The organism is Ralstonia pickettii (assembly GCF_030582395.1).
In the GTDB taxonomy this organism is placed as follows: Bacteria; Pseudomonadota; Gammaproteobacteria; order Burkholderiales; family Burkholderiaceae; genus Ralstonia; species Ralstonia pickettii_D.
In genome coordinates this window covers 2,587,151-2,644,369 of record NZ_CP104381.1, presented here as the reverse complement: position 1 = coordinate 2,644,369, position 57,219 = coordinate 2,587,151, and the positions used below count along the sequence as shown (strand labels likewise).

Below are 57,219 nucleotides of genomic sequence, written 5' to 3'. Positions count from 1 at the left end.
AACTTTGCCGCGGAGTACAAAGACCGCGTGTTTGCGGACTTCCTGCGCGAATACTCCGCCGGCCGCACGCCCAATCCCGACGTGCTCTGCAACGCCGAGATCAAGTTCAAGGCCTTCCTCGACCACGCGATGGCGCTTGGCGCCGACACGATTGCGACAGGGCATTACGCCCGCGTGCGCGAGGTCGACGGCCGTTTCGAGCTGCTGAAGGCGTTCGATCATACGAAAGACCAAAGCTACTTCCTGCACCGCCTGAACCAGGCGCAGCTCTCGCGCACGCTCTTCCCGCTGGGCGAGATGCCGAAGACGAAGGTGCGGGAAATCGCCGCCGAGATCGGTCTGCCCAACGCCAAGAAGAAGGATTCCACGGGGATCTGTTTTATCGGCGAGCGGCCGTTCCGCGATTTCCTGAATCGCTACCTGCCGACCAAGCCCGGCCCGATCAAGACGCCCGACGGCAAGACCATCGGCGAACACATCGGCCTGGCGTTCTACACGCTGGGACAGCGCAAGGGCATCGGCATCGGCGGCAGTCGCGACGGTAACGGCGACGCCTGGTACGTGGCGCGCAAGGACATGGCGGCCAATACGTTGTACGTCGTGCAGGGGCACGACCACCCGTGGCTGCTGGCGCATACGGTACACGCCGATGATTTGAGTTGGGTGGCTGGCCAAGCTCCGGTCGAGGGCACCGACCTTGGGGCCAAGACGCGTTATCGCCAGGCGGATGCGCCTTGCACGGTCGCACGCGCGGCCGACGGCGCGCTCACGCTGGCCTTCCCCGAGGCGCAGTGGGCTGTCACGCCAGGCCAGTCCGCCGTGCTGTACGACGGCGAGGTCTGCCTGGGCGGCGGCATTATTTCGGCAGCTGAGCCGGCTGTCGCCGAAAAGGCGATCGCCTAAGCGGTTTTCGCAACACTGCGTTGTGGTGGCTGCGGCGGTTGCGGCACTCGTTTAAGCTTGCGCCCTGATTCGTCTCCACAGGGTTGGTCATGCTGCCACGTCGTTACTGGGCCTTTGCGGGCGTTGTGCTGCTGTTTGCCGTCACCGCCGGCTTTGCGATAGCGGGGCGTCTGCATTGGGTGTGCGCGGTCATCCCGGGCCTGTTCGTCATCCTGGGCGTGCACGACGTCACGCAGACGCGCCATTCGGTGCTGCGCAACTACCCGCTCTGGGGCCATTTCCGCTTCCTGTTCGAGTTCATTCGCCCGGAAATCCGCCAGTACTTCGTTGAAGACGACACGGACGAGAAGCCGTTTTCGCGCGCCCAGCGCAGCATCGTTTACCAGCGCGCCAAGGGCGAAGTCGATAGCCGTCCGTTCGGCACCGAAGTTGATGTGAAGGTGGCCGGGCACGAGTGGATTGGCCATTCGTTGGCGCCTACGCGCATTGCCTCGTCGGACTTTCGCGTGATGGTGGGCGAAGGGCGCGCCAAGCCGTATTCGATGTCGGTGTTCAATATCTCGGCGATGAGCTTCGGCGCACTGTCGGGCAATGCCATTCGCGCGCTCAATCGCGGTGCGAAGCTTGGCAACTTCATCCATGACACGGGCGAGGGTTCGATCTCGCCATACCACCGCGCAGAGGGCGGCGACCTGATCTGGGAAGTGGCGTCGGGCTATTTTGGCTGCCGTGACGCCGACGGCCGCTTCGATCCGGACCGCTTTGCCGAGCAGGCGCGCAGCCCGCAGGTGAAGATGATTGAGGTGAAGCTTTCGCAGGGCGCCAAGCCGGGGCACGGCGGCGTATTGCCCGCCGCCAAGGTCACGCCCGAGATTGCCGCCACGCGCGGCATTCAGATCGGCAAGGACTGCATCTCGCCGGCGGCACATTCGGAGTTCAGCACGCCGCTGGGTTTGCTGCAGTTCGTCGATCGTCTGCGTACGCTGTCGGGCGGCAAGCCGACCGGCTTCAAGCTGTGCATCGGCCATCCGTGGGAGTTCTTCGGCATCGTCAAGGCAATGCTGGACTCGGGCATCCTGCCGGATTTCATCGTTGTCGACGGCGCGGAGGGCGGTACGGGCGCGGCTCCGCTGGAATTTACCGACCACGTCGGCACGCCGCTGCAGGAAGGGCTGCTGCTGGTGCACAACACGCTCGTGGGCACCAACCTGCGCGACAAGATCAAGATCGGCGCGTCAGGCAAGATCGTCACGGCGTTTGACGTCGCCCGTACGCTGGCAATGGGCGCCGACTGGTGCAACGCTGCGCGCGGCTTCATGTTTGCGCTGGGCTGCATCCAGGCGCAGAAGTGCCACACCGACCGTTGCCCGACCGGCGTGGCGACACAGGACCCGTCTCGGCAGAAAGCGCTGGTGGTGCCCGACAAAGCGGAACGCGTGCATCAATATCACGCGCACACGCTGCATGCGCTGCTGGAACTGACGCAGGCGGCGGGCTTGCAGCATCCGGCGGATTTCCGCGCGCACCACATCGTGCGGCGCGTGTCTGGCAACGAGGTGCAGTTGTTGTCCACGCTGCTCAAATACCTGGAACCCGGCGATCTGCTGGCCGGGCGGTACCGCTATCAACTCTATGAACGCTACTGGCCGATGGCCCAGGCCGAACGGTTTGATCCGGTGGCTGTGTAACCTTGGACTATTGCCATCGATTACTGCGGCTGGGTTTCCATGAAACTCGGCCGTTTTTCCATGCGTGCGTAGAACGTGGCAAGGTTCGCGTGACGCTCGCGCCAGTCGATCTGCGGCTGGCGGAAATCCAGGTAGGCAAGCGCGCAGCCGACCGCGATGTCGGCCAGCGTCAGATGGTTTCCGTTGCACCAGGTCTTGTCGGCCAGGCCTTGCGACATGGCTTGCAGCGCCTGATCGATCTTGTGGCTTTGGCGTGCAAGCCACGTTTCGCTGCGCTGCTCCGGCGTGCGCTGCGTGTGTTCAATGCGCAGCATGAGCGCGGCGTCGAGCAGGCCGTCGGCCAGCGCCTCCCAGCAGCGCACCTCCACGCGTTCACGGCTTGATGGCGGAATGAGGCGCGCCACCGGCGATAGCGTATCCGCGTATTCGGCAATCACGCGCGAGTCGAACAGGGCGCCGCCGTCGTCCATCACCAGGCAGGGGACCTTGCCGAGCGGGTTGAACTGGTGGATCTGCGTAGCTGCGCTCCACACGTCTTCCAGCACGAACTGGTAGTCGATTTTCTTTTCAGCCAGGACCACGCGCACCTTGCGGGTGTACGGGCTGGCGTGCGATCCGATCAGTTTCATAGGCTTGTCATGTTGGAGGCGGAAGTATAGCCGCGCACTTCCCCGAGTGCGTTGGGCGGCGCCTGAGCCCAACTCAACCAAACGGAGGCTTGCTCTAAGCCGGATTGGCCGTGAAAGGCAGGTGCCGGGTGGTAAAATCGCGGGCTCGCTTGGGTGCGCGTATGCACCTTGGTTGAACGCGCAATGCCGCGTCCGGGTTGTCCGGATTGAGATTCCCTTCACATTTTTTCCCGCCTGCCATGTCGTCGCTTTCCGCCCTGACCGCTCTGTCTCCCATCGATGGCCGCTACGCTGCCAAGGCCGATCCGCTGCGCGAGTGGCTGTCGGAAGCCGCTTTCATGCGCAACCGCGTGAAGGTGGAGGTGCACTGGCTGATCGCCTTGTCGCAGGCCGGGCTGGCCGAGATCCCGCGTTTCTCGGCTGCTGCCGAGGGCGCACTGCTGGCGCTGGTCGAGAACTTTGCCGAGGCAGACGCCGCCCGTATCAAAGAAATCGAAGCCGTCACCAACCACGACGTGAAGGCCGTTGAGTACTGGATGAAGGAGCGCGTGCGCGGCAACGCCGAGCTGGAAGCCGCCAGCGAATTCATCCACTTCGCCTGCACGTCGGAAGACATCAACAACACGTCGCACGGCATGATGCTCAAGGGCGCCCGCGACACGGTGATCGTGCCGACGCTGCGCCGCGTTCAGGCTCGCCTGGTGGAGCTGGCGCATGCCAACGCCGACGTGCCGATGCTGTCCCGCACGCACGGCCAGCCGGCCAGCCCGACCACGCTGGGCAAGGAAATGGCCAACGTGGCCGCCCGCCTGGACCGCGCCATCCGCCGCATCGAAGCAGTCGAACTGCTGGGCAAGATGAACGGCGCGGTGGGTAACTACAACGCGCACCTGTCCGCATATCCGTCGCTGGACTGGGAGGCCTTCTCGAAGAACGTGATCGAAACGCGCCTGGGCCTGACGTTCAATCCGTACACCATCCAAATCGAGCCGCACGACTACATGGCCGAGCTGTTCGACGCCGTGGCGCGCGCCAACACGATCATCCTGGATCTGGACCGCGACGTCTGGGGCTACATCTCGCAAGGCTACTTCAAGCAGAAGACCAAGGCGGGCGAAATCGGCTCGTCGACCATGCCGCACAAGGTCAACCCGATCGACTTTGAAAATTCCGAAGGCAACGTCGGCCTGGCCAACGCGGTGCTGCGCCACCTGTCGGAAAAGCTGCCGGTGTCGCGCTGGCAGCGCGACCTGACGGATTCGACGGTGCTGCGCAATATCGGCGTGGCGTTCGGCTACAGCCTGCTCGCCTACGACGCCTGCCTGCGCGGCCTCGGCAAGCTGGAAACGAACCCCGCACGACTGGCGGAAGACCTGGATGCCTGCTGGGAAGTGCTGGCCGAGCCGGTGCAGACCGTGATGCGTCGGTACGGCATCGCCAACCCGTACGAGCAGCTCAAGGAACTGACGCGCGGCAAGGGCATTTCGCGCGAAGCGTTGCGTGAATTCATTGGCACGCTGGCGATTCCCGAAGACGCCCGCAAGCTGCTGTTGGACATGACGCCGGCCAGCTACATCGGCAAAGCTGAGGAACTGGCCCGCCGTATCGCCTGATTGTTGCAAAAATTTGGTGGTGCCTTCTGAAGAACGGCCCGCTCTCGAATCCGAGGGCGGGCCGTTTTGTTTGGTGCGCTCCGCAGAACGCTCAACCGCGCCGTTGCCAGAAAGCTGCCAGATCAATCAAAAAATTTGAATCGGTTCGTGAACTTAGCGCCGACTTGCCCAGTCGGATCGCGCAAATAATGCACAATCGCTTGGCCCCGTGGTCTTACCCGCAGGCGCCGCCAACTGAGCGCTCCAAAACACCGAGAGAACCGATGTCACAAGCCGCCCACTCGAATCCCGCCATGCGCGGCGCCGCTGACCCCGGCGCCTATACCAAGCCGGCGATTGCGATGCACTGGATCATCGCGCTGCTGATCTTCGCGGCCTTCGGGCTCGGTCTGTACATGACCGATATCCCAGGCTTTACGCCCACCAAGCTGAAACTGTTCTCGTATCACAAATGGATCGGCATCACGGTGCTGATTCTTGCTGTGCTGCGCGTGCTGTGGCGCTTGACGCATCCCGCGCCGGGCCCCGTGCCGGGCATGCCGAAGTGGCAACACGCCGCCGCGGAAGCCGCGCACGTGGGGTTGTATCTGTTGATTCTGGCAGTGCCGCTGACCGGCTATCTGCTGAGCGTCGCGGCTGGCGTGAAGGTTGTCTATCTTGGCCTGTGGGAGCTGCCGATGCCGTTCGACAAGAGCGATGCGCTAAAGGACATCTTCGGCATGGCGCACGAATGGCTGAACTGGACCATGGCGGCCATCGTCGCGGTGCACATCCTGGCTGCGCTCAAGCATCACGTCGTCGATCGTGATGGCACGCTGCGTCGCATGGTGCCTTTCCTCCGCTGATTTCCCAATGCGTGGGTGCACGGTGCGTGCCGGTGCGCCCGCCTGTCCGTCCCGACCAAGACTGCCGGCATGATCCGGCCTGACTGAAGGAGTCTGATGATGAAACGTGTTGTGCGCCCCCGCGCCATCGCCCTGGTTGCAGCCGGCGCGCTGTCGATCGCTGCCGTATCGGTATCGGCCATCGCCCAGGTGGATGCCGCCAAGAGCAGCGTCACCGCCACCGGCAAGCAACTCGGTGTACCGATGGACATCAAGTTCGGCAAGTTCGATGCCGCCGTCAATTACAACCCGGCCAACGTGGCGGCCTCGACGGCGAAGGTCGACATCGATGTCACCAGCGTCGACGTGGGCAGCAAGGAATACAACGACGAACTGAAGAAGAAGGACTGGTTCGACACCGCCAAGTACCCGAAGGCCACGTTCGTGTCGTCGGCGTTCAAGCCCGGTGCGGGCGGCAAGGTGGACGTGGTCGGGAAGCTGACCATCAAGGGCATCACGCAGGATGTCACCGCACCCGTCACGTTCAAGCAAGAAGGCGCCAATCAGGTCTTTGAAGGCGCATTCCCGGTCAAGCGCAATGCATTCAAGGTAGGTGACGGTGAATGGAAAGACACGTCGGTCGTCTCCGACGACGTGACGATCAAGTTCCGCGTCGTCATTGCCAAGAAGTAATCGGTAGTGTCTCATCCCAACGTTTTCCCGGCCCTCGTTTGCCGCCTTTATTTCGCAGGAGTTTTCATGAAATTGCGTACCCTCGTTGCCGCACTGTCGGCCGTTGCTGCCACCGCCGCATTTGCCGCCCCCGCTACGTACCAGCTCGACCCGAGCCATACGTACCCGAGCTTTGAAGCCGACCACATGGGCGGTCTGTCGAAGTGGCGTGGCAAGTTCGAAAAGTCCAGCGGCACCGTGACGCTGGATCGCGCCGCCAAGACCGGGAGCATTGACGTGACCGTGCAGACCGACAGCATTGACTTCGGTCTTGCCAAGATGAACGAGCACGCGAAGAGCGCCGAGATCTTCGACGTGGCCAAGTACCCGACCGCCACGTTCAAGGGCAACTTCACGAAGTTCAAGGGCGACGTGCCGACCGAAGCTGAAGGCCAACTGACGCTGCACGGTGTGACCAAGCCGGCCAAGCTGCAAATCGACGCGTTCAAGTGCATTCAGCATCCGATGCTCAAGCGTGAAGTCTGCGGCGCCGATGCCGAGATGACCTTCAAGCGCGATGACTTCGGCGTCGATTACGGCAAGGCCTACGGTTTCAACATGGAAACCAAGCTGAAGATCCAGGTCGAAGGCATCAAGCAAGACGCCAACGTCGCACAGCAGTAAGCCAGGCGATCACCAGTTCAAGAAAAAGCCCCGCAATTGCGGGGCTTTTTTGTTGCCCGGAGGAATGCATCCTCGGGCATTGGGCGGCAGCGTCTTCAGACCTGCGCGCCGAAATTCGGATCGTCTTCCTTCGGGCCGCCGGCCTTCTTCTCCGACTTGACCAAGTCTTCGCGCTTGACGCCCAGCCACATGCAGAGCGCAGCGGCCACAAACACCGACGAGTAGATGCCGAACAGAATACCGATCGTCAGGGCCACGGCAAAGTAGTGCAGCGTCGGGCCGCCGAACACCAGCATCGACACCACCATCATTTCGGTTGAGCCGTGGGTGATGATCGTGCGCGAGATGGTGCTGGTAATCGCATGATCGATCACCTCGTGCGTGTTCATCTTGCGGTACTTGCGGAACGCTTCGCGGATCCGGTCGAAAATCACCACGGATTCGTTGACCGAATAGCCCAGCACCGCCAGCACCCCCGCCAGCACCGACAGCGAGAACTCCCACTGGAAGAAGGCGAAGAAGCCCAGGATGATCACGACGTCGTGCAGGTTGGCGATCACGCCCGCCACGGCAAATTTCCATTCGAAGCGGATCGACAGATAGATCACGATGCCGATCACCACGAACAGCAGCGCCAGCAGGCCGTCAGTGGCGAGCTCCTTGCCGACCTGCGGCCCGACGAACTCGACGCGCTGCAGCTTGGCATCGGGATTGGCGGCATTCAGGGCCGTCATCACCTGCTGGCTTTGCACGGCCGAGGCGATGGGCTTGCCGTCCGGTCCGGTCTTGAGCGGCAGGCGGATCATCACATCGCGCGAGGTGCCGAAGTTCTGCACCTGCGCATCGGCATAGCCGAGCTTCTCAACGTCGCCGCGGATCTTCGGCAGATCGGCGGCCTGGGTGTATGCGACTTCCATGACCGTACCGCCGGTGAACTCCACCGACAGGTGCAGCCCCTTGTGGAACAGGAAGAAGACAGCGGCGATAAACGTCAGGAACGACAGCGCGTTAAGAATCAACGCGTGCTTCATGAACGGAATGTCGCGGCGGATGCGGAAAAACTCCATGGTCTGCCCTTTGTGGCGACCGCCCCTTCGTGTGGGGCGGTGCCGGTTATGCGAGATTCGTGGTGGGTGGCGTGATTACTTGGCGGGCGATTCCGTGTTCGTATTGCCCGGCTTCCACACCTGCCCGATGGCGACGCTCTGCAGCTTCTTCTTGCGGCCGTACCAGAGGTTCACGAGACCGCGGTTGAAGAACACTGCCGAGAACATGGACGTCCCGATCCCCAGGCAGTGCACGATCGCAAAGCCACGTACCGGGCCTGAACCGAAGGCGATCAGCGCCAGGCCGGCAATGAGCGTCGTCACGTTCGAATCGAGGATGGTCGCCCAGGCGCGGTCGAAACCGGCGGCGATGGCCATCTGCGCCGATGCGCCGTTGCGCAGCTCTTCACGCACGCGCTCGTTGATCAGCACGTTGGCGTCAATGGCCATACCCAGCGCCAGCGCGATGGCCGCGATACCCGGCAGCGTGAGCGTGGCCTGCAGCATGGACAGCAGCGCGATCAGCAGGAACACGTTGACGCCGAGGGCCGCCACCGAGAACGCGCCGAACAGCATGTAGTAGAGCACCATGAACACCGAGATGGCGAGGAAGCCGTACAGCGCCGAATCGAAGCCCTTCTTGATGTTGTCGGCACCCAGCGACGGGCCGATGGTGCGTTCTTCGATGATTTCCATCGGCGCGGCCAGCGAGCCTGCGCGCAGCAGCAGCGCCAGGTCGGAAGCCGCCTCCGTCGAGCCCATGCCGGTGATCTGGAAGCGCGAGCCGAGTTCTGACTGGATGGTTGCCACCGTCAGCACCTCGCCCTTGCCCTTCTCAAAGAGCACGATGCCCATGCGCTTGCCGATGTTGTCACGCGAGACATCGCGCAGCATGCGGCCGCCCTGGCCGTCGAGCGTGATGTCGACCGACGAATTGTGGTTCTGGTCGAAGCCCGCCGAGGCGCTCGTGATGCGGTCCCCCGTGAAGATCACCTGCTTCTGCAGCAGGACGGGAGCGCTGCGCCCTTGCGTGAACAGCTCGTCGCCCAGCGGTACCGGATCGCCGGCACGCGGCACAAGCGGCGCGTTCGGATCGGCCAGGCGCGCTTCCAGCGTTGCCGTGCGGCCGATGATGTCCTTGGCCTTGGCGGTGTCCTGCACGCCGGGCAGCTGCACGACGATGCGGTCCGGGCCCTGTTGCTGGATCACCGGTTCAGCCACGCCGAGTTCGTTGACCCGGTTGTGCAGCGTGACGATGTTCTGCTTCACCGCGTTGTCCTGCACTTCCTTCATCGCGGCGGCGGTGAAGGTGCCGGTGAGCGTGGCGCCGTCGGCGTTCTTGTCCACGGCGTAGGCGAGTTCGCGGGTCGAGTCGGCCAGCAGCCCGCGGGCGCGGTCGGCGTCGTCCGGGTTGCTGAACTTGATCGTGATCGTATTGTTGTTGCGGTCGATGCCGCTGTGGCGGATGCCCTTGTCACGCAGCTGCGTACGGATGTCGCCGGCCAGCGAGTCGAGCTTCTTCGTCACGGCGCCGTTCATGTCGACCTGCAGCAGGAAGTGCACGCCACCGCGCAAGTCCAGGCCCAGGAACATCGGCTTGGCGAAGAACGGGGCGCCACTGAGCCACTGCGGGGAGCCCGGCAGCAGGTTCAACGCCACGATATAGGTCGGGTCGGCTTGATCGGTGTTCAGGCCGCGGGCCAGAACGTCCTTGGCCTTGAGCTGCGTGTCGGTGTCGGCAAAACGCACGCGCACGCTGGCGGAGGTGCCGTTGTTGTCGAAGAACACGCCGTCGGGTCGAATGCTCGCCGCAGCCAGCAGGCTCTCGACCTGCTTTTGCACGTTCAGGTCGACCTTGACGGTGGCTTTGCCAGAAGACACCTGCACGGCAGGCGCCTCACCGAAGAAGTTCGGCAGCGTATAGAGGAACCCAATGGCAAGCGCCACCAGGATCACAATGTATTTCCAGAGCGGATAGCGATTCATCTTGGAATGCAGAGAGGCGACGCCGAGGGGCGCGGGCGCGGATTCTTAGAATAGGCGCTGCCTGGGGTTCCGGCGCCGGCGCAATCGTGCGCGGCGCCTGGATGGGGCGATTACAGCGCCTTGAGCGTGCCCTTGGGCAGCACGGTCGTCACGGCGCTCTTCTGCACAGTGATTTCGGTGTTGGCAGCGATTTCCACGGTGACGTACTGCTCGGCCACCTTGCTCACCTTGCCGAGAATGCCGCCGGCGGTGACCACTTCGTCGCCCTTGGCCAGGGCTTCGAGCATCGCCTTGGTTTCTTTCTGGCGCTTCATTTGCGGGCGGATCATGATGAACCACAGCACCACGAACATCAGGATGATGGGCAGGAAGCTCATCAGGCCACCCGCGGCACCACCAGCTGCCGGTGCAGTTTGCGCGTAAGCGTCGGAAATCAGGAACACGTCAGAACTCCGTAATGGTTCGTCAATCGGTCAAAAATCGGACCCGACATTCTACCATTGCGATGCTGCGGCAAATGGGCGCGCCCGGCGCCCTGCGAAGGCGGCTTACAGGGCCCCGCGCGCGCGGTCTGCCGCAAAGCGCACCTGGAATGCGGCAAAGCCGTGCGACTCAATGGCGGCGCGCATTTCGGCCATCAGTTCCAGGTAGTAATAGAGGTTGTGGATCGTGTTCAGCCGGGCGCCCAGGATCTCGCCCACGCGCTGCAGGTGGTGCAGGTAGGCGCGCGAGAAGTTGCTGCACGTATAGCAGCCGCACGTCTCGTCCAGAGGGCGCGGATCATTGCGGTGTACCGCGTTCTTAATCTTGATATCGCCGAAGCGGGTGAAGAGCCAGCCGTTGCGCGCGTTGCGGGTCGGCATCACGCAGTCGAACATGTCGACGCCGCTGGCGACGCCCGCCACAAGGTCTTCCGGCGTGCCCACGCCCATCAGGTAATGCGGCTTGTTGGCAGGCAGGCGAGGCGCCACGTGCTGAAGCACGCGCATCATGTCTTCCTTGGGTTCTCCCACCGACAGGCCGCCGATCGCGTAGCCGCCGAAACCTTCGCCGCCTGCATCGGCGTCAATCGCTTGCAAGCCGGCCAGCGATTCATCGCGCAGGTTCTCGAACATCCCGCCCTGCACGATGCCGAACAGCGCATTCGGATTGTGTTCGCGCTCGAATTCGCTACGCGAGCGCTGTGCCCAGCGCAGGCTCATGCGCATCGAGGCGGCGGCTTCGGCCTCGGTGGCCGGGCGGTCGCCGATCTTGTAAGGCGTGCATTCATCGAACTGCATGACGATGTCCGAGTTCAGCCGGCGCTGGATCTGCATCGAGATCTCGGGCGACAGGAACAGCTTGTCGCCATTGATGGGAGACGCAAACGTCACGCCTTCTTCGGTGATCTTGCGCAGATCGCCCAGTGAAAACACCTGAAAACCGCCGGAATCCGTCAGGATGGGCTTGTCCCAGCCGTTGAAGCCGTGCAGGCCTTTGTGCGCGTCCATCACTTCCAGGCCCGGGCGCAGCCACAGGTGGAACGTGTTGCCCAGAATGATCTGCGCGCCAATGTCCTTCAGCTCCGCCGGGGACATCGCCTTGACCGCGCCATAGGTGCCCACCGGCATGAAGATGGGCGTTTCGACCACGCCGTGGTTCAGGGTCATGCGGCCGCGTCGGGCGAGGCCATCGGTGGTGAGCAGTTCGTACTTGAGCATGGTCAGAGCGATTGGGTTTCGCCGGGTTCGCCGGGTTCGGTTGGGGCGCGCGTCAGCAGCATGGCATCGCCATAACTGAAGAAGCGGTAGCGCTGGGCGATGGCGTGCTGATACGCCTCCCGGATGGCGCTCATGCCGGCAAACGCCGATACCAGCATCAGCAAGGTCGACTTGGGCAGGTGGAAGTTCGTCACCAGCAGGTCGACGGCGCGGAAGCGGTAGCCGGGGGTGATGAAGATGTCGGTCTCGCCGCTGCAGGCATTGAGCGTGCCATCCGGCTGCGCGGCCGATTCAAGCGCCCGCATCGACGTGGTGCCGACCGCGATGATGCGACCGCCGGCAGCTCGCGTGGCCCGAATGGCTTCGGCCAGTTCAGCCGTAATTTCGTACCACTCGCTGTGCATGCGGTGCTCGGCGATGTTTTCCACGCGCACCGGCTGGAACGTGCCCGCACCGACGTGCAGCGTGAGAAAGCCGCGCTGGATGCCCATGGCGTCCAGCTTGGCGAACAGCGCATCGTCGAAATGCAGCCCCGCCGTGGGTGCCGCCACGGCGCCCGGGTTGCGCGCATACACGGTCTGGTAGCGCGTCTCGTCGAAGCTGTCCGGGTCATGCTCGATGTAGGGCGGCAGCGGCAGGCGGCCGTATTGCTCGATCAGATCCAGCGCCGGCTGCGGAAAACGCAACGTGAAGAACGGCTCGGCGCGCGGGCCCACCGTCACGTCAAAGGCGTCGGCCAGGCGCAGTGTGGTGCCCTCGACCGGCGACTTGCTGGAGCGGATCTGCGCCAGCACCGTGTGCACGTCCAGCAGGCGCTCGACAAGCACCTCGACCTTGCCGCCGCTGGCCTTCTGGCCGAAAAAGCGGGCCTTGATGACACGGGTGTCGTTGAAAACCAGCAGGTCGCCGGGGCGCAGGTAGTCGGCCAGGTCGGCAAACTGGCGGTCTTCAAAATGCACGGCATCTCCCGCGCGGCGCACGGCCAGCAGGCGGCTCGCGGTGCGGTCGGGCAGGGCGGTTTGCGCGATCAGCTCAGGCGGCAGATCGAAATCGAAATCGGACAGCGTCAGCATGAAAAGTGGCGCAGACGTGGATTGCGCCAAGTGATGGTCGCGGGCGCCGGTACAATCGGGCGACTCGCAAAGTTCGCCATTGTAAACGTCCTGTGCCGTCTCGCGCCCGTTCCGCCACTGATGCTGCTCCTATGCCCGACGCTGATACTGCGGCGGCGCCCAAGCCAAAGCGCGCGGCCACGGCAGATAAAGCGGCCAAGGCCACGGCAAAATCGGCCCGCCCGGCCGACAAACTCGCCAAGCTGGGCCTGCATCGCGATGTCGATCTCGTCCTGCACCTGCCGATGCGCTACGAGGACGAGACCACGCTCCTGACCATTGCCGAAGCCACGGCGCGGGCCAATACCGGCTGGGCCGCGCAGGTGGAAGGCACGGTCACGCGCAATGAAGTGGCGTTCCGGCCGCGCCGGCAACTCGTCGTGCATATCGCCGATGACTCGGGCGAGCTGGTTCTACGCTTTCTCAACTTCTACAGCAGCCAGGTCAAGCAGATGGCCGAGGGCGTGCGCCTGCGTGTGCGCGGCGAGGTGCGCGGCGGCTTCTTCGGCGCCGAGATGGTGCACCCGACCGTGCGCGCGGTGGCGGAGGATGAACCGCTGCCCGACCGTCTGACACCGGTGTATCCGAGCACCGCTGGCGTGGCGCAGGCCTATTTGCGCAAGGCGATTCTGAACGCACTTGCGCGTACGCCGCTGCCGGAAACGCTGCCGAACAGCCTCATCACCGGTCCGCTCGCCCCGCTCAAGTTGATGACGCCCGCCGACGCCGTGCGCCTGCTGCATCAGCCGACGCCCGATGTCGACGAGCACAGCCTCGTCGAGCGCACGCACCCGGCGTGGCTGCGCATCAAGTTCGATGAACTGCTGTCGCAGCAGTTGTCGCTCAAGCGGGCGCAGGCCGCGCGCCGCATGCGCAATGCGCCCATCCTGCGCGACAGCGGCAAGGATGGGCTGCTCGCGCGGTTCATGAATGCGCTGCCGTTCAAGCTGACCGGCGCGCAGGCCCGCGTGTGGGATGAGATTCGCGCCGACCTCGCACACCCGTACCCGATGCAGCGGTTGCTCCAGGGCGACGTGGGCAGCGGCAAGACCGTCATTGCGGCGCTGGCGGCCTGCCAGGCCATCGATGCCGGCTGGCAGGCTGCGCTGATGGCGCCGACCGAACTCCTGGCCGAGCAGCACTATCGCAAGCTTTCTGCGTGGCTCGAACCGCTGGGTGTGGACATCGTCTGGCTGGCCGGCAGCCTCAAGCGCAAGCAGAAGGACGAGGCGGCCGCGCGCGTGGTCGCCGGCACCGCGCAACTCGTGATTGGCACCCACGCGCTGATTCAGGATGCGGTCACGTTCGCGCGCCTCGGCCTGGCGGTGGTGGATGAGCAGCATCGATTTGGCGTGGCGCAGCGGCTTGCCCTGCGCGGCAAGGCGAGCAATGGCGACGCACCCGCCGCCAACGCCCAGGTGCCGCATCAGCTGATGATGTCGGCCACGCCGATCCCGCGCACGCTGGCGATGACGTACTACGCTGACCTCGACGTTTCCGCCATCGACGAGTTGCCGCCCGGCCGCACGCCCATCGTCACGCGTCTGGTGAATGATGCGCGCCGCGACGAAGTGATTGAACGCATCTACGCTGCCGCCCGCGAAGGGCGACAGGTCTATTGGGTGTGCCCGCTGATCGAAGAGAGCGAGGCGCTGCAGCTGCAGACCGCCGTCGAAACCTTTGAAACGCTTTCGGAAAGTCTGCAGGGTCTGAAGGTCGGCCTCGTGCACGGACGCTTGCCATCCGCCGAGAAGGCCGCCGTGATGAGCGCCTTCGCCGGCGGTGACCTGCACGTGCTGGTCGCCACCACGGTCATCGAGGTGGGTGTGGACGTGCCCAATGCCTCGTTGATGGTGATTGAGCACGCCGAGCGCTTTGGCCTTGCGCAGCTGCACCAGCTACGCGGGCGGGTGGGGCGCGGCACAGCGGAATCCGTGTGCGTGCTGCTGTACCAGGCGCCGCTGTCGCCGACGGCCAAGCAGCGCCTGCAAACCATGCGCGAGACCACCGATGGTTTCGAAATCGCCCGGCGCGATCTGGAGATCCGCGGCCCCGGCGAGTTTCTCGGCGCGCGGCAGTCGGGCGAAGCGATGCTGCGCTTTGCCGACCTGAACCACGATGCATGGCTCGTCGAGTTTGCGCAGGGTGCGGCGGACGACATGCTCGCGCGGTTTCCCGAAGCCGTCGATACCCATCTGAAGCGCTGGCTGGGCGAGCGCGAGCACTACCTGCGCGTTTGAGGGCTGGGGCCCCGGCTTAGTGCGCGAGCTGCGCCTGCTTGCGCTCGCGCTTGGTGCTGTACATTTCGCGATCGGCCTGATCGAGCAGGGTGGTGATCTCCGTGCCGTCTTCTGGCATGACCGCGATGCCGACGCTCACGCGAAGGTCCAGTGGCTGGCCCTCGAACACGTACGGCTGCTGCACCTCTTCAATGAGCCGCTCGCTTTGCGCCTGTGCATCGGCCCGCGCGCCAATGCCAGGCAGCAGCACGGCAAACTCGTCGCCGCCCACGCGCGCCACCGTGTCGGAGCGTCGTGCCGTGCGGCCCATGCGCTGTGCGGTCTCGCGTATCGCCGCATCGCCCGCGCGATGCCCATGCCGATCGTTGATGAGTTTGAGGTTGTCCATGTCGATGTTGAGCACGCCCAAGCCACCGTGCGCGCGTTGCGCCAGATGGATCGACTGCCGCAGGCGGTCATAGAACAGCGCGCGGTTGGGCAGGTCCGTCAGAGCGTCGTGCGTCGCGCGCAGGTACAGCTGATCGCGCTCGGCGTTGGCGGCGTGGAACATGGCCGAGGCAATCAGCTCGGACATCAACTCCAGCACGCCGATGTCGCTGGCGCTGAAGGCGTCGACCTCCGGCGCAACCAGCTTGAGCACGCCGACCGTGGTGTCGAGGTGGCGCAGCGGTGTGACCACCATCGAGCGCAGACCTACGCGGCGGCAGGCCTCACGGTCGACGCGCGGGTCGGTTTCGGAATCGGTGCAGTGCAGGATTTCGCCGGTCTGTACGCACAGGCCCGACAGGCTGCCCTGGCGCGCAAGTCGCAGGCCCAGCAGCGTTTCGGTCAGGCCCGACGTGGCGCGATAGACCATCTCATCGCCTTCCGCCATTTCGACCACCGCGCCCGTCGCGCACGTCAGATGCTGTGCCCGCTCGGTCACCAACGCCATGATGGCGCCCAGATCGGTGCCGAGCTTGGCGATCTGGGACTGCGCTCGCACGATTTCGAGCAGCGTGGCAGGGTTTTGCAAAGGCGGGTGATCGATCGACATGGGAGGGTGCGGATGTGCCAGCGGGTCGAGCGATTCTAGCCCGGTCAACCGAACGACATAGACCGAAATGTCGCCGGTATGAGGCGTCGTTACAATTTTCGGATGCACCATGAAGGTGCGGGCCGATTCGGCAGGCGGCAAGACATTGATGTCATAGGATACTTTTCGGATGCCGGCGCTTGCGGCTTAGCCGACGGTTGGCTCCAGCCGTATCAGCGTGATCTCCGATGGCGCACCGAACCGCTTGGGCGGGCCCCAATATCCGGTGCCGCGGCTGGTGTAGATCCACAGGCGCCCCAGCTTGTGCAACCCGGCCGTAAAGGGCTGCTGCAGCGGAACGAACAGGCTCCACGGCCAGAACTGGCCGCCATGCGTGTGCCCCGATAGTTGCAGGTCAAAGCCGGCCTCTGCGGCGGCCGGGGCGGTGCGCGGTTGGTGCGCGAGCAGGACGGTCGGCGTCACCCCAGGGGGGGATCCTGCCAGCGCCAGGGCCGGATCGCTCGCGTGCGCCGCGTCAAACTTGCCCGCGCTGAAATCGGTTACGCCCGCAATCACCAGCGGCGCGCCGTCGTGTTCCAGCACTGCATGCTCGTTCATCAAGACTCGCATGCCCAGCCGCTCAAACTCGGACACCCAGGGACCGACGCCCGAGTAGTACTCGTGATTGCCCGTCACCGCAAAAACGCCGTGCCTTGCCGACATGCCTGCGAGCGGCGCGATATGCGGACGCAACACGTCCACCTCGCCGTCCACCAGATCACCTGTCACGGCGATGACATCCGGTTGCAGCGCATTGAGCCGGTCCACCACGCCCGCGACATACGCACGCTTGATGGTGGGGCCGACATGCAGATCGGTGATTTGCGCGATGGTGAAGCCGTGCAGCGGCGCCGGCAGGCCCGCAATGGGCACCGTCACCCGGGCGACGCGGGGGATGCGGCGCGCGTTGACGTAGCCGACAAATGTCACCAGCAACGTGAGTACAACGACGAGCAGGGCCGAGTCGTGCCGATAGGCCCGGGGCAGCACGATCAGCGCGATGTCGCGCAGCAGTGTCAGCACGAACAACGAAGAGAACAGGCCCATCAGCAACGCACCGAACCAAGACACGCGATCCGCCAGCGAGATGGGGCGGATCACAAAGCGCGCCGCCATCCCGGTGGGGATCATGACCGTCGAAACGAGCAGGAAAAGGATGCCGGCAGCCCAACCCGCCCCGTTCCAGCCCAGATCCGGTAGCAGCCGCCACCCGATGTAGAGATGCAGCGCTGCCATGAGCGCCACGGCCGTCGTCAGGAAGCGTCGCCTGCCGCGGGGCAGGGATCGGCTGCCGGTAGGTTCGTCACGCATGGTGGAGCGGCTCCTTTTTGTTTTGGTGGGGCGAATCCACGGAAGATGGGGCGACCGGCAGCGTTGTCAATGCCGGCCAACCGTTCGACCGCAAGCAATATTGCACGTCCCTTGGTAAAATCTATCGATATCCTCAAGCCGATTGATCGTCATGACGCTCACCGAACTCAAATACATCGTCGCCGTCGCGCGGGAACGCCACTTTGGGCGTGCCGCCGAGGCCTGCTTCGTCTCGCAACCGACATTGTCGGTCGCCATCAAGAAGCTGGAAGACGAACTGGCCGTGCAGATCTTCGAGCGCGGCGCCTCGGAAGTGAGCGTCACGCCCGTCGGCGAGCAGATCGTCACGCAAGCGCAACGTGTGCTCGAACAGACGATGGCGATCCGCGAGATCGCCAAGCAGGGGATGGACCCGCTGGCCGGGCCGCTGCGGCTTGGGGTGATTTATACGATCGGCCCGTACCTGCTGCCCGCGCTGGTCAAGCAGATGATCAACACCGTCCCGCAGATGCCGCTGATGCTGCAGGAGAATTTCACCGTGCGGCTGGTGGAGCTGCTCAAGCAGGGCGAGATCGACTGCGCCATCATGGCCGAGCCGTTTCCCGAGGCCGGCCTGATGACTGTGCCGCTGTACGACGAGCCTTTTGTCGTGGCGGTGCCGCGCGGTCATGAACTGGCCACGGCGTCGTCGGTGGACCCGGAGGCGCTCAAGCAGCAAACCATGCTATTGCTCGGCAACGGCCATTGCTTCCGCGATCACGTGCTGGGCGTGTGTCCCGAGCTGTCGCGCTTCTCGCAGAACGCCGACGGTATCCAGAAGACGTTCGAAGGCTCGTCGCTCGAAACGATCCGGCATATGGTTGCCAGCGGTGTCGGCATTACCGTGCTGCCGCGTACATCGGTGCCGAACATGCAGCCCGCCGCCACCGATCTCCTGACCTACGTACCGTTCCAGGAGCCGGTGCCCGACCGCCGTGTTGTTCTGGCCTGGCGCAAGAGCTTTACCCGCATTGCCGCCATCGAGGCGGTGGCCAAGGCGGTCGCGCAATGCGAACTGCCCGGCGTCAAGCTGTTGCCGCCCACGCCGCTGATCCACTGATCCACTGATCCACCGACGTATCTGCTGGTCGTGTCAGCTTCGCGAAGGACATTGGAACAAGCGCCGAGCTGACTCGCGAGGAGAGCGCGGAGCCGGAGTCGACGTTGTCGTTTTGCCGTTCGGGAGTCCACCGCTGGCTCGCAGGGTTCCCGCTGTGTGTCGACAGCATGAAACGATGCAAGGCGTCCCGCTAGCGGGTGACCGGAAATCCGATCGCAAGAACAAGCGCAAAGAGCGCGTACAAGGAGCTGACTGCTATCAAGGTTCGCCCATGCATGACGCCGCGCCGGAACATCATCCACAAGAACAGGATGGCGACCGCGGTAATGATGCCGGACGCAAGCAGCGGCCCATCAAATCGCCACGGCGTGAAGAAGATCCCCAGTGCGCTCGGGATGGTGGCCTGAATCATCATGGCTCCCGAGATGTTGGCCAAGGCGAGGCGTTCCTTGCCCTGGCGGACCCAAATCAGGGCGTTCATCGTCTCGGGCAACTCGGTCGCAACGGGGCTGAGCAGCAGCGCGACAAGGTGTGCTGGCCAGTGCAGCGCTGTGCCAATCGCTTCGAGCTGTGCCACGAAGACGTGCGAAGCCCCGCCGATGACGACCAGCGCGAGCAGCGCTTGCAGCACAGCCCACCCCAGTGGAGGTTCCGCCAACTTCGGGCGAATCGAGAGGGGCTCCAGCGCCTCTTCCTCCGGTGCCGTGTCACTGTCCTTGATCTCGCGCCAGACGTAGATCGCATACGCCACGAGGAAAAGGATGCCGAGCCAAGGCTTATATGCAAAGGCAACAAGCCCCAGGGCAACCTTGACAACAAAGACGCCAAGGAAGCCCGCTTGGTCGCGGCTCATGCGGGCATGGTCGACCTTGACTTCCGCGGTAGCGCGGCCAAGCCGGCGTCGATTCATCATCAACGCCAAACCAACAACCGCATACGCGAGTGTGGCCAGGACAAGCGGGCCGCCCATCGCAGCGCCGACACCGAGGTCCTTCTGCTCGGCCGTCGAACCGAAGACCACAGCCACGAACGTGACGGCACTTTCAGGCAGTGCGGTCCCAAAAGCGGCCAATACTGAGCCGACGGCTGTGGCGCCAAGATTCAGTCGCTTGCCGCACCATTCGATGCCGTTGACGAAGTATTCGCAGGCCAAATAAATGGTGCCTGCCGACATCAGGAAAAGACCGATCGTGAGGAGCATGCAATAAGGTGGCCAGGCAACGCGATCAACCCATGGCACGACGACGCGCGTCGCCCGGCCGGGGTGTGCACGTCGCGGCCAAAGGTCTCGCCTGGCGGCTCTGCTTACAGCAGAGGCTGTCCACACCATGAGACAGCACGGTCTCAAGTTTGTTGATGTGGACTTCCGAGCATTGCGCCCGGAATGGCTACTCCCCAATGACAACGGGCCGCAGTGTAGCAGAGCACCCCTGCTAGCGGGTCAGTATCGGCTTTCCGAACAGCGCCGGCAGGAAATCGTCCAGGAAGAACAACACCTGCAAATTGGCGCCCACGCCCCGTGTCGATCCGTGGGTCAACGGCAGGACCAGCTCGGCTGCCACCTGCCATGTATCTTTGATGTAGGCGACGCCAGGGTTGACGGTGCCGCGCGTGCGCTGACCGCGTGGTGAGTCGAATGCGAACTCAACCAAGGGGATCCATTGGTGGAGGGGTTCCTCTTTGGGGAGCACGCCGGGTACAAACCGATCCGTCAAATAGAGCGTGCTGTACTCCAATGCGAACCCCCAATGCACGGTGGTGACGTTGGCTGTCCTTACAGGGTTGAACTGTCGCGTCATCGGGTCATAGCTCAGGTTGTCCGATGCTTTGCTGGTCGGTACGGCCACGCTGACGCCCGCCGTGATGCCGAACGGGCGCAACCAGGACCAGGCATCAGGCAGCGATCCGAACCCCTGGCCAACGTACAGGCTGGGCGCGATGGTCGCTGAAGTGCTGGCGCCGAGGCGTTTAGCGCCGGTCTGGGGCAGCCCATAGATCAGCGACGCGGCCACAAGCGTCTCGTTCAGATCGTCTTCGTAGAGCCGGGATTTGAGAATCAAGTCGGAACCGGTCGCGCCGGGCTGGCGTGCACCTTCCCAGTCGCGCCGGATGAAGCCAGTGTCAAAGCCGATCGAGACCTCTGGTGTCAGCAGCCGCGCGAACGAGACTGTCGCACCGCGATCCATGACGTTGCCGCCGTCGCCTGGGTGTTGCACGGTGCCAGCGGTGATCGAGAATTCGTCAGCAACAGCGGGGTCGTCGAAATTCAGTGTTCCCGGAAAGAAGCGGTTGCCAGCAATGCCGTGCGCGTGTGATGGGCTGCAAGCGAGCGCAGCAAGAGCAAGCGCTGCCGCGCAAATGCGGGCAAATCTAGATGGGCGGTACATGGTCGGGAGAGGAGCGTCCGCAGATAGGCCGCGGCAATGTCTTGTTGTTTTGGTCGGGGAAAGGCGGTGGAGCGGCCCCCACATGACGGGGTACCGCCTCCCTTGCTAGTGGTCCGGGAGATATGTTCGGGTCGGACGTCAGGTCATTCGGTCGGTAACGAATGAACCTCGACCGTAACGTGTGACAGGGCTTGGAATCGCCGCAGCCGTTCGTGATAAAACTGCGGTCCGCGATGCGCTTGGCGTGTGCCCACCGAGACCACCACGCCCAAGTGCCCAGGGCCGATGCGCCAGACGTGCAGATCGAGCAGCGTGTCGCCATCGGTTTCCAGTGCAGTCTTGATGCGGCTGCCGATGTGCTTGTCGGGGGTCATGTCGACTAGGATGCCACCCGTGTCGCGCATCAGTCCGTAGGCCCAGTTAGCAATGACCAGCGCACCGACGACGCCTGCAAGCGGGTCCATCCAGAGCCAGCCGAAGGTTTTTGCCAGCAACAGCCCGATGATGGCCAGAACCGAGACGGCGGCATCGGCCACAACGTGCACATAGGCCGCGCGCATGTTGTGGTCGCGATGGTGCGCCCCGTGTCCATCGGTGTAATCGTGGTCATGCTCTTCGAAGGCCACGCTGTGTTCCTGACCGCCAATGCCGAGTACGGCAGTAAAGGCGTGCGGCTCCGGAATTTCTGTTGTGGATTCCAGGTAGTTTGCCTTGCGGACCATCAGGAATTCCTGCCGGCTGCCGTCGGGTCGGATGGTGGTGACCGTCGCCACGTCGCTGGGTAGCGGGGCGGTCTCTCCAGCCAGGCGGAACACTGGCGGTACGCCATCTTCGAAGATCGAAAGTGCAAACACACCCGCTGGCGCGTCGATGTGTTGCACTTCCTTGCCATGCGGATGCGTGTCGCCAAGTCCGGCTGCGCCGTGATCGTGTCCGTGGGCGTGACCATGGTGATGATGGTGACCATGGCTGTGACCACCGTGGTCGCCACCGCTCAGCAGCCAGGCGCTTGCGATATTCACCAGCAAACCGACGACCGCAATCGGGATCGCCTCACCAAAGTGGATCGGCACCGGCGAGAGGAATCGCACCACCGCCTCGTAGCCAATCAGCAGCGCGATCATCGCCAGGATGATGGCGCTGGTGAAGCCGGCCAGGTCACCGAGCTTGCCCGTACCGAACACAAAGCGCGGGTCGCTCGCGTGGCGCCGCGCATAGGTGTAGGCCAGCGCCGCAATCAGCATGGCGCCGGCGTGCGTCGACATGTGCAGCCCATCAGCCACCAGGGCCAGCGAGCCGAACATGCTGCCGCCGATGATCTCGGCGGCCATCATGAGGGTGCAGAGCACGATCACCGCCCATGTCTTGCGCTCGTTTTTCTCGTGCCCCGCGCCCAGGAACACGTGGTCGTGGCCGATACCGAACGGCGTGTCGTAGAAGTTACTCATGGCTGGCTCATTTGAAATAGCTGTGCACGACCTCGATCAGCTGCTCCTTGGCGCTGCCCTCGGTGTATTCATGTTCGTCATCCACCTCGGTCAGGTGGGTGCGGATGTGGTCTTCCAACACGATGGCCAGCAAGCCGTTCATGGCGCCGCGGCAACTCGTGATCTGCTGCAGGACCGGCGCGCACCCCTGTTCCTCCTCCAGCGCGCGCTCAATCGCATCGAGTTGGCCGCGGATGCGCCGAACGCGGTTGAGCAGCTTTTGCTTCTCGCGGATGGTATGGCTCATCCATGACCTCGATAAATATACTGTGGGGGGGTATACTACATTGAGTTCCGCTACAGAGGGTGCAACATTTGCATCGAACCAAACGGCGTAGCCCTCTGCATGCACGAGGGCGAAAACGTCCGACTGCGCGACGCGGGATTTCCTGCCGCGGGCCCGCAACGCCATCGCTCACCCTTTCGCTTTACACCCCGATTGGACACACCACCGCATGACGGCCATAGCGCACGTCTAATTGATAGATAAAAACAATCAAATATACGCATCGATAGTTGGAAGGTAGACTGTGTTTCATGGTGAGCCTATCGCTCGCTGCCCAATCACCGTGGAGCCCGTCATGTCCCTGCCGCTTGCTTCGAACACCGTTGCGACCGTGCTGGAATGGCTCGCCGCCTATGGTGAATCGCACTAGCCTGATAGATGCATGAAGTTGCCCGGAGCTGTGGCAAGGCATCAGGAGCGCGCAGGGTCGCAAGGAGAAAAAAGATGGCAATGATGCGGATGTTCGTTTCGGAGTGGCAGGGGTTTGCGGGCACAGTGCGCGCCTCGCAGGCGGAGGTGCTGACGTTGTCCGGCATGCCGGGCAGTGCAGCCGGCGGCCGCGTCTCGCGGGTTGCAGAATCCGCTCGCCTGCACCGCAAGTGGGTGCGCAAGCAGATCGGCCTGTCCATCGTGGCTGCCGGCGCTATGATCGTGCTCCTGCACGGTATGGTGCAGCTCACGGTCTGATGACCGGCCTGATGCTCGGTTGCCTTCCGCTCTGCGTTTCGTCATAGGACGATGCGACGATCGGAACTTGCTGCTTCAGTGGCAACCGAAAGAAGGCTCGAAGCACGCATTGCCCAACGCTGAATCACGGCAACGGCATTGCGTTTTTGCACACCACTTCATAGGGGAATCCAGATGGCAAAGAAGAACAGCGGCGCGACTGCCGCAGCCCAGATCAACATCGGCATTGCTGACAAGGATCGGAAGAAGATCGCCGAAGGCCTGTCGCGCCTGCTGGCCGATACCTACTCGCTCTATCTGAAGACGCATTACTTCCACTGGAACGTCACCGGCCCGATGTTCAACACGCTGCATCTGATGTTCGAGACGCAGTACAACGAACTGTGGAATGCCGTCGATCCGGTGGCTGAGCGCATCCGTGCGCTGGGCTATCCCGCGCCGGGCTCGTATTCGGAGTTCGCCAAGTTGTCGTCGATTCCGGAATCGAAGGGCGTGCCCGAGGCGATGGACATGGTCCGCGAGCTGGTGGCCGGCCACGAAGCCGTGACGCGCACCGCCCGCAGCCTGTTCCCGGACGTCGACAAGGCCGCCGATGAACCGACCGCCGATCTGCTGACGCAACGCATGGACATTCACGAAAAGACTGCGTGGATGCTGCGCTCGCTTCTGGCTTAAGGCTGGCCTAACGGCCGTTCGCCGCGATTGCGACAGGCGTTTCGACAGCAGCGAATTGCGCCCCTCCCGCGAGCCCGTTGTGCTGCGGGTGGGGCGGCATCAACCCCATGACCTAGACGAGAGAATCATGACGACTGAAGCCAAATGCCCGTTTTCCGGCCATGCTCCCGCTGCTTCGCACGCCTTCGGTGGCGGTACGGCCAACAAGGATTGGTGGCCCAATCAGCTGCGTGTTGATTTGCTGAACCAGCATTCCGAGAAGTCGGATCCGCTCGGGTCGCAGTTCAACTACCGCAAGGCGTTCAGCGCGATCGATTACGACGCACTCAAGGCTGATCTGCGCCGCCTGATGACGGATTCGCAAGACTGGTGGCCCGCGGACTTCGGCCACTATGGCCCGCAGTTCATCCGTATGGCATGGCACGCTGCCGGTACGTACCGCACGGGCGATGGCCGTGGCGGCGCCGGGCGCGGCCAGCAACGTTTTGCACCGCTCAATTCCTGGCCCGACAACGTCAACATCGACAAGTCGCGCCGTTTGCTGTGGCCCATCAAACAGAAATACGGCCAGGCGATTTCGTGGGCCGACCTGTTGATCCTGACCGGCAACGTGGCCCTCGAAACCATGGGCTTCCGCACGTTCGGCTTTGCTGCCGGCCGGGAAGACACGTGGGAACCCGACAACGACGTCTACTGGGGCAACGAGACCAAGTGGCTTGAGGCCACGCGTTATTCGGGCGACCGCAACCTTGCGAACCCGCTCGCCGCCGTGCAGATGGGCTTGATCTACGTGAATCCGGAAGGACCGGAGCATGCTCATGGTGATCCGCTCGAGGCCGCCAAGGACATCCGCGAAACCTTTGCCCGCATGGCGATGGACGACGAAGAAACCGTCGCGCTCATTGCCGGCGGCCACACCTTCGGCAAGACGCACGGAGCGGGCCCCGCAAGCCACGTTGGCGCCGATGTCGAAGCCGCTCCGCTGGAAGCCCAGGGGCTGGGCTGGGCCAGCACCTACGGGTCGGGCAAGGGCGCGGACGCCATCACCAGCGGGCTGGAAGTCACCTGGACGCAGACCCCCGCGCAATGGAGCAACTTCTTCTTCGAGAACCTGTTCAAGTACGAATGGGTGCAGGAGAAGAGCCCGGCCGGTGCGCTGCAATGGGTGGCCAAAGACGCCGAGGCGATCATTCCGGGCCCGACGCCCGACTCGCCCAAGCGCAAGCCGACAATGCTGACAACCGACTTGTCGCTGCGTTTCGACCCGGCGTACGAAAAGATCTCGCGCCGCTTCCTCGACAACCCGCAGGCGTTTGCCGAAGCCTTTGCCCGCGCCTGGTTCAAGCTCACGCACCGGGATCTCGGACCGAAGTCGCGTTACCTCGGCCCCGAAGTGCCCCGTGAAGACCTGATCTGGCAAGACCCGCTGCCGGCCGCCACGCACAAGCCGACCGAGGCCGATATCGCGGACCTCAAGGCAAAGATTGCCGCTTCCGGCTTGTCAGCATCCGAACTGGTTGCCGTGGCCTGGGCATCTGCCTCGACCTTCCGCGGTTCGGACAAGCGCGGCGGCGCCAACGGTGCGCGTATTCGCCTGGCGCCGCAGAACGATTGGGCCGTCAACCAGCCCGTGGCCGGCACCCTGGCCAAGCTGGAAGAAATTCAACGTGCCTCCGGCAAGGCTTCGCTGGCGGATGTGATTGTGCTGGCAGGCAGCGTCGGTATCGAACTGGCCGCCAAGGCAGCTGGCACGACGATCACCGTGCCGTTCACGCCGGGCCGCGTCGATGCAACGGCCGAGCAGACGGATGCCGCGTCGTTCTCGGTGCTCGAACCCGTCGCCGACGGTTTCCGCAATTATCAGAAGTCGCAGTTTGCGGTGCCGGCCGAAGTGCTCCTGCTCGACAAGGCTCAACTCCTGACGCTGACAGCGCCGGAGCTGACCGTGCTGATCGGCGGCCTGCGTGCCATCAACATCAACGCAGATGGCAGCCAGCATGGCGTTTTGACCCACACGCCCGGCGCGCTGACGAACGACTTCTTCGTCAACCTGCTCGACATGAACACCGAGTGGAAGCCCGTCGGCGACATCTACGAGGGCTATGACCGCAAGACGGGCGAGCGCAAGTGGACCGGCACGCGCGTTGATCTGGTGTTCGGTTCGAACTCGATCCTGCGTGCCCTCGCCGAGGTGTTCGGCAGCGCCGACGGCAAGGAGCGCTTCATCAGCGAGTTCGTCGCCGCGTGGGTCAAGGTGATGAATCTCGACCGGTTCGATCTGGCCGCGGCGTAAGCGGCTTTCGGCAGGACTAAAATGGCGCCTTGCCTCGTGCAGGCGCCATTTTTCTTTGGTGAATTCCATGCAATCGTCCGCTGCCCAACCCAGCCGCCTCGTGCTCTATGCGCGCCTGATGCGGATGGACAAACCGATCGGCACGCTGCTGCTGCTGTGGCCGACGCTGTGGGCGCTGTGGATGGCCGCCGATGGCCATCCGCCGCTGTCGCTGGTGGTGATTTTCACGGTCGGCACGTTCCTGATGCGCTCGGCCGGCTGCGCGGTCAACGACTGGGCGGATCGCGACTTTGACAAGCACGTCAAACGTACCAAGGAGCGGCCCCTCACCGCTGGCCTGATCGCACCGTGGGAAGCGCTGGCAGTTGCCGCGGTGCTGTCGCTCATTGCCTTCACGCTGATCCTGCCGCTCAACGCGCTGACGAAGTGGATGTCGGTCGCCGCCATTGTGATTGCCGGCACGTATCCGTTCTTCAAGCGGTTCTTCGCGATTCCGCAGGCGTACCTCGGTATTGCGTTCGGGTTTGGAATTCCAATGGCGTATGCAGCGGTGCAGGATCAGGTGCCGGCGCTCGCATGGCTGATGCTGGCCGGCAATGTGTTCTGGGCCGTCGCCTACGACACTGCATATGCGATGGTCGACCGCGATGACGATCTGCTCATCGGCATCAAAACGTCGGCCATTACGTTCGGACGCTACGACGTGGCGGCGATCATGCTGTGCTACGTCGGCTTCTTCGGGATCATGGCCTGGGCTGGCCATGTGATGGCACTAGGCGTGGCGTATTGGATTGGGTTTGCCGCTGCCGTGGCGTTGTCGCTCTGGTATTACCCGATGCTGCAGACGCGTGATCGGATGAAGTGCTTTTTTGTTTTCCGGCATAACAATTGGCTGGGGGCTTGTTTGTTTGCCGGGGTGGCGGGAGCGTATTTGCTGCGCTAGGGCGTTTGTGGTGCGTCCCTGGTTTCATCCCCTGCCGGGGCACGACCTACTCTTCTTTGGCAAGACAAAGAAAGTGAGCCAGCCCCGGCAGGGGATGAAACAAGGGATAGACCAATAACCCTCAATCCCGCCCAAATTCCTCCCCCATCTCCTTCCCCCGAGCCGCCGCGGCATGCATCGCCCGCACAAAGGCAGCCTTGATATCAGCGCCTTCCATTGACGTCAGCGCCGCATAGGTTGTCCCGCCCTTGGACGTCACACGCTCGCGCAACACCTCCACCGGCTCGGTCGATTGGCCCGCCAGCGTGGCCGCACCAATAAACGTCTCGACCGCCAGCGTGCGGCCATCCTCAGCCGACAGCCCCAACTCCTGCGCCGCCTGCTGCATCGCTTCGATGAAATAGAACACGTACGCGGGGCCGCTGCCCGAGATGGCGGTCACCGCATCGATCTGCGCTTCGGCGGGCACCCAAACGCTCTTGCCGACGGCATTGGCGATGGCGCTGGCGGTAGCCCGGTCCCCGTCCGACAGGCCAGCGTTGGCGGCCAGGCCGGTCATCCCGAGGCCGGAAAGCGCAGGCGTATTCGGCATCGCCCGGACCACACGTGCATGGCCATTCAGCCAGCGCGACAGATCCTGGATGCGGATGCCCGCCGCCACCGACAGCACCAGGCTGTCGCCCAGATGCGGGGCGAGTTGCGCACAGACCTCGCGCATCTGCTGCGGTTTGACTGCCAGGACGATCACGTCGCGGTCGGCCAGTTCTGCGCCCGGAGCGGCAGCGGTGCGGGCGCCCCAGGTCTGTTCGGCGCGGCTGCGGGCAGACTCGGTCGGATCCACCACCACGATGTTGGCGCCGTGTGCGCCCTTGGCAATGAGGCCGCCGATGAGGGCCGCCGCCATGTTGCCGCCGCCGATGAAGCCGAGTTTCAGAGTGTCGAGCATGAGAGTGGTGGTGTGAGAGGAAACAGGAATTCAGGCGTGGGCGTAATGCCGCGCGCCGAAGATGGCGCTGCCGACGCGCACAATCGTGGCGCCTTCGGCAATCGCGTCTTCCAGATCGGCGGACATGCCCATCGACAGCGTATCGAGCGGGATGCCGGCCTCGCGCAGCCTATTTGCCAGTGCACGCAGATCGGCAAACGGCTTGCGTTGCGCGGCGGGGTCATCGCTCGGCTCGGGCACGGCCATCAGGCCGCGCAATTGCAGACGGGGCAGCGCCGAGACGGCTTGTGCCACGGCAAGCACTTCATCGAAATCGGGCAGCAGGCCATGTTTGCTGGCCTGGCGGCTGATGTTGATCTCGAGACAGACCTGCAGCGGCGGCAAGGTGTCCGGGCGCTGCGCCGACAGCCGCTCGGCGATCTTCAGGCGATCGACGCTGTGCACCCAGTCGAACTGTTCGGCCACGGCGCGCGTCTTGTTGCTCTGCAGGGGGCCGATGAAGTGCCAGCGGATCGGGTCGGTGCCCGTGCGCAGGTCGGCCAGCGCGTCGATCTTGGCAACGCCTTCCTGCACGTAGTTTTCGCCGAAGAGGCGTTGCCCGGCGGCATGCGCGGCGCGTATGGCATCGGCGTCGAACGTCTTGGAAACGGCCAGCAATGTGACACCCGCAGCATCGCGCGAAGCCAGTGTGCAGGCCGTTGTGATCCGTTGACGCACGGCTTGCAAGTTGGCGGCGATTACAGACATAATCCGGCGACGTTTGTTACAAATAAACAAGGTTCCGGCACGTCAAAACAACGGCTCGGAGCGCGTCTGGAGGCGCCATTGCGACGCCCGGGCGACATAAAAAAGTCGGGGGTCATTATAAGATGGACATCGCGCAGCTTCTGGCGTTTTCCGCCAAGAACAAGGCGTCGGACTTGCACCTGTCGGCCGGACTGCCGCCGATGATCCGGATCCACGGCGACATGCGCCGGATCAACGTGCCCCCGCTCACGCACCAGGATGTGCACTCCATGGTGTACGACATCATGAGCGACGGGCAGCGCAAGGTCTACGAAGAAAACCTGGAAGTCGACTTCTCGTTTGAGATCCCGGGGCTCTCGCGTTTCCGGGTCAACGCGTTCAACCAGAACCGCGGCGCTTCGGCCGTGTTCCGGACGATTCCGTCGAAGGTGCTCTCGCTGGATGACCTGAAGGCGCCCGCCGTGTTCGCTGACCTGGCGATGAAGCCGCGCGGCCTGGTGCTCGTCACGGGCCCGACCGGCTCGGGCAAGTCGACCACGCTGGCCGCGATGGTCAATCACCGCAACGAAAACGACATGGGCCACATCCTCACGGTGGAGGACCCGATCGAATTCGTGCACGAATCGAAGAAGAGCCTGATCAACCAGCGTGAACTCGGGCCCCATACCCATTCGTTCGCCAATGCGCTGAAGTCGGCGCTGCGTGAAGATCCGGACGTGGTGCTGGTCGGCGAATTGCGTGACCTTGAAACCATTCGCCTGGCGCTTACCGCCGCAGAAACCGGCCACTTGGTGTTCGGCACGCTGCACACCAGCTCGGCGGCCAAGACCATCGACCGGGTCGTCGACGTGTTCCCGTCGGACGAAAAAGAGATGGTCCGCACCATGCTTTCCGAATCGCTGGAGGCGGTGATCTCGCAGACGCTGCTCAAGACGCGCGACGGTTCGGGCCGGATTGCGGCGCACGAAATCATGATTGCCACGCCGGCCATCCGTCACTTGATCCGCGAGAACAAGATCTCGCAGATGTACTCGATGATGCAGACCAGCAGCGGCATGGGCATGCAGACGCTCGACCAGTGCCTGTCGGAGCTGATCAAGCGCTCGGCGATCAACTACGCAGACGCACGCGCCATCGCCAAGAACCCGGACGCGTTCGCGAACTGACACGCGAACTGATACGCTGACCGATACGTCAGCGCGCTTTCCAATTCTTTCGAGGAGGGGCACGCCATGCTGGACCGCGAAGCCGCCACCAAATACATCCACGAACTCTTGCAGTTGATGGTGAACAGCCGTGGCTCGGACTTGTTCATCACGGCAGAATTTCCGCCCGCGATCAAAGTGGACGGCAAGGTCACGCCGATCTCTCAGCAGCCGCTGAATGCCCAGCAGGCCCTCGGTCTGGTCAAGTCGATCATGAACGAGAAGCAGTTGCGCGAGTATGAAGACAGCTCGGAATGCAACTTCGCCATCACGGCGCCGGGTGCAGGGCGTTTCCGCGTGTCGGCGTTCATGCAGCAAGGCCGCGCCGGCATGGTGCTGCGGACCATCAACACGAAGATCCCGACGCTGGGCGAGCTGGACCTGCCGCCGATCCTGAACGAGATCGTCATGAGCAAGCGCGGCCTCGTGATCGTGGTGGGTGCCACGGGCTCGGGCAAGTCGACCTCGCTGGCGGCGATGGTGGGCTATCGCAATGCGAATTCGTACGGCCACATCATCACCATCGAAGACCCGGTCGAATACGTGCACGCGCACCAGAACTGCGTGGTGACGCAGCGTGAGGTGGGCGTGGATACCGAGTCCTGGCACGTAGCGCTGAAGAACACGCTGCGCCAGGCGCCGGATGTGATCCTGATCGGCGAAATCCGCGATCGCGACACGATGGAATACGCGATCCAGTATGCGGAAACCGGCCACCTGTGCCTCGCCACGCTGCACGCCAACAGCTCGAACCAGGCGATCGACCGGATCATCAACTTCTTCCCGGAAGAAAAGCGTCAACAGCTGCTGATCGACCTGTCGCTGAACCTGCGCGCGATGATTGCGCAACGCCTGCTGCCGCGTCAGGGTAAGAAAGGGCGCGTGCCGGCCGTCGAAATCATGCTGGCGACCCCGCTGGTGCAAGACCTCATCTTCAAGGGCGAGGTGCACGAGCTGAAGGAGGTCATGAAGAAATCCCGCGAGCAGGGGATGATTTCGTTTGACCAGGCGCTGTTCGAGTTGTACGAACAGAACAAGATCACGTACGAGGATGCGCTGCGTAACGCGGACTCGCTCAACGACTTGCGCCTGCAGATCAAGCTGCACAGCAAGCGCGGTGGCCAGACCGACCTGTCTGCCGGCACAGAGCATCTGAATGTCGTCTGATGTGGCGCAGACGCTACATCATTTGAGGTGATGTGCAGCGTGCCAGGTTTGCTCGGCCTCGCTGGTTACCGTTTGCAACCCTCCGGAGAGTAGCCATGACTGACGTTTATGCATTCGAGGCCGATTCGTTGACCGGCCAGCGCGTGCCGCTGTCGCAGTACAAGGGCAAGGTCCTGCTGATCGTGAACACGGCGAGCAAGTGCGGATTCACGCCGCAATACGCCGGGCTGGAGGCGGTGTACAAACGGCTGCACGACAAGGGGTTGGAAGTGCTCGGCTTTCCGTGCAACCAGTTCGGCAAGCAGGAGCCGGGCGGTGCAGACGAAATCGGCGCCTTTTGCGAAAAGAATTACGGCGTGTCGTTTCCGATGTTCGGCAAGATCGACGTGAATGGCTCCAACGCGCATCCGCTCTACAAGTGGCTGACCACGGAAAAGCCCGGCGTGCTCGGTATCGGAGCCATCAAATGGAACTTCACCAAGTTCCTGCTGCGCCGCGATGGCACGGTCTACAAGCGCTACGCGCCCCTGACCAAGCCCGAAGAGATTGCCGACGATATTGAGCGGCTGCTGGCGGAGCCCGATCCCGCCTGAGGTTGCGTTCGTTGGTTACGGTCGTTAATCCGACGAGCCTCGCACCTTGCGCATGAAGTCCGCCAGCGAGCGCTCGGCGGATTCGGCGAAGTGGCGCTCCAGAATGTCGACCTGGACGCAGCGGTCGAGGCGGAATGTGCGGTAGTCCTGGCGGTGTTCGCACCAGGCGGCCACCAGCCAGACCTGTCCCCAGAAGAACAGGCCGAGCGGCTGGATGCAGCGCTCGGTCAACTGGCCCTGCGCGTCGCGGTAAGCGAGCCGCGCAACGGCGTGGCGGCCAAGCGCTGCGTGTAGCGTGTCGAATACCTGCTTGACCTCGCTGCCCATGCCGTAGCCGGGCGCGAAGATGCGCGTGGTCTCGGCTTCGTTGCGGCGCTCCGCGGGCAGGGCGCCCATCAGCTTTTCCAATGCGGCGTCCACCGATTCGGCCATGGTGCCGCCGCTCCACGCCTTGATCATCCGTGCGCCGGCCACGAGCGCTTCGACTTCGTCGGCGGTGAACATGAGCGGTGCAAGGTCGTAGCCTGCCCGCATGCGGTAGCCGATACCGGCCTCGCCTTCGATCGGTACGCCCGAGACAGACAGATCGCGGATATCGCGATACACGGTGCGCTCCGACACGCCCAGGCGGTCGGCCAGCATCGCCGCAGTGGTCAAACGGCGGCCTCGCAGGATCTGGGCAATCTGGAACAGGCGGTCGGCGCGGCGGGTCATGCGCGGCATTGTAGTGGGCTTGGGCCCGGGTGCAATGCGGGCCATATCCCCTACGCGCCGAAGCGCGTCAGTTCCCGTTTAGGGTGGATGTCGACGATATCCACCTGCTCGCCACGGCGCAGCATGCGCTTGCCCAGTCGGGGGAAATCGGCAATCTCGATGTTGAGATGTTCGCCGCCGCACAGATAGACGAGATCGTCCTTGCCGCAGTTGCGCAGGTGATGCGCGACGCCTGTGGGGAAGGCCATGAAATCGCCGCTGCGCACGGTGAAGATGTTGTCGTCGATCTCGGCCTGCGCTTCGCCGGAAAGGATGTAGATCCATTCCTCTTCGCGTTGGTGCGAGTGATAGACGAACGACTCCTTGCCCGGCGGCACGCGCGCGAAATTCACGCCCGTGCGCTTGAGCCCGAGCAGCCGGCCCATCATCGTGCCGTGAATTTCCGACAGGCTGTTCCAGGGGTGTGAAAACGACTGCGTGCGCGCGGTGACATCCGCGGCACGCATGAGATACGGGGATTGGCTCGGCATGGTGTTCTTCTCTGTCTCGTGGTGAAGGCCGGCGCCCGCGCACCGGCACTGGGGGCGTTACTGCTGTAGCAGGTACGCCTGCGTCTTGGCATCGGGCTCGTGCAGGCCGATGCGGTTGCCTTCGGTGTCGACGATGTGGGCGATGCGGCCCATGTGGTCGGGCAGCGTCATCGGCCCAAAGACGCATTGGCCGCCGCTGCCGTTCACGCGCTCGAGCACGGCATCCAGATTGGGCGCGTTCAGGTAGACCACGCTGCCCTTGTCGGACGGCGCAAAGCCCTCGCCCTTGACCAGCGCACCGTGGATGGTCGTCTCACCCGCCGGAAACACGCCCATGGTCAGGTCGCCCATATCTTCCTGCTTGAGCTGCGTGTCGAAGACGTTCTCGTAAAACTTCACCGCACGCGGGAAATCGTTGGCGGGAATTTCAAACCAGTTGATGACGCTTGCCATGATGTTCGCTCCGTTAGGTGGCTCAGGCGGTTGGGAGTGCCGTTGCCGGTTAAGGTGGAGCGATTCTGGAGGGGGGCTCCTGACAGCGTTCTGTCAGGAGCCTTCAGGAGGACTGAGGATCGTGTTGCAGCTTGCCCAGGCTGCGAATGCCGGGCGGAGGGGAGGGTGGCTCAGTGCGGAATCCAGCCCGCCAGCAGCGGCACCAGCACCGCTGTCAGCACGCCATTCAAGCCCATGCCCAATGCGGAGAACGCCCCTGCTTCCGGATTGACCTGAAACGCACGGGCCGTACCGATGCCGTGCGCCGCAATGCCAGTGGCAAAACCACGCACGCTGTACTCGCGCACGCGCAGCAGGTTCAGCAGCCGCGTCGTGGTCGTCGCCCCGACAATGCCGGTGATGAGCACCAGCACCGCCGTGATGGTCGGTGCGCCGCCAATCTTCTCCGAGATGCCCATGGCGATCGGGATCGTCACCGATTTCGGCGCCATGGAGCGCAGCGTTTCTGGCGATGCGCCCAGCAGCCACGCGATGCCCACGGCTGACACCACGGCCACGACCGACCCTGCAAGGAGCCCAGCCATCAGCGGTACCGCGTGGCGGCGCAGCTTCGCCCACTGCTGAAACAACGGCACCGCCAGCGCCACCGTGGCCGGCCCCAGCAGGAAGTGCACGAACTGCGCGCCGTCGAAGTACGTCTTGTACGGCGTGCCCGTGAGTGTCAGGAGTGTGCCCAGGATGACGACCGCAATCAGCAGCGGATTGACCATCGGGTTGAAGCGGCTGCGCTCATGCAGACGCACTCCGATCAGGTAGGCGATGAGCGTGGCAGTCAGCCCCAGCAGCGGGCTGGCGGCCAGGTAGACCCAGAGTTGATGCAGGTTCGGAGCCATCGCGTTCATGGGGCCAACTCCTCGTGGCCTTCGCCGCCACCGTGGTCAATGCGACCCATGCGGCGCATCAGCGCGCGCGTGACGAGCGCACCGGCGGCAATCGACAGCCACGTCGATACGACGGTCGCCACCACGATTGGCAGCCATTCCTGCCCGATGCGGTTCAGTTGCGTCATGACGCCCACGCCGGCCGGCACGAACAGGATGGTCAGATGCCGCAGCAGTTCACGGACGGTGCCCTGCATGACTTCGAGCACGCGGCCCTTGTCCACCAGCAGGTAGATGACCAGCAGCACCATCCCGATCACCGGACCGGGCACCGGCAGGTGCAGCGAATACGTCAACAACTCTCCCACCGACTGGAACGTCAACAGGATCGCGAAGGTTTGCAGCATGGGGCCTCCGGGCAAAACGAAGCGCCAAGTATAGAACCCGGCTGCGCTCGCCTCAGGCCAGCATGCGGTCGACCAGCTCGATCCAGTGTTCGACCGGCGTGTCCGTGCCGCTCTGCAGATGCGTCACGCAGCCGATGTTGGCGGTGACGATGCGCTCGGGCTGCGTCGCCTGCAGCTTGGCGAGCTTGTCGTCGCGCAGGCGGTAGGCGACCTTCGGTTGCAGCACCGAATACGTACCCGCCGAGCCGCAGCACAGGTGGCTGTCGGCGCAGAGCTTGACGTCCACGCCGAGCGAGGCGAGCAGCGCTTCCACCGCACCGCGAATCTGCTGACCGTGCTGCAGCGTGCAGGGCGGGTGCCACGCCACACGCGGCCGTTGTGCTTCGGGTTTGGTTTTCTGCAGAAGCTGCTGCGAGAACGCCGGCAGCACCTCGCACAGGTCGCGCGTCATCGCGGACACGCGCGCCGCACGTTCGGCGTAGGCCGGGTCATCGCGGAGCAAGTGGCCGTATTCCTTGACCATCGCACCGCACCCGGAGGCCGTCATGACGATGGCCTCGGCGCCCGCCTCGATGTGCGTCCACCATGCGTCGATGTTGGCGCGCATGTTGCCGAGGCCGCCCGCATGGTCGTTCATGTGATAGCGGATCGCGCCGCAGCAGCCCGCACGGTCTGCACTGATGAGCTGCACGCCCAGCTTGTCGAACACGCGCGCCGTGGCCGCATTGATGTTGGGCGACATGGCGGGTTGTACGCAGCCCTCGAGCAACAGCATCTTGCGTGCGTGCGCGGTGCCGGGCCGCGTGCCGGCGTGAGGCTGCCTGGCCGGAACCTTGTTGCGCAGCACCGGCGGCAACATCGGCCGCACTGCCTGTCCGAGCCTGAGCGCGGAGCCGAACAGCGCCGGCCGCGTCAGCCCTTCGCGCAGCGCCCAGCGTACGGCGCGTTCGCCAAGGGGACGTGATTCGCCTTTCGCGTCGAGCTGGTCATCGACGATCTTGCGGCCGATCTCGACCAGGCGCCCGTAGGTCACGCCGGATGGGCAGGTCGATTCGCAGTTGCGGCAGGTCAGGCAGCGGTCCAGGTGCAGGCGCGTGGCTGGGCCGGCGGGCTGGCCCTCCAGCACCTGCTTCATCAGGTAGATGCGCCCCCGCGGGCCGTCCAGCTCATCGCCGAGCAGTTGGTAGGTCGGGCAGGTGGCCGTGCAGAAACCGCAGTGCACGCACTTCTGCACGATGCTTTGGGCTTCTTCGCCGTCGGGGGTGTTGCGCAGGAACGCCGCGAGCGTGATTTGCATGATGGGCTAGCGTTGGAAGTCGGCAGTCAGAACGCTGAATACAGACGGCCCGGGTTGAAGATGCCGTGCGGATCGAAGCTGTCTTTCAGGCGTTTGTGCACGGCCATCAACGGCGCGGCGACGGGCGTGAAGATGTCGCTGGCGCGGTCGCCGTTGCGGAACAGCGTGGCGTGGCCGCCGGCCTTGCGGGCAGCATCGCGGATGGCGTCGGCGGAGGTGTTGCCGGTGTCGATCCACCAGCGCTGGCCGCCGCCCCATTCGACGAGCTGCTCATCGGCCGACGCATGACCGAGCGCCAGCGGCGGCGTGGCCGGGGGCAGGGCGATGCGCCACAGCGGCAGGCTGCCTTGCACGGCGCGGGCGAAAAATGCATGCGATTGCTCGCGAAGGTCGCGCCAAAATGCGGCCCCTTCCGCGTCGTCAACGCGCTCGCCGCCAAGCTTGGCAATGGCGGCGCGCACGGCCGCATCGGCGCCGCTCAAACGGGCCCACAGCGCGCCATCGATCCACGCCGACGCGGCAATCGGCAGCGGTTGGCCGCCCCAGCGGTTGAGCGTGTCGATGGCTTCGGCCTGCGGCATTGCGAAGCGCAGCGTCGCATCGCAGAACGGCATCGGCAGCACCTTGAGCGATACCTGCACGATCAAGCCCAGCGTGCCGAGCGCGCCGGCCATCAGGCGCGAGACGTCGTAACCGGCCACGTTCTTCATTACCTGGCCGCCGAAGTTGAGCATGTCGCCGCGGTCATCCATGACGACCGCGCCGAGCACGAAATCGCGCAGCGCGCCCACCGACTGCCGGCGCGGGCCGGACAGGCCGGCTGAAAACGCACCGCCGACGGTGGCCTGCTTGCCATCCGCAGCAAAGTGGGGCGGCTCGAACGCGAGCATCTGGCGGTGCTCGGCCAGCGCGGCTTCGATCTCGACGAGCGGTGTGCCGCTGCGCGCCGTGATGACGAGTTCTGCACAGTCGTAATCGACGATGCCGGACCACTCGCGCGTATCGAGCACGGTGCCGTCGGGTGCAGGCGCGCGGCCATAGAAATCCTTTGTGCCGCCGCCGCGCAGGGTGAGCGGCGTGCGGTTGCTTGCGGCCTGCGTAATGGCGTCGCGAAAGCGTGCGAGCGCAGGCGAAAGGGCGGTGTCAGACGTGATGAGCATGTTGAACCTTCGGGCGCAACGGCTTGGTCGCTGCGTGCGGCTTCGGAATGGTCAGGCGGCGATCAGAAGCGCGGCAGATCGGGGTGGGGCAATAGGCCGTTGCGCACGTGCAGCTTGCCGTATTCGGCACAGCGCGCGAGCGTGGGGATGGCCTTGTCGGGGTTCAGCAAACGCGCCGGGTCGAACGCCGCCTTGACGCGCAGGAAGGCGTCGCGCTCTTCGGCCGAGAACTGCACGCACATCGAGCTGAGCTTTTCCACGCCCACGCCGTGTTCGCCCGTCACCGTGCCGCCAAGTTCCACGCAGGTCTCGAGGATATCGGAGCCGAACAGTTCAGCGCGGTGCCATTCGTCCTGGTCTTCGCCGTTGAAGAGGATGAGCGGGTGCATGTTGCCGTCGCCCGCGTGGAACACGTTGATGCAGCGCAGGGCGTACTTCTGCTCCATCTGCTGGATGCGCCGCAGCAGCGTACCGATGTGCTTGCGCGGGATGGTGCCGTCCATGCAGTAATAGTCCGGCGAGATGCGGCCTGCCGCAGGGAATGCATTCTTGCGGCCGCTCCAGAACTTCAGGCGCTCGGCTTCGCTTTGCGAGACCTGGATGCGGGTGGCACCCGAGGCCCGCAGCACTTCGCTCATGCGCGCGATCTCTTCGGCCACCTCTTCAGGCGTGCCGTCGGATTCGCACAGCAGGATGGCGGCCGCGTCCAGGTCGTAGCCGGCGCAGACGAATTCCTCCACGGCGGCGGTGGCGGGCTTGTCCATCATCTCCAGCCCGGCCGGGATGATGCCCGCGGCAATCACATCGGCCACGGCGTTGCCGCCCGATTCCACATCGTCGAAGCTCGCCATGATCACCTGCGCGAGTTGCGGCTTCGGGATCAGGCGCACGGTCACTTCGGTCACCACCGCCAGCATGCCTTCGGAGCCGATCACCGTGGCCAGCAGGTCCAGGCCCGGTGCGTCGGGCGCCTCGCTGCCGAATTCGACCACCTCGCCGTCCATCATCACGGCGCGCACGCGCAGCACGTTGTGTACGGTCAGGCCGTATTTCAGGCAGTGCACGCCGCCCGAGTTTTCATTGACGTTGCCACCGATGGTGCAGGCGATTTGCGACGACGGATCGGGCGCGTAGTACAGCCCATGCGGGTTGGCGGCTTCCGAAATGGCAAGGTTGCGCACGCCCGGCTGGACCACCGCGGTACGTGTGTATGGGTCGACCTTGATGATGCGTTTGAACTTGGCCAGCGACAGCACCAGCCCGCCCGGCGTCGGCATCGCGCCGCCCGACAGGCTCGTTCCTGCGCCGCGCGGCACCACGGGCACGCCCATGCGGTGGCACACGCGCAGGATCTCGACGACCTGCGCCTCGGTATCCGGCAGCACCACGGCCAGCGGCACCTGCCGGTAAGCGGCGAGGCCATCGCATTCATACGGAGTAGTGTCCTCGCGCTCCCAGAGCAGCGCGTCGTCGGACACGATGTTGGACAGCGCGGCGGTCAGCTCGGCCTGCAGGGCGGTCAGATCGCGGGCGGTGGCGGACAACGACGATGGCGCATTCATGGGGTGTCTCTCATGGTTCTGCCCGCCAGCGCTGGCCGGGGTGGGAGGCACTATAGCCCGGCCGCCGCGCCGCGCGGCGTGTTAAGGACTTTTGCGGCGATGAATTTGGCTCGCCGGGACGGCCAATGTGGTTCATCGCGATGCAGCAAGGTTTCGCCGGCCGTGGGTGGAGGTCCGACCTTCACGATCGAGCCTTTGACTACCAACGGCGGGGTTCAAAACACCGACTCTCACACTAAAAGTTTCGAATCTGAGGTTCGGATACCTCACGCGTGAGGCAAATACAGTCGGCGTTGATGAAAAAAACAGCAACGATGACGTTCGGAACGTCGACTTCGAGGCTCAGAGGGTCGACCCATGACGCTTTTTGCTCCGACGTTGCTGCTTTTTTCATCAACGCTGGCGTTCCGAACGTCAACGTCGATACTAAAAGTTTCGAATCCGGTGGTTTGAGGCCCGGCGACGCGCCTCCACTGCCCACGGCTGGCGGCTGACGGCTTACCAATCCAGCCCGAGCAACCAGTCCACAAAATGCTGCGCCTCGGGCTTCATCGGTGCCTGCTCGCGCTGCACGATGTAATAAGCATGTGGCGACGTCGATTCGATGTCCAGCAGCCGCACGATCTGCCCCGAGGCCAGCCAGTTGCGGGCCATTGCCTGCCTCACGAGCGCCACCCCCTGGTTTGAGACGACGGCTTCCAGCATCAGCCCGATGTCGTTGAAGAGCGAACCGGTGGCGGGCTCGGGCGCGTCAAGCCCAGCCGCCTCAAACCACGGGCGCCACGGCTCAAGGGGGCTGCGCAGCAGCGTGAGGTTCAGCAGTTGCGATGCTTCGGTGATGGTGTTGCCGCTGATCTGCTCGAAATAGCCGCGCCCGCACGCCGGGAACACCGGCTCGTTGAGCAACAGCGTGGTCTTCAGATCTGGGTAGCGGCCGGTGCCATAGCGGATCTCGACATCGGTGTCCTCGGCCTTCACGTCGAGGAACGGGATGGCGAGATGCAGTTCCACGTCGATATGCGGGTACAGCGCGTTGAACTCTGGAATGCGAGCCACCAGGTGCTGACGGCCGAACGTGGGCGGAATCGCCACACGCAGCCGTGCGCGCTGCTTGCTGAATTCCGGGCGGGCCAGTTCATGGAGGCTCTTGAGCGCATCCTGCACGCTGCGCAGGTAGCGCGTGCCTGCGGCAGTCAGCCGCAGTGCCGTGCCGGTGCGCACGAACAGGTCTTCGCCCCACAGCTCTTCCAGATTTTTGATGCGGTGCGATACCGCGCTGGGCGTGACAGATAGCTCTTCGGCCGCACGCGCGAAGCTCGCATGGCGCGCCCCCGCCTCAAAGGCAATCAGCAGATGCAACGGAGGAACGCGCTTGAAGACGGAGGACATGCGGGCGGTCGCTGGTGGGTGAATCGGTTACAGGTGGAAGATCTTGCCCGGGTTCAGGATGTGCTTCGGGTCCAGCGCCTGCTTGACACTGCGCATCAGGTCGATCGCATCGTTACCGTGTTCGGCGATGAGAAAGTCCATCTTATGCAGGCCCACGCCGTGTTCGCCTGTGCAGGTGCCGTCCATGGCGATCGCACGCGCGACGATGCGCTGGTTGATGCGCTCGGCTTCTTCCAGTTCTTCCGGCTTGTTTGGGTCGATCAGCAGCGCAACGTGGAAGTTGCCGTCGCCCACGTGGCCAACGATGGGGGCGGGCAACTGCAGCGCGCTGGCGAGCAGGTCCTTCTCGGTCTCGACCACGCATTCGGCCAGGCGGGAGATGGGCACGCACACGTCAGTGGTGACGGCGCGGCACCCCGGCTTGAGCTGCAGGAACGCAAAGTACGCGTTGTGTCGGGCGTTCCACAGGCGGCTGCGGTCTTCGGGGCGTGTTGCCCATTCGAAGCCTTGCCCTTTATGTTCGGCGGCGATCTGCTGGACGGTCTCGGCCTGTTCCTGCACGCCGTGCTCGGAGCCGTGAAATTCGAAGAACAGCGTCGGCATCTCGGGCAGCGCCAGCTTGTCGTACTGGTTGATCGCGCGGATGGCCAGCGCATCGACAAACTCCACGCGCGCAATCGGCACGCCCATCTGGATGGTGTCGATCACAGCGGATACCGCATCGCCCATGCTCGGGAAGGCGCACACCGCCGCCGACACGGCTTCGGGCTGCGGATACAGCTTCAGCGTGATCTCGGTGATGATGCCCAGCGTCCCTTCGCTGCCGATGAAGAGCCGCGTGAGGTCATACCCCGCCGACGATTTGCGCGCGCGGTTGGCCGTCTTGATGCTGCGGCCGTCTGCGGTGACGACCGTCAGGTTCAGCACGTTCTCGCGCATCGTGCCGTAGCGCACGGCGTTGGTGCCGGAAGCACGCGTCGCGCACATGCCGCCGATGGAGGCATCCGCGCCCGGGTCGATCGGGAAGAACAAGCCGGTATCGCGGATCTCGGTATTGAGCTGCTTGCGCGCGACGCCCGGTTCGACCGTCACCGTCAGGTCTTCCGGGTGCACCGACAGCACGTGGTTCATCTGCGAAAGATCGAGGCTCACGCCGCCGGCCACCGCCAGGAGATGGCCTTCGAGCGACGAGCCGGCGCCATACGGGATCAGCGGAATCTCGTGCTCGAAGCAGAGTTTGGCGACGGCAGCGACTTCCTCGGTGGTCTGCGCGAAGACGACGGCGTCGGGCAGCATCGGGTCGTAGGCGGATTCATCACGACCGTGGTGGGCGCGCACGGCCTCGGTGGTGGAGATGCGATCGCCGAAGCGGGCCCGCAGTGCGTCGAGCATGACCGGGGGGATCGGCTTGCGCACCAATCGGGGATGGGGAATCGGGTGGTTCATGGGGGTCTCGCAATGTTGTGCGGCTCTCGGCGGGCCAATGAATCATTCTAACGCCGGGGTTGCACGCCGCTTGCGATAATGGCGGCTTGCAACGCGCCAATACAGGAACAGGAGACGCACCTTGGGCAACCGCCTATCCAAAATCGCCACCCGCACCGGCGACGACGGGACCACCGGCCTCGGCGACGGCAGCCGCACGGCCAAGGACAGCCTGCGCATCGCCGCCATCGGCGACGTCGACGAGCTGAACTCGCACATCGGCGTGCTGCTCACGGAAACGCTGCCCGACGGCGTGCGCGCGGCGCTCACGGCCATCCAGCACGACCTGTTCGATCTGGGTGGCGAACTGTGCATTCCCGGCTACACGATGGTGACGACAGCGCACGTGTTGCGGCTCGATCAATGGTTGGCCGATTACAACGCCGATCTTCCCCGGCTGGCCGAATTCATCCTGCCCGGTGGCAGTCGCGCTGCGGCACAGGCGCATGTCTGCCGCACCGTCGCGCGCCGTGCCGAGCGCAGCATCGTTGCACTGGGCCGCGCAGAGACCATTGGCGAGGCGCCGCGCCAATACGTCAACCGCCTGTCGGACCTGCTGTTCGTGCTGGCCCGCGTGCTCAATCGCGCAGATGGCGGCACGGACGTGCTGTGGAAGCGCGACGAACACAAGCCAGCCTGATCGGCCTCGACACTTAACGTAAGAGAAACGGCCCGGCGAGGTTGCTACCTCGGCCGGGCCGTTTGCCGTGCACCGCGTGGATCAGTTCACGGTGGTCGGTGTAGTCGTGCTTTGTGCCACGGCAGCCAAGCCCGCCAACTGCCCCGGCGTGGTGATGGTCAGGGCCTGCGATGGCGTGGGCGCCGGGAAGCCGCCTTCGGCCAGCGCTTCCTTGATCGTGCGGTTGGTGTCGAAATAGACCTGCCAGTAGTTGTCGTTGTGCGTGTACGGGCGCACGGCCAGCACGGGCCCCACCAGGTTGAATTCCAGAATTTCCACATCGACGGCCGGATCCGTCAGCACGTTGGGAATCGCGGCAATCCTCTCCTTGAGCAGCGTGATGGCGGCGCGGTGGTCTGCGCTGCCCGCCAGTTGCGCCTTCAGCTCGACGCGGCGGAAAGGGTTGGAGGTGTAGTTCTGGATCGTGTCGGCGAAGATCTTGCCGTTGCCCACAATCGTGACCACGTTGTCCGGCGTGTTGATGGTCGTGGCAAACAGGCCGATCTCCTTGATCGTGCCCGTCACGCCGCCGGCCGTCACAAAGTCGCCCACTTTGAACGGCCGCAGCACGATCAGGAACGCGCCCGCCGCAAAGTTGGACAGCAGCCCCGACCACGCCATGCCGATGGCCACACCGGCTGCGGCAATCAGCGCCGCGAACGTCGTCGTCTGGATGCCGAAATAGCCGAGGATGCCGATCACCAGCAGCACATTCAGCGTGACGGTGATGATGGAGCCGACATACCGCAGCACGGTCGGATCGACCTTCTGTCGGCTCAGTGAAGCCTCTACCATGCGCACCGCGAGGTTGATCAGCCAGCGGCCGACGACCCAGAAGACGATGGCGCCGAGTATCTTCATGCCGACGTCGGTGGCGTACTGCGCCACGATTGCCTGGTACTTGCTTGCGGTGTTGACGGCGGTGTCCGCCAGGTTGTCTGCCATGGGTGCCTCCGAAAGAGCAGGGGGGGAACCCACCTACGATATGTCAAAGACAACGCACTTGTGTGACTTTGATACGTCTCGCTCACATTTGTTATAGATCTGCGCGTTGATGCGCGCGCAAAGAAAAAGGACGCCCGCAGGCGCCCTTCCCAAATCAACTTGATGGCGTTTCAGTTGCCGCTGCCCGGCACGAGACGGCGCTTGCGCACGGCGTCGGCCAGCGTTTCCAGCACCTTCACCGAATCGTCCCAGCCGATGCAGGCGTCGGTCACGCTCTGGCCGTAGACGAGGTCGGACACCGGCGTGCCTTGCACGTGGTCCTGGCGACCGGCGTTGATGTGCGATTCCACCATCACCCCGACGATGCGGTTATCGCCGGCTGCCATCTGGCGGCCGATGTCTTCGCACACCGGAATCTGGTTTTCGTGCTTCTTGCTGCTGTTGGCGTGCGAGGCATCGATCATCAGGCGCGCGGCCAGGCCCGACTTGGAGATGGCGTCGCAGGCTTCCTGCACGCTGGCAGCGTCGTAGTTGGGCGCCTTGCCGCCGCGCAGGATGATGTGGCAATCCTCGTTGCCGGCCGTCGACACGATAGCCGAGTGGCCGCCCTTGGTGACCGACAGGAAGTGGTGCGGCTGCGATGCGGCCTTGATGGCGTCCACGGCGATCTTCACGTTGCCGTCGGTGCCGTTCTTGAAACCGACCGGGCACGACAGGCCTGAAGCCAGCTCGCGGTGCACCTGGCTTTCGGTGGTGCGCGCACCGATCGCGCCCCAACTCACCAGATCGGCGATGTACTGCGGGCTGATCACGTCGAGGTATTCGGTGCCGGCGGGCAGGCCCAGTTCGTTGATATTCATCAGCAGCTCGCGTGCGGTGCGCAGGCCGTCGTTGATCTTGAAGCTGCCGTCCATGTGCGGATCGTTGATCAGACCCTTCCAGCCCACCGTGGTGCGGGGCTTTTCGAAGTACACGCGCATCACGATTTCCAGCTCGTTCTTGAAGCGCTCGCGCTGCTCGACCAGGCGGCGGGCGTAGTCCATCGCTGCCTTGGTGTCGTGGATGGAGCAGGGGCCGATGATGACGATCAGGCGGTCGTCCATGCCATGCAGGATGCGGTGCATCGCGTTCCGGCTTTGGTAGATCAGGTCGGACACGGTGTCGCTGCACGGGAATTCGCGGATCAGATGCGACGGCGGCGTCAGCTCTTTCAGTTCGCGAATGCGCAAATCGTCGGTGTTCTTCGGCATGGAATGCTCCGGGGATGTGTCTTGAGTTCTATTGGAAACGTCTACTGTGTTCGGATCATGTTTCGCGTCGGTGCCGGGGTGGGGCAGGTGACAGGGCGAAAAAAAACCGCCAGGGTCGCTGGCGGTTTTCGGTATCTGCTGGGTGCTTTATTTTTGCTGCAAGCGCCCCTCTCCTTCCGCCAGCGGTGCGAGATGCCAAAAGTAAAAGTAAAAAAACTTGGCGAAGGACATGAGAGGAAAACGAGGCAATGCAGGAAAATTTGTGGCGCTCAGTTGGCTTGAACCTACTGCGCCGCACCAATCGAACCGTCTTTATAAACCCTTTTTTTGAGGGCCGCAAGCGCCGATTTTCCGTGCCTGCGGCGCCAAAACGACGGTGTGAGGGCAATCAAACTGTGCCGCCCACCGTCATGTTCTCCATGCGTAGGGTCGGCTGGCCTACGCCCACCGGCACGCTCTGGCCTTCCTTGCCGCACACGCCGATGCCCGAATCGAGGCGCATGTCGTTGCCGATCATGGTCACGTGCTTGAGCGATTCCGGGCCGCTGCCGACCAGCGTCGCGCCCTTGACCGGCGCGGTGATCTTGCCGTCTTCGATCAGGTAGGCCTCGCTTGCCGAGAAGACGAACTTGCCATTGGTGATGTCGACCTGGCCGCCGCCGAAGTTGACCGCATACAGGCCTTTCTTGACGCTGGCGATGATCTCTTGCGGGTCCTTGTCGCCGCCGAGCATGTACGTGTTGGTCATGCGCGGCATGGGCAGGGCAGCGTAGCTCTCGCGGCGGGCATTGCCGGTCACGGGCATCTTCATCAGGCGCGCGTTGAGCGTGTCCTGCATGTAGCCGGTGAGGATGCCGTCTTCGATGAGCGTGTTGCACTGCGTGGGATTGCCCTCGTCGTCGAGGTTCAGTGAGCCGCGGCGGTTGGCAAGCGTGCCGTCATCCACCACCGTGACGCCCTTGGCGGCCACGCGCTCGCCCATGCGGCCGGAAAACGCCGACGAGCCCTTGCGGTTGAAGTCGCCTTCCAGCCCGTGGCCGATGGCTTCGTGCAGAAGCACGCCCGGCCAGCCCGGGCCGAGCACCACGGTCATCGTGCCGGCCGGTGCCGGTTTGGCTTCCAGGTTGACGAGTGCGGACGAAACCGCCTCATCCACGTATTCGCGCAGCAGTTCGTCGGTGAAGTAGCCGTAGGCATAGCGGCCCCCGCCACCGGAGCTGCCCATTTCGCGGCGACCGTTCTGCTCGGCGATGACGGTGACGGAGATGCGCACCAGCGGGCGCACATCTGCGGCGATCACGCCGTCGCTGCGCGCGACGAGCATCACGTCGTATTCGCCGGCCAGACCGGCCATGACCTGCACCACGCGCGGGTCTTTGGCGCGGGCGAGCTTTTCGATTCGCTCGAGCAGGGCCACCTTTTCGGAGGCCGTCATCGAATCGAGCGGGTCATTCGGTGCATACAGCGAGTGGCTGCCCGGGGTGCTGGCCAGGCTGCTGGCGACCTTCACGCGGCCGGAACCGGCTTTGCCGATCGTGCGCGTGGCAGCAGCGGCCTGCATCAGGGCGGGGAGGCTGATGTCGTCGGAGTAGGCAAACGCGGTGCGGTCGCCCGACACGGCACGCACGCCCACACCCTGGTCGATGCTGAAGCTGCCGGATTTGACGATGCCTTCTTCCAGGCTCCATGCCTCGTTGCGGGTGTACTGGAAGTACAGATCGGCATAGTTCACGCGGTGCGTGAAGATGTCGGCCAGCGCGCGCTGCAGATGCGCTTCATCAAGGCCGTACGGATCGAGCAGCACGCGGCGCGCGATGGACAGATTCTGGATGGCGATGTCGCCTGCGTTCATGGTCGGTTCTCGCAAAAAAAATCGATTGGCTTACATCACGCGGTGCTTGAGCGCCGGCAGATCCCGGCGCACTTGGGCGATGCGGGCGGGGTCCATGTCTCCGATGGCAACGCCTTCGCCCTCGGGCACGGAGGCAATGATTTCCCCCCACGGGTCGACCAGCATGGAATGGCCCCACGTGCGGCGGCCGTTTTCATGGCGCCCGCCCTGAGCGGCAGCCAGCACATAACACTGGTTTTCGATGGCGCGGGCGCGCAGGAGGATTTCCCAGTGCGCGGCGCCGGTCACGTAGGTGAAGGCCGCCGGCATCAGAATCAAGTTCAGGTTGCCCTGTGCCGCCAGCGCCCGATACAGCTCCGGAAAGCGCAGGTCGTAGCACACGGACATGCCGACACGGCCGCATGGTGCGTCGAAGGCGACCGGAGTGGCGCCGGGCTCGATGGTGCGGGCCTCGTCGTAGCGCTCTTCGCCGCGCACGAAGTTGAACAGGTGGATCTTGTCGTAGAGTGCGACACGCAATCCGGCCGGGTTGAATGCGAGCGACGTATTGCGCACGCGCTGTTCGTCTTCGCACCACATCGGCAACGTGCCGCCGACGAGCCACAGCTTGTGGCGGCGTGCGGCATTGGCAAGGAAAGTCTGGATCGGGCCATCCTGGTCGCCTTCGCGGATAGCGACCTTGTCGCTGTCCTTGCGGCCCATCATGCAGAAGTATTCAGGCAGCAACGCGAGTTGGGCACCCTGGGCGGCCGCTTCGGCAAGCAGCGCATCTGCCCGCGCGAGGTTGTGGTCCACATCGATGGCCGTCACCGTCTGGATGGCGGCGACGCGAAAAGGTGCATCGAAAGGCGCATCCATGCCGGATGCGACGGGGGCCGGAGCAACGGTGGTCGAAGTCATGGGGCCTATTTTGCCGAGGTTTGCGATTGGCTGCCCGAATTGCTGTTGGATGCGACTTTCTCGATCTTCGGATCGGCCCAACTGCCGGTCACGTGGTATTGCGTGACGAAGGCCTTCGACAACTGGTCGCCCAGAACCAGTTGCGCGGCCAGCGTGCCCAGCCCGATGGCCGGGTTGATGAACGCCGCCGCCAGCGAGGCCGACGTGGCGTCCACCTTGGGCGTGACCTTGACGCGCAGGTCCTGTGTTTCATCGAGGATGTTCGCCGAGCCCTGCATGGCCACCTGGAACTGCGGGCCCTTGACGGCGAAATCTTCGGTGTGTGCGATGCCGCTGGCGATGGTGCCGGTGGCTGCCACGCTCTCGAACGGCGTGCCGCGCCCGGTGGCGCTGCGCAGGTCGGTCGCGAAATGCAGCAGCCCCTGCAGGCTCAGCACGCCGGCCAGCTTGGCCAGGCCCGGATCGACGGGCAGGAACTGGCCGCGCTCCAGGTTCAGCGCCATGCGGCCGTTGAGCGTCGGGTAGTCGATCGACATGGGCGAGCCGCGCCACACCACGCGGCCTTCGAGCTTGCCCTTGGCTCCGTCGATCACCTTGGCGAAGCCCATCTTCTGCAGCAGGTCGCCGGTGTCGCGCAGGTCGAGGTTGAAGTCGAGCAGCGTCCGGCGCTCCGGATCATCGCCGCCGCCACGCAGGCGTCGCGGGATGCGCCACGTACCGTGCGCCGTGAGCGTGGCGGCGGGCTGCTCGATCTTCAGCGTCTCGAGCGTCCATACCGGCGCGCCATCGGTGATCTGGCTGCGCGCCTTGATCTCCAGCTTGCCGAGCGCTTTGCCGCGCAAGTCGAACTTCTCGGCGACGAGGTCGAGCGACGGAATTTCCTGCGAGCTGCTCGCCAACGATTCGGTGAGCGCCGTCTCTTCCTTGGCGTCTGGGATGTTCATGCGCGACAGGCGCATTGTCAGCTCGCCGAAGGGCACGGCAGCGCTTTCGGCGTGCCAGCGCGCGCTGCCCGCAATTTCGCGCGATTCGATCGTCGATTGCCAATTGGCACCGTCGCGCGTGGCGTCGATGCGTACGGCGTTGAAGTCGCGGCCCAGAATGCGCAGCGTCTGCGCGCGGGCGTTCAGGTGGCTGGGCAGATACGCGCTGTGGTTGTTGGAGGCGTTGGCTGCATTGGCACCATGTTCGGCGGCAATCTGGCTGGCGCTCTTGTCAGGGGCGGGTGCAGCAAAGGCATGGCGCCAGGCGTCGACGTCCAACTGATCCAGCGCCAGATTGGCTTGCACGCCTTCCTGCGGCTGCGGCACCGGCTGCCGCACACCGATGCCGCCGCGCAGCACCTCGACGCCGTTGCCTGTGTTGCGTTGCTCGTAGCGGGCGCTGACGATATTCCCGACCTGCAGAACGATTTCGTCGACGGCGTTGTTGGACGCCAGCGGTTGCATTTCGAAACGCACCGGCAAGGGCTGCCCAGCCGCCTTGTTCAGCGGTGCCGGTAGACGCACCGTCATCGGGGTCAGATCCGACTGGACCTGAATGAGAGGCCGATGCTGTTTGACGCTGATGGTCGCGCTGTACGGGGCGGTGCCCTCCAGCGAGCGGGCGACGGCGGCCACCGGGCTGTTTTCCGGCGTCGTCTCACGCAGCCCTTGGGCCGATGCGGTGCCCGCCACCTGGATGCGGATCGTGCCGTCGGGTGCGGTGCCGCCCGTAGGGCGGATTTCGCCGCCGGCAAAGCGCGCGCGCAGGTTATCGAAACCGATGCCCTTTTGCGTGAAGGTCAGCGCGCCGTTGACATCGGTCAGCGGCGGTGCCTGCGGGACCAGCGTGACGTCATTGCGTACGAACGTGACGCTGCCTTGGGCCCGCGCCGAACGCATTTCATGCAGGGGCAGGTCCAGCTTGAGCGCCAGCGTGGCGTTGCCCTGGGCGCGGGCGTCCTTGGTGAAATGGCCGATCCACTGGCTGATGGGGCTCGCTTCGATGTACTGCAGGAAATTCTGCGTGGCGCCGTCGCCGCGGCCTTCGATGGCCAGCAGCGGGTTGCGGTCGCCCATGTCGGGCAGGCTGCCATTCACGTCCTGCAGATTTACGCCCATCACCTTGGCACGCGCCACTTTGAACGCGAGCGATGCGCGATCGAACGTCACCGTGCCGTCGATGTTCGTGAATGCCGGCCAACTGCCGGGGTGCGTCGGCGCCTGGCCGGGCGGGTTGTGCGCGGCTTCGACCGGCGCCGGCTGGTACGTCACATCCTGCATCGGTACTTCTACGCGAAATACACCCTTGTGCGGCGGCCGGAACGGAAAGTCGTGCAGATCCCCCGCCAAGGCGAAATTCACATTGCTAGCCGTGCCGGCCTGCAGCGCACCGCCCAGGTAGTCGCGCAGATGTTGCCCGATGGACAGCGGCAGATAGCGAGGCACTCGCGCAACGCTGGCGCGGTCCAGCGAGCCCTTCAGGTCGATGGTGCCGAGGTGGCTGGTGTCCGGCGCGTGACGATAGCTGCCCGTGATGCGCGCCGACAGGTCGTCGTTGGAGAACGCAAGGTTGTCGCTGGTGACGACGAGTTCCTGCTTGCGATATGTCCAGCGCAACGTGCCTTGCAGCCGGTCCAGCGGCACGCGGGCATCGGCAAACGTGCCTGGCAGCAGCAGCGCGGAGTCGTTGGACTCAATCCGCAGCGTGCCCTTGTCGTTCGAGAAAACGGCGTTGCCGGAGAGGTTTTCTACGCCGGGCACGGCGGGCTCGGGATGCTGGCCGGGCGGCACCGCGGGCAGCGCGCCGGGGCCGAACGACACCTGGCGCATCGTGGCGCGGCCAGTGAAGTGCATGGGCGCCGGCGTGTTTGGCCGCCAGCGGGACACATCGCGCTGCCAGTTGATGTCGAGATCGTCGATGCGGCCGGAGGGTTGTTTGGTGCGCAGCGGTTCCAGCACGCTGCTGGGCAGCGGCAGCGTGGTGGCGATGTTGCGCAGGTCGGCCAGGTCCAGCGTCGTGGCCTTGACTTGCAGGCTGCGCAGGGCGTCGCGTGCGTCGAGCGCCCATCCCACGGTGACATTACGCAAGCCGCGCGGCGTGCCCGCCGGGTTGGTCGGCGTCTGGATGCCTGGGCCCGCCAGTTCGGGGATCGATGCCGGTTGGGCGGGCAGGTTCAACGGTTGCCAGAGCAGCGTGTCGACGCGGAGGATGTGCTCGCCGCGCGCATTGCGCTGATGTGTGGCCAGCGCCTGCAGGCTGCGTAACTGCAGCGGCTCCAGATCCTTGCGGACTTGCAGATCGAGCTGCTGCCCGGTCAGCCGCGCCTGGCTGCGCGTGAACACGCCGTCGGCAAACTCCACCGAGCCGTCGGAGGTCAGCGTGCCGCTTTGGGCGGCGGCCAGCACGGGCACGTAGCGCTGCACAGAAGGCAGCTGCAGCGTATCGACCTGCCAGGACGCCTGGCCATGCCAGTGGCGCCAGTCGCCGGGGCGGGCCAGCAGGTCGTGGCGGAAATCGGCGTGGAGTTTGATGGCGCCGTTGAACAGCGTGGGCGAGGTGCCGCTGGCCTCCAGCCTGTGGCGCGTCGGGCCGCTGCGTAGCTGCAGCCGCACATTGCCCAGCGCCACTTCGGGCAGTTTCTGCTGCTCGTCGAGCCAGCGGACGGCGCCTTGCTGAAAATCGATGTTGCCTTGGGAGAGCAGTTGGTCCAGGAAGATGCTGTCGCCGCCGGTGTCTGCGCTGAGCGGCATGCCGGCGACGGAGAGGACGCCTTGCGTATCGCGCCGTACCAGAAGGTCGGCCTGGGTGGCGTGCAGCGCGGCAAAGGTCACCTGCATGCGCAGCAACGAGCGCCAGGACAGCCGCGCCTGCACGTCCTGTACCGCGAACGTGAGACGGCCCGCAGTGTCGTGAGCGTCGATGCGCTGGGCACGGAAGGCTGGGTGCCAGCCTTCCCAATAGGTCTCAAGCGAGCCGATGCCGACGGTGGCATGCAGTGCGCTGGACGCCTCGCGCTCCATCCACTCGCGCGCCGCGCCCGCGCGCGGCCACAGGATGAAGCGCACCGCCAACATGCCCACGAAGGCCAAGACCGCCAGCGCCGCCGTTGTTTTCCAGAGCAAACGCCACAGCTTGCGCCACATCGGGGCGCGTAACGCAGCCCCAATGCCCGCGCCGACACGGCTTAGAAGTCTCACCAGCTGCGCCCAGGCTGAGAGCCGGCCCACCCCGCGTGTGGACAGGGTGCTGGCATGTCCACCATCGGACTTCGGCGATTCGGGAGGCTGGGACGGGCGAGGCATGATGCGGATTATCCGATATTCAGGAGGCGGCGCCACATTTGGAGCCCAGGCGCCGCGCTGGCGAAGCGGCAAGCAGTGGGCAAGCACACCCGATGCCCGCAGAGTCTTTGGCCACTGCCGGCTTCATATGTATTTCAGCGAGAATGGATGCTTCCGCCAATGCCCGATGGGTTCGCATGACCGATTCCGACTTGTCCACCCAGCCATTTCTGAAAGCTCCAGCCCGCGCGCCGGAGGGTGCCGCTTCCGCGCTGCCCTTTGCACTCGCGTATTCCCGTTATCTACAGCGCCAGGCGCAAGCGCGCGAAGGATGGGCCGAGCGTGTGCAGGCTGGCGCGAGCCATCCCATTGACATGGCGTGGCTGTTGGCGCGCTTCACTGAACTGTTCGATACCAGGGCCGTCGAGGCTGAGACCGCGCTCAAGCGCGCCTTGCGCCTGTTGCGCAATGAAGTCTTCGGCGCACTGGTTGAGCGCGATCTCTCCGGCGCCGCAACGCTCGACGAGGTGACGGGCACGATGACGGACCTCGCCGAGTTTGCCGTGCGCACGGCCCTTTCCGTGATCGGCCAGGAACTGACCTCGCTACACGGCCAGCCGATTGGGCAGTCCTCCGGCGAGGTGCAGGAACTGGTGGTGGTGGGCATGGGCAAGCTGGGCGGGCGCGAGTTGAACGTCTCGTCCGACATCGATCTGATCTTTCTCTACGACGACGATGGCGACACCCAGGGCGGCCCGCGCCCGCTCTCCAATCATGAATACTTCACGAAGCTTGGCCGGCGGCTGATCAACGCGCTGGCCGATGTGACGGAGGACGGCTACGTCTTCCGCGTCGACATGCGTCTTCGCCCGAATGGCGATGCGGGGCCGCTGGCGTGCAGTCTGGGTATGCTCGAGGAGTACTTCGTCGTGCAGGGCCGCGAGTGGGAGCGCTATGCCTGGATCAAGGGCCGCGTGATCACCGACCCGACCAGTCCATATGCGAGCCGCGTGATTCAGCAGTTGGAGCGCGTGACGGGGCCGTTTGTCTTCCGGCGCTATCTCGATTACGGCGTGATTTCGGCCATTCGCGCGCTGCATGCGCAGATCCGCAGCGAAGCGGCCAAACGCAGCAACGGTGCCAACCAGCAACGCGACGGCGAGGGCCACGTGCAGGCGCGCTCGCCGAACATCAAGCTCGGGCGCGGTGGTATTCGCGAGATCGAATTCGTCGCCCAGGTGTTTCAGCTCATCCGTGGCGGGCAGGATTTCGGGCTGCGCGTGCGCCCCACGCTGGAGGTGCTGCGGGCGGCGTCCGAGCGCGGCCTGATCGACGCCGACGCCGTGGCGCGGCTGACCGAGGCCTACCGCTTCCTGCGCCAGTTGGAACACCGTCTGCAATACATCGAAGACGCACAGACGCACAACCTGCCGGGCTCGCCGGAAGACCAACTGCGCGTGGCCCGCATGATGGGCTTTGAAGACTATGCGGCGCTCGTCACCCGGCTGGAGGCGTATCAGGACGAGGTCGCGCAGCATTTCGAGCAGACCTTTTCCGACAAGCAGGACAGCCAGCCGCCGTGTGCTGCCGTCTGGCACGCAGACCTGCTCGACGATGAGCACACGGAAACCGCCCGCGCACAGCTCGCCGAACTCGGCTATGCAGACCCCGAAAGCGTGCTCGCGCGCCTGCGTGCGACGCGCAATTCGCCGCGTTATCGGGCGTTGTCCGAAGTCAGTCGGCAGCGTTTCGACTTGCTGATCAACCGCGCGCTGGACCAGGCTTCGCGGCAGACTGATGCCGATATCACCATCGCGCGCTTTCTGGATTTCTTCGATGCAATCAGCCGGCGCTCGTCGTACCTGTCGCTGCTGAGCGAATATCCGCAGGCCATGGAGCGCGTGGCCCACACACTGCACGCGTCGCGCTGGGCGGCGGACTACCTCACGCGCCATCCGCAACTGCTTGATGAACTGCTCGATGTGGAAGCGCTGTCGGCCGAGCCCGATTGGCCTGCCTTCCGGGCGCGCGTGCGAGAACGTCTGCAAGCCGCGTCCGACCATGTCGAGATGCAGATGGACATCCTTCGCCAGGAGCACCATGCAGAGACCTTCCGCGTGTTGCTGCAGGACCTCCAGGGCATGCTGAGCGTCGAGCACATCAGCGACCGGCTTTCCGATCTGGCCGATGCCGTGCTGGACCTCACGCTTGAGACGGTCTGGAAGCAGGTCGCTACGCGTCATCGAGAGGTGCCGCGCTTTGCCGTCGTTGCCTACGGGCGGCTCGGCGGCAAGGAACTGGGCTATGCGTCGGACCTCGACATCATTTTTCTGTACGACGACGATGACGAACGCGCGCCCGATGTCTACGCGTCATTCGCGCGCAAGCTCATCACGTGGCTGACCAGCCATACCGCCGCCGGCATGCTGTTCGACGTCGATACGCGTTTGCGCCCGAACGGCGCGGCAGGTCTGATGGTCACGCACTTCGAATCGTTCCGCCGTTATCAGATGCGCGAGGGCGACAACGCGGCGTGGGTTTGGGAACATCAGGCGCTCACGCGTGCACGTTTCTGCGCGGGCGATGCGGAAATCGGCGAACGCTTCGAGGCGTTGCGTACCGCCGTGTTGCGCCAGGTGCGCGAGCCCGGCCCTCTGCGCGGCGAGATCGTGGCGATGCGCGAGCGCGTGGCGGAAGGCCATGCAAATCCGACGGGGTTGTTTGATCTCAAGCACGATCGCGGCGGCATGGTCGATATCGAATTCACCGTGCAGTTCCTGGTGCTGCTGCACAGCGCAGCGCATGCCGAGCTGACCCGCAACAAGGGCAACATTGCGCTGCTGCACATGGCCGGCGAACTGGGGTTGATTGACGCGACGGCGGCCGCGCGGGTGGCCGATGCCTATCGGGACTTCCGCGCGCGCCAGCACAAGTTGCGGCTCGATGGGCAATCCGTGGCGCGCGTGCCGGTCGGCACATGCGCGCACGAGGCGGCCCACGTGCGCGCCTTGTGGACCGAGGTGTTCGGGCCGGTGCAATGACGGCGTATCCGCACACGTTGCGCACCTGGGGCGCGTGCGCCGGTGTGGCTGCGCTTTCGGCGGCGTTTTCGTTCGTGCCGTGGCTGTACGCGGTCGGGCTGTATCAACGCGACGCCGTGCGCGCGGGCCAGTGGTGGCGCATCGCGACCGCCATGTGGGTGCATCTGGACACCTGGCATTGGTTGGCAGATGCCATGGCCGCCATAGGCCTCATCCTGCTGCTGGCGCGTGCGGTGCGGCTGCAGGGCATTGTCGGAGCCCTGGTGGCGTGCGGAGTGCTCGTGCAGCTTGCTTTGATCAGCCAGCCGAACGTGCAGTGGTACGGGGGGCTCTCCGGCGCGCTGCATGGCCTGGCGGCATGGGGCGGACTGCGGCTGCTGAAGCCGTCTGCGGACGAGGGCGACGATCGCTTCTCACGCTCGATTGGCGTGGCGCTGTGTGCAGGCGTGCTAGTGAAGGTGTGGCTTGAGCAGTCGTGGCTGTCGCCCATCGCCTATGACCCGCACTGGGGGTTTGGCGTGGTGCGCATCGCGCATGCCTTTGGCGCGGTGAGTGGACTGCTGATCTGGGTGCTTGGGGAGTGGCGTGCGCAGGGCAAGGGGCAGGCGCAGGGCTGATCGGCAGTGCGCCGGTGCAGCGAAGTAACGGACACATCGGCTGGTGCCAGCGTGTCCGTTTTGCTTTGATGCGACTACGTCTTGCGCCAGCGGATGCCGAGTGCGCCGCCCGCGAGCAGCAGACCTGCAAGCCACAGCGGAAGTGTGCCACCGCCACCGCTCTGGTTCAGCGGGCCGGTGCCGCTGGTGCCGCCACTGAAGGGCAGCGTGCCCGTGCCGGTGCCGGGTTGGGTCGTCGGTGGCGCCGTCACTGTGACCGAAGTCGATGCCGATGCCGTGCCGCCCAAGTTATTCGTCACTGTAACCGTGAAGCTGTAGGTGCCTGCTGCGCTCGGCGTGAACGTGGCGGTGTAGTTGCCATTGCTGTCCGGTCCTGCGGTCGTGGGGTTCACGCCCGGGCCGGCAGGCTACTGCGGATCGGGACGCCGTCTGCTACTTGCCAGCCCCACAGCCGCCAGCATGCCTGCGAGCCAAAGCGGAAGGTCGCCCCCACCCCCACCGCCCCCCGTGCTGCCGGTCGATCCGGTTGACCCTGCCGACCCCGACGTGCCACTGCCCGCGCCAGCCGGGGCCGTGTTCTGCGCATAGCTGACGGCACCGGCGGCGTCCAACAGGCCCGCGCCGCAGACGCCTGTATTCACAGCGCAAAACGTGCCGCTCGGATGCGGTCGCGCAGTCTGCTTCAGCCCAGCAAGGATTTGCGCGTTCGACAACTGCGGTTGCACGCTGAGCATCAGCGCGATGGTGCCGGCTGTTTCCGGCGTGGAGAAACTTGTACCGGCGACCGACCTGACCGTAGGGTTGCCGACGCTTTGCTTACCGTCGTTGGAGTCGGCCTGGATCACGGAAACGGTTTCCGAACATGTCGCCGGATTACCAGTGACGACCTTTGAGTTGCCGCAGCCCCCGCCGGGGGCGGACAGCGCCACCTGCTGCCCGACGTTCGCGTAGCTGGCGTTCTCGCCGCTGTCGACGTGCGCGGTGACGGCGATTGCGCCCGTGCAATTGGCCGGTGCGTCAACGGTCTGCGCGGCTTCATTGCCTGCGGCAGCCACCACGATGGCGCCGCGTGCGGCCAACTGGTTCACCGCGTCCTGTTCTGCTGCAGAGCATTGCGTGGTGCTGCCCAGGCTCACGTTGACCACCCGCGCCGGGTTGGCGTTGGCCGGCACGCCAGACACGTTGATGCCGCCCGCCCACAACATGCCGTCGACCGTGTCCGACAGCAGCGCACCGCACTTGCCCGATACGCGCACCGGCACGATCGGCGTGTTCCAGCCGACCCCCGCGATATCGAGCCCGTTGTTGGTCTGCGCGGCGAGCACGCTGCTGACCTCGGTGCCGTGCCAGCTACTTGCAGGCGGATTGCTAATGTCATTGGTCGTGCAGCCGGAAATCTTGGGAACGTCAGCTGACGTAACGATGTCGCCAAGGTCATGCGCATCCGTTCCCCGGCCGAAGGAGTTACCCGCGCGCGCCGGGTCCGAAATGAAGTTGTAGCCCGGCAGGATCTTGGCGGACAGGTCGGGATGATCCGTGTAGCCGGTGTCGACCACTGCCACCACGATGCCCGTCGAGCCCTGCGTGATGTTCCACGCTGCGGCCGCGTTGATACCGCCTGGCACCTGTGCCGGCGCGGCCAGATTGCTTTGCGTGGCGAACAGCGGGTCGTTCGGAATGGTGTTGGGCCGCAGGATGCGATCGGGCACCACATAGGCGACGCGGGCGTCCTGCGCGATCTTATTGACGGCGGCCTGGATGCTGGCGGCATCGATCAGGCCGGTGTGCATGAGC

At 64.4% G+C, this 57,219-nt stretch carries 49 protein-coding genes and 1 riboswitch (2 of these 50 only partly in view); of the genes, 18 read left to right on the top strand and 31 right to left on the bottom strand.

All coding sequences use genetic code 11. From position 1 onward, the window contains the following. Positions 1–903, top strand: partial view of a tRNA 2-thiouridine(34) synthase MnmA gene (gene mnmA, locus N5B55_RS12810; RefSeq protein WP_304538370.1) — the 3' portion only. The gene continues 210 nt to the left of window position 1, outside the view; the window shows 903 of its 1,113 coding nt (coding positions 211–1,113); the start codon falls outside the window, past its left edge; its stop codon occupies positions 901–903. A gap of 89 nt (positions 904–992) precedes the next feature. Next, complete coding sequence (locus N5B55_RS12805) at positions 993–2,591, top strand: FMN-binding glutamate synthase family protein (RefSeq protein ID WP_304538369.1); 1,599 nt, start codon at positions 993–995, stop codon at positions 2,589–2,591. 20 nt (positions 2,592–2,611) lie between these two features. Here the strand turns inward: N5B55_RS12805 and N5B55_RS12800 are convergent, their stop codons facing one another. Next, entirely contained in the window at positions 2,612–3,220 is a 609-nt protein-coding gene (locus N5B55_RS12800) for a glutathione S-transferase (protein ID WP_009277383.1), read from the bottom strand. A gap of 239 nt (positions 3,221–3,459) precedes the next feature. Here N5B55_RS12800 and purB point away from each other — a divergent pair, with 239 nt between their 5' ends. The 4 genes from purB to N5B55_RS12780 all read left to right on the top strand — a co-directional run bounded on the left by purB (position 3,460) and on the right by N5B55_RS12780 (position 7,013). Then, entirely contained in the window at positions 3,460–4,833 is a 1,374-nt protein-coding gene (purB, locus tag N5B55_RS12795; protein WP_178960664.1) for an adenylosuccinate lyase, read from the top strand. Positions 4,834–5,096: 263 nt separating this feature from the next. Continuing rightward, positions 5,097–5,678, top strand: a complete 582-nt coding sequence (locus N5B55_RS12790; protein ID WP_304538368.1) for a cytochrome b — start codon at positions 5,097–5,099, stop codon at positions 5,676–5,678. Positions 5,679–5,777: 99 nt separating this feature from the next. Beyond that, positions 5,778–6,350, top strand: coding sequence for a YceI family protein (locus tag N5B55_RS12785; protein ID WP_009241485.1), 573 nt, complete (start codon positions 5,778–5,780; stop codon positions 6,348–6,350). A 66-nt stretch (positions 6,351–6,416) separates the two neighbouring features. After that, a complete protein-coding gene (locus N5B55_RS12780) occupies positions 6,417–7,013 on the top strand; it encodes a YceI family protein (protein WP_065859679.1) in 597 nt (198 codons plus the stop codon). 95 nt (positions 7,014–7,108) lie between these two features. Here the strand turns inward: N5B55_RS12780 and secF are convergent, their stop codons facing one another. From secF to queA, 5 genes are all read right to left on the bottom strand, one after another. Then, the gene (gene secF, locus N5B55_RS12775) at positions 7,109–8,080 is read right to left on the bottom strand and encodes a protein translocase subunit SecF (RefSeq protein WP_024979064.1); all 972 of its coding nucleotides are present in this window, start codon (positions 8,078–8,080) and stop codon (positions 7,109–7,111) included. Positions 8,081–8,155: 75 nt separating this feature from the next. Further along, positions 8,156–10,045, bottom strand: coding sequence for a protein translocase subunit SecD (secD, locus tag N5B55_RS12770; protein WP_304538367.1), 1,890 nt, complete (start codon positions 10,043–10,045; stop codon positions 8,156–8,158). Positions 10,046–10,155: 110 nt separating this feature from the next. Next, positions 10,156–10,488 carry a preprotein translocase subunit YajC gene (gene yajC, locus N5B55_RS12765; protein ID WP_004632835.1) on the bottom strand — a complete coding sequence of 111 codons (333 nt, stop codon included), beginning with the start codon at positions 10,486–10,488 and terminating at the stop codon, positions 10,156–10,158. 105 nt (positions 10,489–10,593) lie between these two features. Continuing rightward, a complete protein-coding gene (tgt, locus tag N5B55_RS12760) occupies positions 10,594–11,745 on the bottom strand; it encodes a tRNA guanosine(34) transglycosylase Tgt (RefSeq protein ID WP_304538366.1) in 1,152 nt (383 codons plus the stop codon). A gap of 2 nt (positions 11,746–11,747) precedes the next feature. Beyond that, positions 11,748–12,818: a tRNA preQ1(34) S-adenosylmethionine ribosyltransferase-isomerase QueA gene (gene queA, locus N5B55_RS12755; RefSeq protein ID WP_304538365.1), complete on the bottom strand. Its 1,071-nt coding sequence runs from the start codon at positions 12,816–12,818 to the stop codon at positions 11,748–11,750. 131 nt (positions 12,819–12,949) lie between these two features. Between queA and recG the strand changes: the two genes are divergently transcribed. Continuing rightward, positions 12,950–15,097, top strand: coding sequence for an ATP-dependent DNA helicase RecG (gene recG, locus N5B55_RS12750; RefSeq protein ID WP_304538364.1), 2,148 nt, complete (start codon positions 12,950–12,952; stop codon positions 15,095–15,097). A 16-nt stretch (positions 15,098–15,113) separates the two neighbouring features. On the opposite strand, the gene N5B55_RS12745 is transcribed toward recG, so the two are convergent. Beyond that, positions 15,114–16,244: a sensor domain-containing diguanylate cyclase gene (locus N5B55_RS12745; RefSeq protein ID WP_304539793.1), complete on the bottom strand. Its 1,131-nt coding sequence runs from the start codon at positions 16,242–16,244 to the stop codon at positions 15,114–15,116. 75 nt (positions 16,245–16,319) lie between these two features. Beyond that, complete coding sequence (locus N5B55_RS12740; protein ID WP_304538363.1) at positions 16,320–17,483, bottom strand: metallophosphoesterase; 1,164 nt, start codon at positions 17,481–17,483, stop codon at positions 16,320–16,322. A gap of 151 nt (positions 17,484–17,634) precedes the next feature. Between N5B55_RS12740 and N5B55_RS12735 the strand changes: the two genes are divergently transcribed. Continuing rightward, positions 17,635–18,582 carry a LysR substrate-binding domain-containing protein gene (locus N5B55_RS12735; RefSeq protein ID WP_304538362.1) on the top strand — a complete coding sequence of 316 codons (948 nt, stop codon included), beginning with the start codon at positions 17,635–17,637 and terminating at the stop codon, positions 18,580–18,582. A 190-nt stretch (positions 18,583–18,772) separates the two neighbouring features. Here N5B55_RS12735 and N5B55_RS12730 read toward each other — a convergent pair whose 3' ends face one another. The 4 genes from N5B55_RS12730 to N5B55_RS12715 all read right to left on the bottom strand — a co-directional run bounded on the left by N5B55_RS12730 (position 18,773) and on the right by N5B55_RS12715 (position 22,703). Then, positions 18,773–19,783, bottom strand: a complete 1,011-nt coding sequence (locus tag N5B55_RS12730) for a sodium:calcium antiporter (protein ID WP_012762864.1) — start codon at positions 19,781–19,783, stop codon at positions 18,773–18,775. Continuing rightward, positions 19,778–19,991: riboswitch (yybP-ykoY riboswitch) on the bottom strand. It overlaps the preceding gene by 6 nt. 24 nt (positions 19,992–20,015) lie before the next feature. Further along, positions 20,016–20,969: a hypothetical protein gene (locus N5B55_RS12725; protein WP_304538361.1), complete on the bottom strand. Its 954-nt coding sequence runs from the start codon at positions 20,967–20,969 to the stop codon at positions 20,016–20,018. A gap of 143 nt (positions 20,970–21,112) precedes the next feature. After that, complete coding sequence (dmeF, locus tag N5B55_RS12720; RefSeq protein WP_178960656.1) at positions 21,113–22,417, bottom strand: CDF family Co(II)/Ni(II) efflux transporter DmeF; 1,305 nt, start codon at positions 22,415–22,417, stop codon at positions 21,113–21,115. Positions 22,418–22,424: 7 nt separating this feature from the next. Next, entirely contained in the window at positions 22,425–22,703 is a 279-nt protein-coding gene (locus N5B55_RS12715) for a metal/formaldehyde-sensitive transcriptional repressor (protein ID WP_304538360.1), read from the bottom strand. A 483-nt stretch (positions 22,704–23,186) separates the two neighbouring features. Between N5B55_RS12715 and N5B55_RS12710 the strand changes: the two genes are divergently transcribed. The 4 genes from N5B55_RS12710 (at position 23,187) to ubiA (ending at position 27,340) form a co-directional block, all read left to right on the top strand. Beyond that, positions 23,187–23,429 (top strand): hypothetical protein, encoded by a 243-nt coding sequence (locus N5B55_RS12710; protein WP_012762837.1) that lies wholly within the window; start codon positions 23,187–23,189, stop codon positions 23,427–23,429. Between the two features lie 174 nt (positions 23,430–23,603). Continuing rightward, positions 23,604–24,104: a Dps family protein gene (locus tag N5B55_RS12705; RefSeq protein WP_009241474.1), complete on the top strand. Its 501-nt coding sequence runs from the start codon at positions 23,604–23,606 to the stop codon at positions 24,102–24,104. A gap of 127 nt (positions 24,105–24,231) precedes the next feature. After that, a complete protein-coding gene (gene katG, locus N5B55_RS12700) occupies positions 24,232–26,397 on the top strand; it encodes a catalase/peroxidase HPI (RefSeq protein ID WP_304538359.1) in 2,166 nt (721 codons plus the stop codon). Positions 26,398–26,464: 67 nt separating this feature from the next. Beyond that, positions 26,465–27,340 (top strand): 4-hydroxybenzoate octaprenyltransferase, encoded by an 876-nt coding sequence (gene ubiA, locus N5B55_RS12695; RefSeq protein ID WP_178960654.1) that lies wholly within the window; start codon positions 26,465–26,467, stop codon positions 27,338–27,340. 121 nt (positions 27,341–27,461) lie between these two features. Here the strand turns inward: ubiA and proC are convergent, their stop codons facing one another. Both proC and N5B55_RS12685 read right to left on the bottom strand, forming a co-directional pair. Continuing rightward, positions 27,462–28,286 carry a pyrroline-5-carboxylate reductase gene (gene proC, locus N5B55_RS12690; RefSeq protein WP_304538358.1) on the bottom strand — a complete coding sequence of 275 codons (825 nt, stop codon included), beginning with the start codon at positions 28,284–28,286 and terminating at the stop codon, positions 27,462–27,464. Positions 28,287–28,316: 30 nt separating this feature from the next. After that, the gene (locus tag N5B55_RS12685) at positions 28,317–29,033 is read right to left on the bottom strand and encodes a YggS family pyridoxal phosphate-dependent enzyme (protein ID WP_304538357.1); all 717 of its coding nucleotides are present in this window, start codon (positions 29,031–29,033) and stop codon (positions 28,317–28,319) included. Between the two features lie 122 nt (positions 29,034–29,155). On the opposite strand from N5B55_RS12685, the gene N5B55_RS12680 reads away from it, so the two are divergent. From N5B55_RS12680 to N5B55_RS12670, 3 genes are all read left to right on the top strand, one after another. Further along, on the top strand, positions 29,156–30,199 hold the full coding sequence (locus N5B55_RS12680) for a type IV pilus twitching motility protein PilT (protein WP_009241469.1): 1,044 nt from the start codon (positions 29,156–29,158) through the stop codon (positions 30,197–30,199). 66 nt (positions 30,200–30,265) lie between these two features. Beyond that, positions 30,266–31,405 (top strand): PilT/PilU family type 4a pilus ATPase, encoded by a 1,140-nt coding sequence (locus N5B55_RS12675; protein ID WP_012762832.1) that lies wholly within the window; start codon positions 30,266–30,268, stop codon positions 31,403–31,405. Positions 31,406–31,500: 95 nt separating this feature from the next. Continuing rightward, positions 31,501–31,998: a glutathione peroxidase gene (locus N5B55_RS12670; protein ID WP_065859666.1), complete on the top strand. Its 498-nt coding sequence runs from the start codon at positions 31,501–31,503 to the stop codon at positions 31,996–31,998. A gap of 24 nt (positions 31,999–32,022) precedes the next feature. Here N5B55_RS12670 and N5B55_RS12665 read toward each other — a convergent pair whose 3' ends face one another. The 10 genes from N5B55_RS12665 to N5B55_RS12620 all read right to left on the bottom strand — a co-directional run bounded on the left by N5B55_RS12665 (position 32,023) and on the right by N5B55_RS12620 (position 41,837). Continuing rightward, complete coding sequence (locus tag N5B55_RS12665) at positions 32,023–32,721, bottom strand: helix-turn-helix transcriptional regulator (protein ID WP_009277387.1); 699 nt, start codon at positions 32,719–32,721, stop codon at positions 32,023–32,025. 41 nt (positions 32,722–32,762) lie between these two features. Continuing rightward, positions 32,763–33,242, bottom strand: coding sequence for a cupin domain-containing protein (locus tag N5B55_RS12660; protein ID WP_304538356.1), 480 nt, complete (start codon positions 33,240–33,242; stop codon positions 32,763–32,765). Between the two features lie 57 nt (positions 33,243–33,299). After that, positions 33,300–33,695, bottom strand: a complete 396-nt coding sequence (locus N5B55_RS12655) for a VOC family protein (protein ID WP_004631619.1) — start codon at positions 33,693–33,695, stop codon at positions 33,300–33,302. 170 nt (positions 33,696–33,865) lie between these two features. Continuing rightward, complete coding sequence (locus N5B55_RS12650; protein ID WP_178960649.1) at positions 33,866–34,597, bottom strand: LrgB family protein; 732 nt, start codon at positions 34,595–34,597, stop codon at positions 33,866–33,868. Beyond that, positions 34,594–34,983, bottom strand: a complete 390-nt coding sequence (locus tag N5B55_RS12645) for a CidA/LrgA family protein (RefSeq protein ID WP_065859663.1) — start codon at positions 34,981–34,983, stop codon at positions 34,594–34,596. Before N5B55_RS12645 ends, N5B55_RS12650 begins: the two co-directional genes overlap by 4 nt. Before the next feature lie 52 nt (positions 34,984–35,035). Next, on the bottom strand, positions 35,036–36,280 hold the full coding sequence (gene glcF, locus N5B55_RS12640) for a glycolate oxidase subunit GlcF (protein ID WP_304538355.1): 1,245 nt from the start codon (positions 36,278–36,280) through the stop codon (positions 35,036–35,038). Between the two features lie 26 nt (positions 36,281–36,306). Next, positions 36,307–37,440, bottom strand: coding sequence for a glycolate oxidase subunit GlcE (gene glcE, locus N5B55_RS12635; RefSeq protein ID WP_304538354.1), 1,134 nt, complete (start codon positions 37,438–37,440; stop codon positions 36,307–36,309). 62 nt (positions 37,441–37,502) lie between these two features. Beyond that, entirely contained in the window at positions 37,503–39,002 is a 1,500-nt protein-coding gene (locus N5B55_RS12630) for an FAD-linked oxidase C-terminal domain-containing protein (protein WP_012762825.1), read from the bottom strand. A 498-nt stretch (positions 39,003–39,500) separates the two neighbouring features. After that, positions 39,501–40,391 carry a LysR substrate-binding domain-containing protein gene (locus N5B55_RS12625; RefSeq protein WP_012762824.1) on the bottom strand — a complete coding sequence of 297 codons (891 nt, stop codon included), beginning with the start codon at positions 40,389–40,391 and terminating at the stop codon, positions 39,501–39,503. Between the two features lie 27 nt (positions 40,392–40,418). Then, positions 40,419–41,837: an FAD-binding oxidoreductase gene (locus tag N5B55_RS12620; RefSeq protein ID WP_304538353.1), complete on the bottom strand. Its 1,419-nt coding sequence runs from the start codon at positions 41,835–41,837 to the stop codon at positions 40,419–40,421. Positions 41,838–41,958: 121 nt separating this feature from the next. Between N5B55_RS12620 and N5B55_RS12615 the strand changes: the two genes are divergently transcribed. Further along, positions 41,959–42,516 carry a cob(I)yrinic acid a,c-diamide adenosyltransferase gene (locus tag N5B55_RS12615; protein WP_065859659.1) on the top strand — a complete coding sequence of 186 codons (558 nt, stop codon included), beginning with the start codon at positions 41,959–41,961 and terminating at the stop codon, positions 42,514–42,516. Positions 42,517–42,597: 81 nt separating this feature from the next. Here N5B55_RS12615 and N5B55_RS12610 read toward each other — a convergent pair whose 3' ends face one another. The 5 genes from N5B55_RS12610 to N5B55_RS12590 all read right to left on the bottom strand — a co-directional run bounded on the left by N5B55_RS12610 (position 42,598) and on the right by N5B55_RS12590 (position 51,788). Then, complete coding sequence (locus N5B55_RS12610; RefSeq protein WP_304538352.1) at positions 42,598–43,500, bottom strand: mechanosensitive ion channel family protein; 903 nt, start codon at positions 43,498–43,500, stop codon at positions 42,598–42,600. A gap of 170 nt (positions 43,501–43,670) precedes the next feature. After that, positions 43,671–44,750, bottom strand: a complete 1,080-nt coding sequence (aroG, locus tag N5B55_RS12605) for a 3-deoxy-7-phosphoheptulonate synthase AroG (RefSeq protein ID WP_009241455.1) — start codon at positions 44,748–44,750, stop codon at positions 43,671–43,673. Positions 44,751–45,138: 388 nt separating this feature from the next. After that, positions 45,139–46,602 (bottom strand): metalloprotease TldD, encoded by a 1,464-nt coding sequence (tldD, locus tag N5B55_RS12600; RefSeq protein WP_304538351.1) that lies wholly within the window; start codon positions 46,600–46,602, stop codon positions 45,139–45,141. A gap of 30 nt (positions 46,603–46,632) precedes the next feature. Next, positions 46,633–47,502, bottom strand: coding sequence for a carbon-nitrogen hydrolase family protein (locus N5B55_RS12595; protein ID WP_304538350.1), 870 nt, complete (start codon positions 47,500–47,502; stop codon positions 46,633–46,635). 5 nt (positions 47,503–47,507) lie between these two features. Continuing rightward, the gene (locus N5B55_RS12590; RefSeq protein ID WP_304538349.1) at positions 47,508–51,788 is read right to left on the bottom strand and encodes a YhdP family protein; all 4,281 of its coding nucleotides are present in this window, start codon (positions 51,786–51,788) and stop codon (positions 47,508–47,510) included. Positions 51,789–51,964: 176 nt separating this feature from the next. On the opposite strand from N5B55_RS12590, the gene glnE reads away from it, so the two are divergent. Next, positions 51,965–54,808 (top strand): bifunctional [glutamate--ammonia ligase]-adenylyl-L-tyrosine phosphorylase/[glutamate--ammonia-ligase] adenylyltransferase, encoded by a 2,844-nt coding sequence (glnE, locus tag N5B55_RS12585; protein WP_304538348.1) that lies wholly within the window; start codon positions 51,965–51,967, stop codon positions 54,806–54,808. Next, positions 54,805–55,425: a rhombosortase gene (gene rrtA / locus N5B55_RS12580; RefSeq protein ID WP_304538347.1), complete on the top strand. Its 621-nt coding sequence runs from the start codon at positions 54,805–54,807 to the stop codon at positions 55,423–55,425. Before glnE ends, rrtA begins: the two co-directional genes overlap by 4 nt. Positions 55,426–55,499: 74 nt before the next feature. On the opposite strand, the gene mprA is transcribed toward rrtA, so the two are convergent. Together mprA and N5B55_RS12570 are read right to left on the bottom strand one after the other, a co-directional pair. Continuing rightward, positions 55,500–55,817, bottom strand: a complete 318-nt coding sequence (mprA, locus tag N5B55_RS12575; RefSeq protein ID WP_304538346.1) for an MprA protease, GlyGly-CTERM protein-sorting domain-containing form — start codon at positions 55,815–55,817, stop codon at positions 55,500–55,502. 15 nt (positions 55,818–55,832) lie between these two features. Continuing rightward, on the bottom strand, positions 55,833–57,219 hold the 3' portion of the coding sequence (locus tag N5B55_RS12570) for a S8 family peptidase (RefSeq protein WP_304538345.1). The gene runs 266 nt beyond the window's last position; the window shows 1,387 of its 1,653 coding nt (coding positions 267–1,653); its start codon lies beyond the right edge, outside the window — the gene reads right to left on this strand; its stop codon occupies positions 55,833–55,835.

What these genes read in the sequence shown, in the direction of transcription:
- N5B55_RS12805 (WP_304538369.1), top strand. Translation starts at nt 993, where the DNA reads ATGCTGCCACGTCGTTACTGGGCCTTTGCGGGCGTTGTGCTGCTGTTT.
- N5B55_RS12800 (WP_009277383.1), bottom strand. Translation starts at nt 3,220, where the DNA reads ATGAAACTGATCGGATCGCACGCCAGCCCGTACACCCGCAAGGTGCGC.
- purB (WP_178960664.1), top strand. Translation starts at nt 3,460, where the DNA reads ATGTCGTCGCTTTCCGCCCTGACCGCTCTGTCTCCCATCGATGGCCGC.
- N5B55_RS12790 (WP_304538368.1), top strand. Translation starts at nt 5,097, where the DNA reads ATGTCACAAGCCGCCCACTCGAATCCCGCCATGCGCGGCGCCGCTGAC.
- N5B55_RS12785 (WP_009241485.1), top strand. Translation starts at nt 5,778, where the DNA reads ATGAAACGTGTTGTGCGCCCCCGCGCCATCGCCCTGGTTGCAGCCGGC.
- N5B55_RS12780 (WP_065859679.1), top strand. Translation starts at nt 6,417, where the DNA reads ATGAAATTGCGTACCCTCGTTGCCGCACTGTCGGCCGTTGCTGCCACC.
- secF (WP_024979064.1), bottom strand. Translation starts at nt 8,080, where the DNA reads ATGGAGTTTTTCCGCATCCGCCGCGACATTCCGTTCATGAAGCACGCG.
- secD (WP_304538367.1), bottom strand. Translation starts at nt 10,045, where the DNA reads ATGAATCGCTATCCGCTCTGGAAATACATTGTGATCCTGGTGGCGCTT.
- tgt (WP_304538366.1), bottom strand. Translation starts at nt 11,745, where the DNA reads ATGCTCAAGTACGAACTGCTCACCACCGATGGCCTCGCCCGACGCGGC.
- queA (WP_304538365.1), bottom strand. Translation starts at nt 12,818, where the DNA reads ATGCTGACGCTGTCCGATTTCGATTTCGATCTGCCGCCTGAGCTGATC.
- recG (WP_304538364.1), top strand. Translation starts at nt 12,950, where the DNA reads ATGCCCGACGCTGATACTGCGGCGGCGCCCAAGCCAAAGCGCGCGGCC.
- N5B55_RS12745 (WP_304539793.1), bottom strand. Translation starts at nt 16,244, where the DNA reads ATGGTGCATCCGAAAATTGTAACGACGCCTCATACCGGCGACATTTCG.
- N5B55_RS12740 (WP_304538363.1), bottom strand. Translation starts at nt 17,483, where the DNA reads ATGCGTGACGAACCTACCGGCAGCCGATCCCTGCCCCGCGGCAGGCGA.
- N5B55_RS12735 (WP_304538362.1), top strand. Translation starts at nt 17,635, where the DNA reads ATGACGCTCACCGAACTCAAATACATCGTCGCCGTCGCGCGGGAACGC.
- N5B55_RS12730 (WP_012762864.1), bottom strand. Translation starts at nt 19,783, where the DNA reads ATGCTCCTCACGATCGGTCTTTTCCTGATGTCGGCAGGCACCATTTAT.
- N5B55_RS12725 (WP_304538361.1), bottom strand. Translation starts at nt 20,969, where the DNA reads ATGTACCGCCCATCTAGATTTGCCCGCATTTGCGCGGCAGCGCTTGCT.
- dmeF (WP_178960656.1), bottom strand. Translation starts at nt 22,417, where the DNA reads ATGAGTAACTTCTACGACACGCCGTTCGGTATCGGCCACGACCACGTG.
- N5B55_RS12715 (WP_304538360.1), bottom strand. Translation starts at nt 22,703, where the DNA reads ATGAGCCATACCATCCGCGAGAAGCAAAAGCTGCTCAACCGCGTTCGG.
- N5B55_RS12710 (WP_012762837.1), top strand. Translation starts at nt 23,187, where the DNA reads ATGGCAATGATGCGGATGTTCGTTTCGGAGTGGCAGGGGTTTGCGGGC.
- N5B55_RS12705 (WP_009241474.1), top strand. Translation starts at nt 23,604, where the DNA reads ATGGCAAAGAAGAACAGCGGCGCGACTGCCGCAGCCCAGATCAACATC.
- katG (WP_304538359.1), top strand. Translation starts at nt 24,232, where the DNA reads ATGACGACTGAAGCCAAATGCCCGTTTTCCGGCCATGCTCCCGCTGCT.
- ubiA (WP_178960654.1), top strand. Translation starts at nt 26,465, where the DNA reads ATGCAATCGTCCGCTGCCCAACCCAGCCGCCTCGTGCTCTATGCGCGC.
- proC (WP_304538358.1), bottom strand. Translation starts at nt 28,286, where the DNA reads ATGCTCGACACTCTGAAACTCGGCTTCATCGGCGGCGGCAACATGGCG.
- N5B55_RS12685 (WP_304538357.1), bottom strand. Translation starts at nt 29,033, where the DNA reads ATGTCTGTAATCGCCGCCAACTTGCAAGCCGTGCGTCAACGGATCACA.
- N5B55_RS12680 (WP_009241469.1), top strand. Translation starts at nt 29,156, where the DNA reads ATGGACATCGCGCAGCTTCTGGCGTTTTCCGCCAAGAACAAGGCGTCG.
- N5B55_RS12675 (WP_012762832.1), top strand. Translation starts at nt 30,266, where the DNA reads ATGCTGGACCGCGAAGCCGCCACCAAATACATCCACGAACTCTTGCAG.
- N5B55_RS12670 (WP_065859666.1), top strand. Translation starts at nt 31,501, where the DNA reads ATGACTGACGTTTATGCATTCGAGGCCGATTCGTTGACCGGCCAGCGC.
- N5B55_RS12665 (WP_009277387.1), bottom strand. Translation starts at nt 32,721, where the DNA reads ATGCCGCGCATGACCCGCCGCGCCGACCGCCTGTTCCAGATTGCCCAG.
- N5B55_RS12660 (WP_304538356.1), bottom strand. Translation starts at nt 33,242, where the DNA reads ATGCCGAGCCAATCCCCGTATCTCATGCGTGCCGCGGATGTCACCGCG.
- N5B55_RS12655 (WP_004631619.1), bottom strand. Translation starts at nt 33,695, where the DNA reads ATGGCAAGCGTCATCAACTGGTTTGAAATTCCCGCCAACGATTTCCCG.
- N5B55_RS12650 (WP_178960649.1), bottom strand. Translation starts at nt 34,597, where the DNA reads ATGAACGCGATGGCTCCGAACCTGCATCAACTCTGGGTCTACCTGGCC.
- N5B55_RS12645 (WP_065859663.1), bottom strand. Translation starts at nt 34,983, where the DNA reads ATGCTGCAAACCTTCGCGATCCTGTTGACGTTCCAGTCGGTGGGAGAG.
- glcF (WP_304538355.1), bottom strand. Translation starts at nt 36,280, where the DNA reads ATGCAAATCACGCTCGCGGCGTTCCTGCGCAACACCCCCGACGGCGAA.
- glcE (WP_304538354.1), bottom strand. Translation starts at nt 37,440, where the DNA reads ATGCTCATCACGTCTGACACCGCCCTTTCGCCTGCGCTCGCACGCTTT.
- N5B55_RS12630 (WP_012762825.1), bottom strand. Translation starts at nt 39,002, where the DNA reads ATGAATGCGCCATCGTCGTTGTCCGCCACCGCCCGCGATCTGACCGCC.
- N5B55_RS12625 (WP_012762824.1), bottom strand. Translation starts at nt 40,391, where the DNA reads ATGTCCTCCGTCTTCAAGCGCGTTCCTCCGTTGCATCTGCTGATTGCC.
- N5B55_RS12620 (WP_304538353.1), bottom strand. Translation starts at nt 41,837, where the DNA reads ATGAACCACCCGATTCCCCATCCCCGATTGGTGCGCAAGCCGATCCCC.
- N5B55_RS12610 (WP_304538352.1), bottom strand. Translation starts at nt 43,500, where the DNA reads ATGGCAGACAACCTGGCGGACACCGCCGTCAACACCGCAAGCAAGTAC.
- aroG (WP_009241455.1), bottom strand. Translation starts at nt 44,750, where the DNA reads ATGCCGAAGAACACCGACGATTTGCGCATTCGCGAACTGAAAGAGCTG.
- tldD (WP_304538351.1), bottom strand. Translation starts at nt 46,602, where the DNA reads ATGAACGCAGGCGACATCGCCATCCAGAATCTGTCCATCGCGCGCCGC.
- N5B55_RS12595 (WP_304538350.1), bottom strand. Translation starts at nt 47,502, where the DNA reads ATGACTTCGACCACCGTTGCTCCGGCCCCCGTCGCATCCGGCATGGAT.
- N5B55_RS12590 (WP_304538349.1), bottom strand. Translation starts at nt 51,788, where the DNA reads ATGCCTCGCCCGTCCCAGCCTCCCGAATCGCCGAAGTCCGATGGTGGA.
- glnE (WP_304538348.1), top strand. Translation starts at nt 51,965, where the DNA reads ATGACCGATTCCGACTTGTCCACCCAGCCATTTCTGAAAGCTCCAGCC.
- rrtA (WP_304538347.1), top strand. Translation starts at nt 54,805, where the DNA reads ATGACGGCGTATCCGCACACGTTGCGCACCTGGGGCGCGTGCGCCGGT.